General features: G+C 71.4%; 48 protein-coding genes (1 of these 48 cut by a window edge). 23 read left to right on the top strand and 25 right to left on the bottom strand.

Annotated features, from left to right (window positions below):
- The 4 genes from OG504_RS43180 to glpK all read left to right on the top strand — a co-directional run.
- On the top strand, positions 1-761 hold the 3' portion of the coding sequence (locus OG504_RS43180; RefSeq protein WP_405994640.1) for a lipid-transfer protein. The gene continues 430 nt to the left of window position 1, outside the view; only the last 761 of its 1,191 coding nucleotides appear in the window; the start codon falls outside the window, past its left edge; the stop codon is at positions 759-761.
- 98 nt (positions 762-859) lie between these two features.
- Positions 860-2,512: an EAL domain-containing protein gene (locus OG504_RS43175; RefSeq protein WP_405994639.1), complete on the top strand. Its 1,653-nt coding sequence runs from the start codon at positions 860-862 to the stop codon at positions 2,510-2,512.
- A 334-nt stretch (positions 2,513-2,846) separates the two neighbouring features.
- Positions 2,847-3,572: an MIP/aquaporin family protein gene (locus OG504_RS43170; protein ID WP_405994638.1), complete on the top strand. Its 726-nt coding sequence runs from the start codon at positions 2,847-2,849 to the stop codon at positions 3,570-3,572.
- A gap of 80 nt (positions 3,573-3,652) precedes the next feature.
- Complete coding sequence (gene glpK, locus OG504_RS43165) at positions 3,653-5,164, top strand: glycerol kinase GlpK (RefSeq protein ID WP_405994637.1); 1,512 nt, start codon at positions 3,653-3,655, stop codon at positions 5,162-5,164.
- A 102-nt stretch (positions 5,165-5,266) separates the two neighbouring features.
- Here glpK and OG504_RS43160 read toward each other — a convergent pair whose 3' ends face one another.
- From OG504_RS43160 to OG504_RS43145, 4 genes are read right to left on the bottom strand one after another with little or no spacing between them, the layout of a single operon-like run.
- Positions 5,267-5,872 (bottom strand): ATP/GTP-binding protein, encoded by a 606-nt coding sequence (locus tag OG504_RS43160; RefSeq protein WP_365309370.1) that lies wholly within the window; start codon positions 5,870-5,872, stop codon positions 5,267-5,269.
- 48 nt (positions 5,873-5,920) lie between these two features.
- Positions 5,921-6,316 carry a DUF742 domain-containing protein gene (locus OG504_RS43155; protein ID WP_405994636.1) on the bottom strand — a complete coding sequence of 132 codons (396 nt, stop codon included), beginning with the start codon at positions 6,314-6,316 and terminating at the stop codon, positions 5,921-5,923.
- Positions 6,317-6,325: 9 nt separating this feature from the next.
- Positions 6,326-6,757: a roadblock/LC7 domain-containing protein gene (locus OG504_RS43150; protein WP_033282376.1), complete on the bottom strand. Its 432-nt coding sequence runs from the start codon at positions 6,755-6,757 to the stop codon at positions 6,326-6,328.
- Positions 6,754-9,576 carry a nitrate- and nitrite sensing domain-containing protein gene (locus tag OG504_RS43145; protein WP_405994635.1) on the bottom strand — a complete coding sequence of 941 codons (2,823 nt, stop codon included), beginning with the start codon at positions 9,574-9,576 and terminating at the stop codon, positions 6,754-6,756. Before OG504_RS43145 ends, OG504_RS43150 begins: the two co-directional genes overlap by 4 nt.
- A 418-nt stretch (positions 9,577-9,994) precedes the next feature.
- Between OG504_RS43145 and OG504_RS43140 the strand changes: the two genes are divergently transcribed.
- Positions 9,995-10,597, top strand: coding sequence for a hypothetical protein (locus OG504_RS43140; RefSeq protein ID WP_405994634.1), 603 nt, complete (start codon positions 9,995-9,997; stop codon positions 10,595-10,597).
- A gap of 22 nt (positions 10,598-10,619) precedes the next feature.
- On the opposite strand, the gene OG504_RS43135 is transcribed toward OG504_RS43140, so the two are convergent.
- The 4 genes from OG504_RS43135 to OG504_RS43120 all read right to left on the bottom strand — a co-directional run bounded on the left by OG504_RS43135 (position 10,620) and on the right by OG504_RS43120 (position 18,814).
- A complete protein-coding gene (locus OG504_RS43135; RefSeq protein ID WP_405994633.1) occupies positions 10,620-15,422 on the bottom strand; it encodes a hypothetical protein in 4,803 nt (1,600 codons plus the stop codon).
- 66 nt (positions 15,423-15,488) lie between these two features.
- Positions 15,489-16,367, bottom strand: a complete 879-nt coding sequence (locus tag OG504_RS43130) for a hypothetical protein (protein WP_033282372.1) — start codon at positions 16,365-16,367, stop codon at positions 15,489-15,491.
- A 112-nt stretch (positions 16,368-16,479) separates the two neighbouring features.
- Positions 16,480-18,006, bottom strand: a complete 1,527-nt coding sequence (locus tag OG504_RS43125) for a hypothetical protein (RefSeq protein WP_405994632.1) — start codon at positions 18,004-18,006, stop codon at positions 16,480-16,482.
- A 100-nt stretch (positions 18,007-18,106) separates the two neighbouring features.
- Positions 18,107-18,814 (bottom strand): GntR family transcriptional regulator, encoded by a 708-nt coding sequence (locus OG504_RS43120; RefSeq protein ID WP_405994631.1) that lies wholly within the window; start codon positions 18,812-18,814, stop codon positions 18,107-18,109.
- Positions 18,815-18,983: 169 nt separating this feature from the next.
- Here OG504_RS43120 and OG504_RS43115 point away from each other — a divergent pair, with 169 nt between their 5' ends.
- The 5 genes from OG504_RS43115 to OG504_RS43095 are packed head-to-tail and all read left to right on the top strand — an operon-like array spanning position 18,984 to position 23,366.
- Complete coding sequence (locus tag OG504_RS43115; protein WP_405994630.1) at positions 18,984-20,303, top strand: MFS transporter; 1,320 nt, start codon at positions 18,984-18,986, stop codon at positions 20,301-20,303.
- The gene (locus OG504_RS43110; RefSeq protein ID WP_405994629.1) at positions 20,300-21,121 is read left to right on the top strand and encodes a putative hydro-lyase; all 822 of its coding nucleotides are present in this window, start codon (positions 20,300-20,302) and stop codon (positions 21,119-21,121) included. Before OG504_RS43115 ends, OG504_RS43110 begins: the two co-directional genes overlap by 4 nt.
- 12 nt (positions 21,122-21,133) lie before the next feature.
- Positions 21,134-21,886 carry a LamB/YcsF family protein gene (locus OG504_RS43105; RefSeq protein WP_405994628.1) on the top strand — a complete coding sequence of 251 codons (753 nt, stop codon included), beginning with the start codon at positions 21,134-21,136 and terminating at the stop codon, positions 21,884-21,886.
- Entirely contained in the window at positions 21,883-22,500 is a 618-nt protein-coding gene (locus OG504_RS43100) for an allophanate hydrolase subunit 1 (protein WP_405994627.1), read from the top strand. Before OG504_RS43105 ends, OG504_RS43100 begins: the two co-directional genes overlap by 4 nt.
- Positions 22,497-23,366 (top strand): biotin-dependent carboxyltransferase family protein, encoded by an 870-nt coding sequence (locus tag OG504_RS43095; protein WP_405994626.1) that lies wholly within the window; start codon positions 22,497-22,499, stop codon positions 23,364-23,366. The genes OG504_RS43100 and OG504_RS43095 overlap by 4 nt, the downstream gene beginning before the upstream one ends.
- 13 nt (positions 23,367-23,379) lie before the next feature.
- On the opposite strand, the gene OG504_RS43090 is transcribed toward OG504_RS43095, so the two are convergent.
- The 5 genes from OG504_RS43090 to OG504_RS43070 all read right to left on the bottom strand — a co-directional run bounded on the left by OG504_RS43090 (position 23,380) and on the right by OG504_RS43070 (position 28,811).
- Positions 23,380-24,240, bottom strand: a complete 861-nt coding sequence (locus OG504_RS43090; RefSeq protein WP_405994625.1) for an SGNH/GDSL hydrolase family protein — start codon at positions 24,238-24,240, stop codon at positions 23,380-23,382.
- Positions 24,237-25,400 (bottom strand): glycosyltransferase, encoded by a 1,164-nt coding sequence (locus tag OG504_RS43085; protein ID WP_405994624.1) that lies wholly within the window; start codon positions 25,398-25,400, stop codon positions 24,237-24,239. The genes OG504_RS43090 and OG504_RS43085 overlap by 4 nt, the downstream gene beginning before the upstream one ends.
- Positions 25,397-26,524: a glycosyltransferase family 4 protein gene (locus OG504_RS43080; protein ID WP_405994623.1), complete on the bottom strand. Its 1,128-nt coding sequence runs from the start codon at positions 26,522-26,524 to the stop codon at positions 25,397-25,399. The genes OG504_RS43085 and OG504_RS43080 overlap by 4 nt, the downstream gene beginning before the upstream one ends.
- A gap of 139 nt (positions 26,525-26,663) precedes the next feature.
- Positions 26,664-28,082 carry a HEAT repeat domain-containing protein gene (locus tag OG504_RS43075; RefSeq protein WP_405994622.1) on the bottom strand — a complete coding sequence of 473 codons (1,419 nt, stop codon included), beginning with the start codon at positions 28,080-28,082 and terminating at the stop codon, positions 26,664-26,666.
- Positions 28,083-28,418: 336 nt separating this feature from the next.
- Positions 28,419-28,811, bottom strand: a complete 393-nt coding sequence (locus OG504_RS43070; protein ID WP_033282360.1) for an ankyrin repeat domain-containing protein — start codon at positions 28,809-28,811, stop codon at positions 28,419-28,421.
- Positions 28,812-29,067: 256 nt separating this feature from the next.
- Between OG504_RS43070 and OG504_RS43065 the strand changes: the two genes are divergently transcribed.
- Both OG504_RS43065 and OG504_RS43060 read left to right on the top strand, forming a co-directional pair.
- Positions 29,068-29,262, top strand: coding sequence for a hypothetical protein (locus OG504_RS43065; protein WP_019066471.1), 195 nt, complete (start codon positions 29,068-29,070; stop codon positions 29,260-29,262).
- Positions 29,263-29,296: 34 nt separating this feature from the next.
- Positions 29,297-30,874, top strand: a complete 1,578-nt coding sequence (locus OG504_RS43060; protein ID WP_405994621.1) for a hypothetical protein — start codon at positions 29,297-29,299, stop codon at positions 30,872-30,874.
- A 69-nt stretch (positions 30,875-30,943) separates the two neighbouring features.
- Here OG504_RS43060 and OG504_RS43055 read toward each other — a convergent pair whose 3' ends face one another.
- Positions 30,944-32,443, bottom strand: a complete 1,500-nt coding sequence (locus OG504_RS43055; protein ID WP_405994620.1) for a PLP-dependent aminotransferase family protein — start codon at positions 32,441-32,443, stop codon at positions 30,944-30,946.
- Positions 32,444-32,507: 64 nt separating this feature from the next.
- Between OG504_RS43055 and OG504_RS43050 the strand changes: the two genes are divergently transcribed.
- From OG504_RS43050 to OG504_RS43035, 4 genes are all read left to right on the top strand, one after another.
- Complete coding sequence (locus OG504_RS43050; RefSeq protein WP_405994619.1) at positions 32,508-33,197, top strand: YitT family protein; 690 nt, start codon at positions 32,508-32,510, stop codon at positions 33,195-33,197.
- Entirely contained in the window at positions 33,194-33,961 is a 768-nt protein-coding gene (locus tag OG504_RS43045; RefSeq protein WP_019059661.1) for a glycerophosphodiester phosphodiesterase, read from the top strand. The genes OG504_RS43050 and OG504_RS43045 overlap by 4 nt, the downstream gene beginning before the upstream one ends.
- A 40-nt stretch (positions 33,962-34,001) precedes the next feature.
- On the top strand, positions 34,002-35,351 hold the full coding sequence (locus tag OG504_RS43040) for an MFS transporter (RefSeq protein WP_405994618.1): 1,350 nt from the start codon (positions 34,002-34,004) through the stop codon (positions 35,349-35,351).
- Between the two features lie 255 nt (positions 35,352-35,606).
- Complete coding sequence (locus OG504_RS43035; protein WP_003977404.1) at positions 35,607-35,981, top strand: RNA polymerase-binding protein RbpA; 375 nt, start codon at positions 35,607-35,609, stop codon at positions 35,979-35,981.
- Positions 35,982-36,086: 105 nt separating this feature from the next.
- Here the strand turns inward: OG504_RS43035 and fxsA are convergent, their stop codons facing one another.
- The 4 genes from fxsA to OG504_RS43015 form a co-directional block, all read right to left on the bottom strand.
- Positions 36,087-36,644 carry an FxsA family membrane protein gene (gene fxsA / locus OG504_RS43030; protein ID WP_405994617.1) on the bottom strand — a complete coding sequence of 186 codons (558 nt, stop codon included), beginning with the start codon at positions 36,642-36,644 and terminating at the stop codon, positions 36,087-36,089.
- A 72-nt stretch (positions 36,645-36,716) separates the two neighbouring features.
- Complete coding sequence (locus OG504_RS43025) at positions 36,717-37,529, bottom strand: polyprenol monophosphomannose synthase (RefSeq protein WP_393049403.1); 813 nt, start codon at positions 37,527-37,529, stop codon at positions 36,717-36,719.
- 530 nt (positions 37,530-38,059) lie between these two features.
- Positions 38,060-39,661, bottom strand: coding sequence for an amidohydrolase (locus OG504_RS43020; RefSeq protein WP_405994616.1), 1,602 nt, complete (start codon positions 39,659-39,661; stop codon positions 38,060-38,062).
- 47 nt (positions 39,662-39,708) lie between these two features.
- Entirely contained in the window at positions 39,709-40,149 is a 441-nt protein-coding gene (locus OG504_RS43015; RefSeq protein WP_026150833.1) for an Lrp/AsnC family transcriptional regulator, read from the bottom strand.
- Between the two features lie 268 nt (positions 40,150-40,417).
- On the opposite strand from OG504_RS43015, the gene OG504_RS43010 reads away from it, so the two are divergent.
- Positions 40,418-40,852 carry a hypothetical protein gene (locus OG504_RS43010; RefSeq protein ID WP_405994615.1) on the top strand — a complete coding sequence of 145 codons (435 nt, stop codon included), beginning with the start codon at positions 40,418-40,420 and terminating at the stop codon, positions 40,850-40,852.
- A 10-nt stretch (positions 40,853-40,862) separates the two neighbouring features.
- Here the strand turns inward: OG504_RS43010 and OG504_RS43005 are convergent, their stop codons facing one another.
- From OG504_RS43005 to OG504_RS42980, 6 genes are all read right to left on the bottom strand, one after another.
- Entirely contained in the window at positions 40,863-41,957 is a 1,095-nt protein-coding gene (locus tag OG504_RS43005) for a phosphotransferase family protein (RefSeq protein ID WP_405994614.1), read from the bottom strand.
- A 147-nt stretch (positions 41,958-42,104) separates the two neighbouring features.
- Positions 42,105-43,205, bottom strand: coding sequence for a hypothetical protein (locus OG504_RS43000; protein WP_405994613.1), 1,101 nt, complete (start codon positions 43,203-43,205; stop codon positions 42,105-42,107).
- Positions 43,206-43,789: 584 nt separating this feature from the next.
- Positions 43,790-44,971, bottom strand: coding sequence for an acyl-CoA dehydrogenase family protein (locus OG504_RS42995; protein ID WP_405996576.1), 1,182 nt, complete (start codon positions 44,969-44,971; stop codon positions 43,790-43,792).
- A gap of 230 nt (positions 44,972-45,201) precedes the next feature.
- Positions 45,202-45,861, bottom strand: coding sequence for a TetR/AcrR family transcriptional regulator (locus OG504_RS42990; RefSeq protein WP_405994612.1), 660 nt, complete (start codon positions 45,859-45,861; stop codon positions 45,202-45,204).
- 65 nt (positions 45,862-45,926) lie between these two features.
- Positions 45,927-46,073, bottom strand: a complete 147-nt coding sequence (locus OG504_RS42985; protein ID WP_328684588.1) for an SCO1431 family membrane protein — start codon at positions 46,071-46,073, stop codon at positions 45,927-45,929.
- Between the two features lie 116 nt (positions 46,074-46,189).
- The gene (locus tag OG504_RS42980) at positions 46,190-47,557 is read right to left on the bottom strand and encodes a peptidase C39 family protein (RefSeq protein ID WP_405994611.1); all 1,368 of its coding nucleotides are present in this window, start codon (positions 47,555-47,557) and stop codon (positions 46,190-46,192) included.
- Positions 47,558-47,793: 236 nt separating this feature from the next.
- On the opposite strand from OG504_RS42980, the gene OG504_RS42975 reads away from it, so the two are divergent.
- Positions 47,794-48,414 carry a uridine kinase gene (locus tag OG504_RS42975; RefSeq protein ID WP_405994610.1) on the top strand — a complete coding sequence of 207 codons (621 nt, stop codon included), beginning with the start codon at positions 47,794-47,796 and terminating at the stop codon, positions 48,412-48,414.
- 434 nt (positions 48,415-48,848) lie between these two features.
- The gene (locus tag OG504_RS42970; RefSeq protein WP_405994609.1) at positions 48,849-50,714 is read left to right on the top strand and encodes an AAA family ATPase; all 1,866 of its coding nucleotides are present in this window, start codon (positions 48,849-48,851) and stop codon (positions 50,712-50,714) included.
- Positions 50,715-50,877: 163 nt separating this feature from the next.
- Here OG504_RS42970 and OG504_RS42965 read toward each other — a convergent pair whose 3' ends face one another.
- Positions 50,878-52,467, bottom strand: coding sequence for a glycoside hydrolase family 32 protein (locus OG504_RS42965; protein WP_405994608.1), 1,590 nt, complete (start codon positions 52,465-52,467; stop codon positions 50,878-50,880).
- A 181-nt stretch (positions 52,468-52,648) separates the two neighbouring features.
- Between OG504_RS42965 and OG504_RS42960 the strand changes: the two genes are divergently transcribed.
- Genes OG504_RS42960 through OG504_RS42945 form a run of 4 tightly spaced genes read left to right on the top strand, consistent with a single transcriptional unit; the run spans position 52,649 to position 57,300 of the window.
- Positions 52,649-54,058 (top strand): extracellular solute-binding protein, encoded by a 1,410-nt coding sequence (locus tag OG504_RS42960; protein WP_405994607.1) that lies wholly within the window; start codon positions 52,649-52,651, stop codon positions 54,056-54,058.
- Positions 54,055-55,017, top strand: coding sequence for a carbohydrate ABC transporter permease (locus OG504_RS42955; protein ID WP_405994606.1), 963 nt, complete (start codon positions 54,055-54,057; stop codon positions 55,015-55,017). Before OG504_RS42960 ends, OG504_RS42955 begins: the two co-directional genes overlap by 4 nt.
- Before the next feature lie 22 nt (positions 55,018-55,039).
- Positions 55,040-55,912, top strand: coding sequence for a carbohydrate ABC transporter permease (locus OG504_RS42950; protein WP_405996575.1), 873 nt, complete (start codon positions 55,040-55,042; stop codon positions 55,910-55,912).
- Positions 55,909-57,300 carry a glycoside hydrolase family 32 protein gene (locus OG504_RS42945; RefSeq protein ID WP_405994605.1) on the top strand — a complete coding sequence of 464 codons (1,392 nt, stop codon included), beginning with the start codon at positions 55,909-55,911 and terminating at the stop codon, positions 57,298-57,300. The genes OG504_RS42950 and OG504_RS42945 overlap by 4 nt, the downstream gene beginning before the upstream one ends.
- Positions 57,301-57,671 lie beyond the last annotated feature (371 nt).

Raw genomic sequence — 57,671 nt, 5'->3', positions numbered from 1 at the left:
CGTACTTCGGGCTGTACGCGCGCCGGCGGATGGCCCGCTACGGGGACACCCCGGAGGACTTCGCCCAGGTCAAGGTGAAGAACGCGGCCCTGGGGGCGCTGAATCCGTACGCGCGCTACCGCAAGCGGGTCTCCGCAGAGGAGGTCGCCGCCTCCGCGGTGGTGGCCGATCCGCTGCGGCTGCTGGACATCTGCGCCACCTCGGACGGCGGGGCCGCGCTGGTGCTGTCCAGCATGGAGTTCGCGCGCCGGCACGGGGCGGCGGACCCGGTGCGGATCCGGGCGGTGTCCACGGTGACGCCGCGCTATCCCAACACGGTGCTGGACCTCCCGGACATCGCCACCGACTCCGCGGCGGGAGCCCCACCGCCGGACGAGACCTTCCGGGCGTCGATCGCGCGCGCGGCCTACGAGGAGGCGGGCGTCGGCCCCGAAGAGCTCTCTCTGGCCGAGGTGTACGACCTTTCCACCGCCCTGGAGCTGCAGTGGTACGAGGATCTGGGGCTGTGCGGCGAGGGCGAGGGCGCCAAGCTGCTCCGGGAGGGGGCGACGGCCCTGGGCGGGCGCATACCGGTGAACGCGAGCGGTGGGCTGGCCTCCTTCGGGGAGGCGGTTCCGGCGCAGGCGATCGCCCAGGTCTGCGAGTTGACCTGGCAGTTGAGAGGCGACGCGGGCGACCGGCAGGTCGCGGGGGCGCGGGCGGGGCTCACCGCGAACCAGGGGTTGTTCGGGCACGGGTCGGCGGTGGTCGCCGTGCGATGACCGACGGCGCGCCGCACGCGGTGTGAGCAGCCCGCAAGGCTGCGTGAACGTCTTATGAACTGGGCCTGGGCGTACGCCGGTGGCGTCATCATGCTGCCGTGCGCTCCTCGACGGACACTCTCCGCTTCGCCTTCCAGCCGGTGGTCAATCTGACCACCGGCGGAGTCGCGGGGCTGGAGGTCCTCGTCCGCCCGGAGACCGGGGACATCCTGGCCGAGGCCCGCCGCGACCCCGAACTCGACGGCAGGCTGGCGGTGTTGGCGGTCCGCGCCGCCGCGCGCAAGGAGACCCTGCTGCCGCTGCACATCAACGTGTTCGCCGGCACCCTCGCCGACCTCGGCGGGCTCACCCCGCTGCACAGCGCGGTGCGCGAGGCGGGGCGGCTGCCGTGGGAGGTCACGATCGACATCGTGCCGCCGTACACGCACGTGCCCCAACGGGCGCTCCTGGAGGCGGTGTCCGAGCTGCGCGGCCAGGGGTTCCGGATCTGTGCGGACGGCGTCGGCGACGGTGACGTACCCCTGCGGCTGCTCACGGACCTGGCGCCCGACCTGGTGAAACTCGACGCGTCGCTGCTGGAGCGGCCGGCCGCGGTGCGGGCGATGCGGACCCTGTGCGAGCAGTTGGGCGCCCTGCTGTCCGTGGAGGGCGTCGAGACCGAGACGCAGTGCGCGACCGCGCGGGCGGCCGGGGCCCAGTTGGCGCAGGGCGAGCTGTTCGCACCGCCGACGCGGATCCCCGCGGTGGACGTATACGTTCCGCCCCGCGCCCCCGGACTCGCGACGACACCGCCGTCGGGGCCCTGGGTGCGGGAGTTCGTCCGGCCGGCCGCGCTGCTGCCCGACACCGCGTCCGCCGGTCAGGTGCGGGCGCTGCTGACCGGCTCGCCGGACGTCTCCGGGGTGGTGCTCGTGGACCGGGACGGGGTGCCGGTCCGCTCGGTGCACCGGTCGCGCTTCCTTCTGTCGATGTCGGGGCGCTACGGCCACGCCCTGTACTCCGACCGGCCCGCCGCCAAGCTCGGCGACGTGCCGCGGACGGTCGGCGTCGACGCGACCGCCTGGGAGGTCCTGGACGTGGTCGCGGTCGGCGACCGGGACCGTACGTCGGACGATGTGGCGGTGGTCGACCGGTACGGACGCTGTGTCGGCGTCGTACGACTCGCCGATCTGGTGCGGACGTTGGCCGAGACGCGGGTGGAGGAGGCCGCGGGGCTCAACCCGCTGACCAGGCTGCCCGGTTCGGACGCGATCACCGGTGAGGTGGACCGGCGGATCGCGGACGGGCGGACGTTCGCGCTGAGTTGGCTGGATGTCGACCACTTCAAGCAGGTCAACGACGGGGCCGGTTTCGCGGCGGGCGACGAGTTGATCCGCTCGGTCGGGCGGGCGCTGCAGCAGGCGGCGACCGCGCACGCGCGCGTGGGGCACATCGGCGGGGACGACTTCCTGGTGCTCACCGATCCGGAGGGGCTGCATCCGCTGGCCGCCGACGTGCTCGACGTGCCCTGGGAGGCGGGCGGCAGGGCCGTGACGCTGTCCCTGGCCACCGTCCTGTGCGTGCCGGGCAGCGTGACCGACCACCGGCAGGCGGCCGCGTGTCTGGCGCCGCTGAAGAAGGCCGCGAAGGCGCTGGACGGCACGAGTTGGGTGCTGGGCCGGGCGGAGCGAGGCGACTACGAGATCATCCGCGGATCGCACGTGACGCCCGCACAGGCCCCCCGCACAGCCGCGGAGTCCCCCGGGCGCTGAGCGCGGCCCGGAGGCTTCCTACGGGCCTTGAGGGGCCGTCAGGGCGGGTGTCACCGTTGCCGTCCGCGACCTTGACGCTCCACAGGCACCGGTGAACACTTCCCGGTGTCGGTCGACATCGCCGTACATTCTCGGCGTACCAGGCACTGCGCCGCGCGGGCTCCGCCTGCGCTCAGGCCCACTCCCACGGGCGATTCGGCTGCGACGGCACGCTCGTCACGGACGCCGGGCGGGGCTCGGGACCCTCCCTGCCTTCGGCTGAAGTCGCCAAGGGAACCGCACCCTGCACGGAGGACCGGGGCAGACCGTCCCGGGCGAGGGCCTAGGAGCCGCCATGAGCAATGGAGACATATTCCTCGGTGAGGTCATCGGCACCGCGATCCTGATCCTCTTCGGCGCCGGCGTGGTCGCCGCCGTCGTACTGAACTACTCCAAGGCACAGAACTCCGGCTGGATCGTCATCGCGTTCGGCTGGGGCTTCGGCGTGATGGCCGGGGCGTACACCGCCGCGCCGCTGTCCGGCGGGCAGCTCAACCCGGCGGTCACGATCGGCATCGCCATCGACACCGGGAAGTGGGACAAGGTCCCGCTCTACATCGCGGGGCAGATGGTCGGCGCCATCCTCGGCGCGGTGCTGTGCTGGCTCGTCTACTACGCGCAGTTCCAGGCCAATGCCGAGGAGGAGATGGCGCAGCCCACGCTCGGGATCTTCTCGACCACGCCCACGATCCGCAATGTCGTGGCGAACCTGATGACGGAGATCATCGCGACGATCGCGCTGGTCCTGCCGATCCTGGCCTTCGGGCTCACCAAGGGACTCGGTACGTCCGGCACGGCGGTGCTGGTCGTGTCCTTCCTGGTGGTCGGCATCGGTCTGTCGCTGGGCGGTCCCACCGGGTACGCCATCAACCCGGCGCGCGACCTGGGCCCGCGCATCGTCCACTCGCTGCTCCCGATCCCGAACAAGGGCACCTCGGACTGGGGTTACGCGTGGATCCCGGTGGTGGGACCGCTGATCGGCGGGGCGCTCGCCGGAGTCATCTTCAACGCAGCCTTCTGACAACCGTCTTCCGAAAGCAGCCCTCCGAAGGACCGGAGCAGTCCCCCGGAGGATCCGAAGGACACGACAAAGGGGTCGTCATGACGGACAGGTTCGTCGCCGCAATCGACCAGGGCACCACCTCCAGCCGCTGCATCGTCTTCAACCAGGACGGCGCGATCGTCGCCGTCGACCAGCGCGAGCACCGCCAGATCTTCCCCAAGCCGGGCTGGGTGGAGCACGATGCCACCGAGATCTGGTCCAAGGTGCAGGCGGTGGTCGCCGGTGCGATCGCCAAGGCGGGACTGCGCGCCGACCAGCTCAGCGCGCTCGGCATCACCAACCAGCGGGAGACGACGGTCCTTTGGGACCGCGCCACCGGCAAACCCGTGCACAACGCCATCGTGTGGCAGGACACCCGCACCGCGGCCCTCTGCAAGCAACTGGGCGGCTCGGACGGCCCGGACCGCTTCCGCGAGCAGACCGGGCTGCCGCTCGCCAGCTACTTCTCCGGCCCCAAGGCGGCCTGGCTGCTCGACAACGTGCCCGGCCTCAGGGACCGCGCCGAGCGCGGCGAGATCGCCTTCGGCACGATCGACTCCTGGCTGATCTGGAACCTCACCGGCGGCACCGAGGGCGGCAAACACGTCACCGACGTGACGAACGCCGGGCGCACCATGCTGATGAACCTGGAGACCCTCCAGTGGGACCCGTCCATCCTCTCCGCGATGAACGTCCCCGAGGCGATCCTCCCCGAGATCAAGTCCTCCGCCGAGGTCTACGGCACCGCGGTCGGCCAACTCGCGGGCGTACCCGTGGCGTCGGCCCTGGGCGACCAGCAGGCCGCCGTGTTCGGACAGGCCTGCTACGACGTCGGCACGGCGAAGAACACCTACGGCACGGGCAGTTTCCTGCTGCTCAACACCGGGAACCGGCCCGTACCTTCGAAGAACGGGCTGCTCACGACAATGGGCTACAAGATCGGTAGCGAGGCGCCGGTCTACTGCCTGGAGGGATCGATCGCCATAACGGGCGCGCTCGTTCAGTGGTTCCGCGACCAACTCGGCATCATCCGCAACGCCGACGAGATCGAGACCCTCGCCGCGAGCGTGGACGACAACGGCGGCGCGTACATCGTGCCCGCGTTCTCCGGCCTGTTCGCGCCCTACTGGCGTTCCGACGCGCGCGGAGTGGTCACCGGGCTGACCCGGTACGTCACGAAGGCGCACCTCGCGCGGGCGGTGCTGGAGGCGACGAGCTGGCAGACGCGCGAGGTCGTGGACGCCATGTTCCAGGACTCCGGGGTGCAGATCACCACCCTGAAGGTGGACGGTGGCATGACCAAGAACAACCTCCTGATGCAGCACCAGGCGGACGTCCTCGGGGTGCCGGTGATCCGGCCCAAGGTCTCCGAGACGACCTGCCTGGGCGCCGCGTACGCGGCCGGGCTCGCCACCGGGGTGTGGAACGACCTGGACGAGCTGAAGTCGCACTGGCAGAAGGACGTCGAGTGGACGCCCTCCATGGAGTCGTCGGTGCGGGACCGCGAGTACCACAACTGGCGCAAGGCGGTGGAGAAGAGCTTCGGCTGGGAGGAGGACGGCGACAACTAGGCACGCGCGCGTGGGTCGTTCACGAGGCACACGCGCGTGCGTGTCGTTCCGCGAGCTGAGGCCCGTACCCCGGTCGGCGGGGGTACGGGCCGCGCCCGCGCCTCAGCTGGTGACGCTCTGGCGGCGCTTCGCGCCGTAGGCCATGGCGTGCTGGACGACCTCGATGAGGACCTCCTTGACCGACGCGCGGTCGCGCGCGTCGCAGAGCATCAAGGGGACGTCCTCGTCCAGGTCGAGGGCCTGGCGTACGGCGTCCACGGGGTAACGGTCCGCGCCCTCGAAGCAGTTGACGCCGACGACGAAGGGTATGGAGCGCCGCTCGAAGTAGTCGAGGGCGGCGAAGCAGTCCTCCAGGCGGCGGGTGTCGGCGAGCACGACGGCACCCAGGGAGCCCTCGGAGAGCTCGTCCCACATGAACCAGAACCGCTCCTGGCCCGGCGTACCGAACAGGTACAGCACCAGGTCCTCGCGCAGGGTGATACGGCCGAAGTCCATGGCCACGGTGGTGGTGTGCTTGCCCTCCACCCCGCTGGTGTCGTCGACCGGACGCCCTGCCTCGGTGAGCAGTTCCTCCGTGCGCAGCGGCCTGATCTCACTGACCGCGCCGACCAGGGTGGTCTTGCCCACGCCGAAGCCGCCGGCCACCAGGATCTTGAGCGTGACGGGCTCGACCGGAGGCTTGCCTCGCTCAGTACGCCCGAAGATCATCGGTCTTTTCTCCTGCTTGATGGGGTAGGGGGCGGTGGCTCGCGCCGCTCACAGGGCCCGGAGGCCGGAGATCACGTCGCGCAGAATACTCTCGTCCACCAGTTCCGCCGGGGGTACGGGACGTGACACATGGACGAGTTCACTGTCCACGAGATCGCCGATGAGGACCCGTATCACCCCGATGGGCAGGTCGAGTTCGGCGGCGAGTTCGGCGACCGACTGCGGGGCGTCACGGCAGAGACCGACGATGTCCACGTGCTCCGGGGACAGCGTCTGGTCCGCTTCCGAGTCGTCCTCGTGGGACTCCGCGATCACCACCGCGATGAGGTCGAGGCGGTGCTGGGCCGCACTGGTGGTGCGGCCGCGCGTCATCGCGTACGGCCTGACGACCGGTCCGGCCTCGTCGTCGAACCAGTGGCTTCTTCCCTGACCGTCTCCGCTCATGTCACTCCACTACCCGCCGGAGGACACGTCGGTGCGCGGAGCGGCCCCCAGATGCACACCGACCCGCTTCACGAGCAGTGTCATCTCGTAGGCGACCTGTCCGACGTCCGAGTCGGCGTCCGCGAGAACGGCGAGGCAGCTGCCGTCGCCCGCGGCCGTCACGAACAGGAAGGCCTCGTCGAGTTCGACGACCGTCTGCCGCACGCTGCCCGCCTCGAAGTGGCGGCCGACGCCCTTGGCGAGGCTGTGGAAGCCGGAGGCCACGGCGGCCAGGTGTTCGCTGTCCTCGCGGGTCAGGTCCTGGGACACGCCGGTGGCAAGGCCGTCGCCGGAGAGCACGATGGCCTTGCGGATGCTGGCGACGCGCTCGACGAGGTCGTCGAGGAGCCAGTTCAGCCCGCGCTGGTCGGTGCTGTGGCCGGTCGCCTTCGGTGCGGTCATCGACCGTCCCCCTTAGTTCCTTGTGCTGTGCCGCCTCGGGCGTCGTCGCCCTCGGCGTTCTCCTCGCGGCCGCGCTGCCAGCCGCGCTGGAGCGAGGCCATACGGCTGCGCACCTCGTCGGCGTCGCGCTCGGCGACCTCCGCCGGGCTCGCGGCGCGCCGATCGGGGTCCTGTTTCAGCTGCGGGGCCAGATTGGCCTGACGTACGCGTCTGGGCAACGCTCCGGTACTCGGCGGGGTGTCGGAGTCCGGTGCGCCGGCCGCGAGTTCGGCACGCCGGGTGCGCCTGGGGAGGGACGGGGTCTCGGGCGGCTCGTCGAGTCCGCGTCCCGGGGAGGCGGGGGGCTGCGCGGATTCGGCGCGACCACCGGGCACGTCGGTACGGCGCCGTAGCGGCGTGTCACCGCGGCGCCGGGCCGGGAGCGGTGCGGGGCCGTCCGTCTCCGGTCCGCCCAGACTCGGAGCCGTGGCGGGGCCGTCGAAATCGGCCTCTACGGAGTCCGCCGTTTCGCGTCGGGAGCGCTGCTCGACTACCGGACGTCCATGGGAGCTGACCAGCTTGGGCGCACGGCGTCGGGGCAGCGGAAGCGGCTCGCTGCGGTGGCCGTCCGCATCGGCCTCGGGGACCTGCTGATGGTGGTCCACGGGGCGGACGGGGGCGAGGTCGTCCCGGTGGGTGGAGGCGCGGCGGGGGCGGAAGATCCCGCCGCGCTCGCCGTCCTCGTCGTCGAGCCCGTTCGGGAAGCCTTCGAGGGCGTCCAGGTCGACGGGGGCTTCCAGTTCGACCGGTCCGTCCAGGAGGGCGGGCGGCAGACCGGGCAGCTTCACGGGCATCTGGGAGAGCGCGGAGCGGCGGCTCTCCTCCAGCTCGGCCTCCTTCGTCGGCCGGGGCCGGTCGAGGCGGAAGCCGATGCCGTTGGTGTCCGGGACCTCGTCGCTCAGCAGGGCGTCGGGGATGAACACGACGGCGGTGGTGCCGCCGTAGGGCGAGGGCTGGAGCGAGACGCGGACGTTCTGCCGCTGGGCGAGCCGGCTGACCACGAACAGGCCGAGGCGGTCGGTGTCGGAGAGTTCGAACTCCGGTGTCTCGGCGAGCCGGAGGTTGGCGTCCAGGAGTGCCTCGGCCGCCATGCCGAGGCCCCGGTCGTTGATCTCCAGGGTGAAGCCGTTCGCGACCCGCTCCCCCAGGACCTGGACGGCGGTGTGCGGCGGGGAGAACACCGTGGCGTTCTCCAGGAGTTCGGCCACCAGGTGGGTGACGTCCGCCACAGCGGGGCCGGTGACGGCGATACGCGGCAGCCGGCGGACCTCGATGCGCTCGTAGTCCTCGACCTCGGCGACGGCCGCGCGGACGATGTCCATGAGCTGGACCGGCTTGCGCCACTGCCGGGACGGGGCGGCCCCGGAGAGGATCACGAGGCCCTCGGCGTGCCGGCGCATACGGGTCGTCAGGTGGTCGAGGCGGAACAGGTCGGCGAGTTCATCGGTGTCCTCGGTCCTGCGCTCCATGGTGTCGAGCAGGGTGAGCTGCTTGTGCAGCAGGACCTGACTACGGCGGGCGAGGTTGACGAACACCTCGGAGACACCGGACCGCAGTTCTGCCTGCTTGACGGCGGCTTCGACTGCCGCGCGCTGCAAGGTGTTCAGGGCCTGGCCGACGTCGCCGATCTCGTTCCTGTCGTACTCCAGGCGCGGGACCTCGGTCTCCACGTCGACCACTTCGCCGACGGACAGACGGCGCATCACGCTGGGCAGCCGGACGCCGGACGCCTCGTGGGCGTCCAGGCGCAGTTGGCGCAGGTCGCGGATGAGGCCGCGGCCGATGCGTACCGACAGGAAGAGCGAGAACAGGAGGGCGATCAGCCCCAGGACGCCGGCGACGGCCGCCTTGAGGATGACCCTCATCGCGACCGGGCGCACCCGGTCCTGGTAGCGGTCGTTGGCCTGGTCGTCGAGGGTGCCGAGCTTGGCCAGCACCGCGCCGGCCGCGGTGTTCCACGTCTGCGCGGTGACGTTGCGGGGCGTGCCGGACGTCGTGGAGGCGGCGGCCTGTTCGGCCACACGCAGCGGGGCGCTGGCCGCGTTCCTCCAGAAGCGTTCGAAGTGGCCGCGCTCCGCGGAGGGCAGCAGCGGCAGGTTCACGTCGTACATCAGGGTGCGCTGGGCGACCAGGTCGGAGACGTCGCGGGTCTCGTCCCGGGTGAGCTTGCCGACGACCAGGGAGGAGCCGAGCAGGGCGTCCTCACGGGAGAGGAACTCCCGCGCGCGGGCGAGGTTCACGAGGGCGCGGTACTGCTTGTCCATCTCGACGTTGTCGACGACGTGGAGGTTGGACAGCAGCACGTAGCACGGGTCGACCAGGTGGTTGTAGAGGCCGAGGGCCTGGGCGCGGTTGACGGTGCCGTCCTCGACGCTGCGCCGTAGCGACTGAAGCCCGTCGAAGGCGTCGAGGACCGCGCTGACTCGGCTGTCGGTGGCCTGCCCCATCGCGTCGCGCACGTCCGGGTTCTCGGCGTTCTTGCGGATCTTGGCGACGGCCTCGTCGGTCGCGGCACGGCTGCGCCGGAGATCGGTGAGCCCGTCGGCGGCGCGCGGGTCGGCGAGATAGACGAGCGACTGCCGGCGTTCCTGCTGGATGACCCGGACGGTGTCCTCGGTGGGATAGCCGATCTTCTCGACGACCGACGACACGTTGAACAGGTCGCCGGCCGCCCGGCCGGTGAGGACCGTGGCGAACGCCCAGATCGCGGTCAGGGACACGAGCGGCACGAGAAGGAGCGCCACGATCTTCCGGCGGATGGACTTCCCGCGAAAGCGCATGGCCTCCCCCAGCTGGACCCCCGCCGGCCGGGGGTACACATGTACGTCAACAAACGGCGCGAGCCTACTACTGACACAGAGGTAACTCGAAGAGCTGTCCGGAGCGTGAACTTCCGCAACAGCGACCGGACATGCGGAGTTGTCGGGTCATTGCGGGAGATTGCCGCCCCGATATCCCCGGGATCACCACACCCCACCCCTTCGGTCCACTTGGCCAGTTGGCCGGAATTTTTCGTCTGTTGGGAATCTTCGTGGCATGTTGTTCGTCTTTCTCTACGGGACATGGGGGCGGAACCGGCCACACGAGCCGCATCCGCAACCGTGCGGCGTAAAACAGCGCAAGCCGGGCACCCACTGGGGAGTCGGAGTCTTCGGACTCCGGGGCGAGTGGTGTACCGGCGGTGGGGAGGACACGTTGATGGGCACGGCGGAGCGGCAAGAGGCGCTTGAGGACGGCGTGGCGGCGCGGTCGACGGCGTGGCGGCGCCGTGAGGCACCGGATCACGACATTCCGGCAGACGGTGGGACGACCACGGGCGGCGGCGAGGCCCACAGGGACTCGGACGAGCGGACGACGGCGGAGTTCGACGAGCCGCGTTCGGCTCGCGCGACAGACCAACAGCAGGAGTACTACCGGCCGTTGTGGATCGAGGAGCCCGCGCGTCGACGCCGGCTGCCCGATCCGGTGCGTACGGCGGCCGTGCGGGCGGTGATCATCATCGCGGTGACGCTGATGCAGGCGACGGTGGCCTTCCTGTGCACGATGGCCGGGTCCTGGCTGGCGTTCCCGATGGTGATCAGCAGCGTGGTGAGCACGGTGGTGGCCACCTGGGGCGCCCTCGACGTCTGGGTGACCCGCCAGATGTGGAACCAGCGCAACGGCGTGGTCTCGGAGCCCAGCAGCACGGCGAGGGCCCTCCGCCGCGAGCGGCGTCGGGCCCAGCGTCAGGCGCGGTCCAGCGAGCGTGCCCAGGAGCGGATAGCCCGCAAGAGCGGCGCCGGGCAGCTGTCCCACTCCTGACGCTCGCCCACGGACGGTTCGCCTACGGGGCGGTCGACGCCGGACGCTTGAACATCCGGGTCGCCGTGATCTCGCTGTGCACCGACTCGCCTTCTCCGGCAGGGGCCTGCTGCGGCAGGCCCGGCCGGAGGTGTTCCTCCACGCTGATGTACTTGAGGCCAGCCCTGAGGTCGGCGTCGTTGCGCAGCCGGATGACCAGCGGGAACTCGGCCAGTGCCGTGGTGTCGAACAGGCCGGTGGTGTACAGGAGTTGGACACCGAGCGCGTCGGACACGGCGCGCTGCAGCTCCAGCAGATAGGTCGCGTTGGCCCGCCCGATGGGGTTGTCCAGGAAGAGCGTGCCGGCGTGCCGGTGCTTGTCCCGTCCCCGGTCGTTCGAGCGCAGCGCGGCCATCGTGCAGTACAGGGCGATGGCTGCCGTGAGCAGCTGGCCGCCGGAGAAGACGTCGCCCATCTGCCCGACGGGCACCCGCTCGGCGCGCAGGACGGCGTCCGGCTTGAGGATCTCCACAGCGACGCCCTTGGGTTCGAGCGCGGCACCAACTCCCCGCAGCAGCAGGGACATTCCGTCGCGCCGCATGTCCGAGTTCTTCTTCACGGCGGCCCGGGTCGCCTCGTCTACGACCACACCGAGCCGCTCGGTGAGCGTGGCCTGGTCGGGCTCCTCGAAGCGGATGCGCAGGAACTCCTGCCCGGACCACTCGCCGAGCCCCTCGGGCAGCCGGGACAGCCGCTGCGCGGACCGCAGGGTCGCCAGCGCCGACTCGACGAGCCCGCGGAGCCGGTCCACGATCGAGTCGCGGTTGCGCTCCAACTGAGCCAACTCGTCGGTGAGGACGCGGAGTCGGGGTGCAAAGGCGTCGGCCCACTTCTGTGCGTGCTCGGGCAGCGCGGACGCGGGCAGCTCACGGATCTGCTGCCGCGCGGGGGTCCGTACCTGCTCGTAGCGCGTGGAGTTGGCGTGCCGCACGAGCACATCGCTCGCCTCGCGTACGGCTCCCTCGGCGGCGGACAGGTCGGCGGCGCAGCCGCGCAGTGAGCGGCGAGCCTCGGCGGCGGAGTGCCGGGCCTCCTCCACGCTGCCGGGGTACGGCTCGGGCTCCTCCTGCTCCTCGTCCGAGGAGTGCTCGCGCATCAGGTCCCGGAGCATCGCGGCGGTCTCGTCGAAACCGCCGGCCCCGTCCTCGGCGGCACGGTGGGCGTCGAGGAGTTCGGCGTGCGCCTCGCGGGCCTGGCCCAACGCGTCGGTGCGGGAGCCGAGTTCGGCCGTAGCCGTGCGCAGCAGGGCCTGGGCGTGCTCGGCGTCGCGCGGGACGAGTTCCTCGGCCAGCTCGGTGTGTGCCTCGCCGTCCTCGGGCGCGTGCCGCTCGGCCTCGCCGCGCAGCCGCCCGAGTTGCTCGCTCGCGGTGGACACCCGGGTCTCCAGCAGCTGCACCAGTTCCTCGGCACGCGCGGCGGCGGCCTGCCGGGACGGTCCGTCGGAGCCGTCGGGTGACTCCAGCAACTGCGCCGCACGCGTGCGGACCTTGTTGCTGAGCCGGTCCAACTCCGCGATCGCCGCGCTCTCGTCACTCTCCGCCCGCGCCTGCTCGGCCCGCAGATCGGCGCCGACGCCGACCTTCTCGTAGAGCTGCGAGGCGGCCCGATAGGCCTCGCGGAGGGCGGCCAGCGCGGGCCTGGGGGCGTCCGGGTCGTCCTCCGGTACGTCGTCGGGGGCGCCCGCGATCTCGGAGCGCTCGGCGCGCAGCGCACGGGCCGTGCGGCGGGCGTCGTCGGCAGCGCGCTGGGCGGCGCGGCGGTCCTCGTCGGCGGCGCGGGCGCGCTCCAGGCAGGACTGGGCGCGGGCTTCCGACTCGGCTGCCTCGTCGGCGAGTTCACGCAGTTTGACCTGCCAGCCGGCGCGTTCCCGCAGCCGGAAGGCGAGTCCGGCGAGGGCGTCGGCGGCGCGCCGGGCCTTCTGCGCGGTCTCCTGCCGCTCGTCGCGCACCTGGGCGGCCTCGGCGGCGACTTCATCCGCCTCGGCCCGCACGGTCCGCGCCTCGGCGAGTTCGGCCTCGGCCTCCTCGGCGAACGCGCGCGTGTCCCGCGCGGCCTGCGCCAGCTCGACCAGCCGCCCGCTCGGACAGCCGGTGCGCCAGGACGCGAGCCGTGCCGCCAGCTCCCGATCCTTGCCGAGCCGCGCGGCGAGCGTACGGATCTCCTCGTCCCGCTGCCCCGCCCGCGCGCGCAGCGCCTGCCGCTCCTCGTCGGCGGCGTGCTCGTCGTGCATGGCCGGGTTCGGCGGTACGAGGAAGACGTCACTGGTCTGCGCGTCGGGCGCCGGGGTCGGGGCGAGGAGGGCGGCGGCCGTGCCGACGGCCACGGCGGACCGGGGCAGCAGGGCCGCGTCGTTGAGGGCCTCACGGGCACGCGCGTGCGTGTCCGGGTCGGTGATGATCACGCCGTCGACCAGCTCGGGCCGGGCGGCGAGCACGCGCGCATGGTCGGTGGGGTCGACGGCCTGGGCGAGATAACGCCAGCCGGGCAGCGCGGGGATGCCGTGCTCGCCGAGGTACTCGACGGTGGCCAGCACGTCCGGGCCGGGCGGCAGCAGCCCGCCGTCACCGAGCGCCCCGAGGATCCGGGAGTCGTCGGCGGCGGCGGTGCGCAGGTCGAAGAGGTGCCGCTCGGCGGAGGAGACCCCGTCGTCGAGCAGCTCGCGCAACTCGTCGGCGAAGCGGTCGAGTTCCTCGGGGGTGAGGGGGCCTTCGGTGAGGGGGCGGGCGGGACTGGCGGTCGAGGTGGCGGAACGGCCGCTTCCTACAACACCGTTGGCCGCAGCACCGGTGCGTGCGGCCGACTCGGCACCCTGACCGGCGGCACCCGAGCGCGCGCCCTCGGCGCCGTCAGCGCCCTGGCCCGTCGTCGCGCCGTCGCCCGCGCGCTCCACACCTGCACCACGCGGCACCGGCACACCACCACTACGGCCCGCATCACCAGCAGCAGGCAAGCTGAGCAGCTCCGCCAGCCGCTCCTCCCCCGCCAGCCCCTCGGCGAGGCGCCGCTCCGCGTCGTAGGTCCGCTCGGCGGCGGTCGCCGCGTCGGACGCGCGGGCCGCCGTCAACTCCGCGCGGGACTCGGCGGAAGCCGCTTCGCGGGCATGCTCGGAAGCCCGGCGGGATGCCTCGCGCGCGGTGTCCCAGGAAGCCACGGCCGTCTTCTCGGCGTCGCTCGCGGCGAGCGCGGCACGGGCCGGGTCGGCGTCGGGGGCGCTGTCGTCGAGCCAGCCGGCGCGCACCGCCTCGGCGGTCTCCTGCTCGACCTCTGACAGCCGCTGGCGCAGATGCCCGACCTCGCTGCGGGCGCGCTGCGCCTCGGTGGCGGCGGAGGTCGCGTCCCGGTGCGAGGTCTCGCCGACCTCCTGGAGCGCGGCGGAGCGCTCCTCGCCCTCGTTGGCGAGGTTCTCGGCGCTCTCGGCGGCCGAGTGCAGGGCCCGTACGAGATCGACGGCGGCCTTGGCGCGGGCGGCGAGCGCCGGTGCGGCGTCCCGTTCGGCCTCGCGGATGGCGACGGCCACGCGCGCGGAGCGGTCGGCGGCGGCCCGGTGCCGCAGTACCGCCTCGGCGGCCTGCCAGGCGGCGTGCAGAGTACGGGCGTCGGCCAGCTCGCGCTTCTGCGCGGCGGCGGACTTCTCCATGGTGGCGAGTGCCAACGAGGCGTGCCGGTACGCGAGTTCGGCGGCGATCAGCGCGCTGCGCTCCCGCGCCCCCTCGGCGTGCGTGACGGCGTACGCGGCGGCGGTGACCCGCTGGGCGAGGTCGGCGGCCCGTACCCGCTCCTGCGCGCCCCGCGCGGACAGTCGTCGGGCCAGGGTGCGGGTTCGGCGCTCCGCACCGGCGTGGATGTCACGCGCGCGTGCCCGCGCCTCGGCGGCCTCGACGATCCGGCCGAGCAGATCCACGGAACCGGCCGTGAAGTCCCGCTCGGCGATCAGCTCGGCGCGCCGCCCCAGCTTGTTGCCGAAGCCGCCGACCAGGTCGGCGAGGCCGTCGGTGTCCCGGGTGTCGGTGACCGCGCGGAGCAGCAGGTCGGTGAAGTCGGAGTCCTTCTTGACGGCGAAGAGGCCGGCGGCCTCGCCCTCGTCGGCGTTCATCTCCCGCTGGTAGCGGAAGAGTTCGGGGTCGAGGCCGAGGTCGCCGAGGTGCTCGATCCAGCGGTCGTGGATCTCCTCCCAGTGCACTTCGAGGTGCGGATACGCCTTGCCCGCCTCGGTGAGGGCGTCCCGGAAGCCCTTCATGGTGCGCCGACGGCCCTGCGCGCCGGACGCGCCCTCGGCGGGCGGTCGTACGGAAGTGGCCTCGGCGACAGGGAGGTTGTCCAGGCTCAGCCCCGGCCCGGGCCGGAACGAGTACCAGGCCTCGGCGAACTTCCGCGGGTCGTTGGAGACTTGACGCCCCCGCCACTCGCTGACCTTGCCGACCACCACGCACTCGCCGGTCAGCGTGTGCTGCCACTCCAGGGCGACATGCCCGCAGTCGTCCGCGAGAAGGAACTTGCGCAGCACACCAGAGCTTGCGCCGCCAAGGGTGTTGCGATGTCCCGGCAGCATCACGGAGAAGATCAGCTTGAGCAGGACGGACTTGCCGCCGCCGTTCTCCAGGAAGAGCACACCGGCGGGCGCGGGGCGGCGCGGCGGCCCGACGGGCTCGTCCTCGAAGAACTCCGCCTGGGTGGGCGCGGGATCGGGCACGGGCTGGCCCACGCCTCGCAGGTCAAGCACGGTGTCGGCGTAGCGCGCACCGGCGGGCCCGATGGAGTAGAGGCGGACCCGGGACAGCTCGTACATGGCGGACTCTCGTCGTAAGTCTTCGGCAGGTGGGGGGAGTTGAGAAACCTCAGGAGCTGAGGGATCTCAGGAGTGGAACGGCAGCCCGGCGTCGGCCACCAGCTCCAGATCCTCGGTGTCCTCGGCGGGCATCAGGCTCGCGGTGCCGTCGGTGACCGGGACGACGCCCAGCTCCAACAGCTCGGCCATGGCGGCGCTTCCGGCCATGTCACGTACCTGGAGCTGATAACGGGCGGTCGTGCGATAGGTCCCGCCGTTGTCGTCGCCGGTGCGCTGCAGGAACCCGGAGTCGGTGAGGAAGGCTGCCGCCTTGCCGACGATCCCGGTGGTCGAACCGGCCAGTCTCCGGGCGTCCTTGGTGGCTCCGGTCGCGCTGCGTCTGACCCAGATCCGCCACGCGGCCTCCAGACCGGGCGCGTCGGTGGCCGGGTCCGTGTTCATGCCCTGCTCGTCGGCCCGCTCCTCCAACCGCCGACAGGCCTGCCGCACGAAGGCGTCGACGCCGTTGACCGTGACGCGCCCGATGTACCCGTCGTCGGCAAGATCCTCGGGCCGCGGAAACGCCATGGCGGCGACGGCAAGATGCGCGAGCCCATGCAGGAACCGGTCCCCGGAGTCGGCGGCCGTACGCCGCGCATAGTCCCCCATGCGGACGGCGAACACGGAGTCTTCGGCGGCAGTCACGGCCATCCCCGCGCGCGGGGACACCTCCAGAACGACCAGCCCGAGGCCAGCGGCAACGGCGTCGGCGAGCCGGGCGAACGGCGAGTCCTCCCGGTAGCGACGGAGCAGTTCCGCGTACTCCTGATCCCGCGCGGGCTGCAACTTCGGCTGCAACCCAAACGCGACGAGACGAGCCGCGTCGGCAGCATCGGCAGGCGTGACAGCAGCACTCACCGCGGGGGCGGCAACCTCCGGTTCACTCCATTCGCCCTGCTCACTCACGACTGCAACTCCTTGGTCTTCCATACAAGGTTGAGGACAGGCGCCCCTTCAGGGGCGCGGGGAACTGCGCGACCAGCCACAGCGGACCCGCACGCGAACGACAACCGATCCATCACGCCGCCTCACTCCGTCCCGCAGCCATCCCGACCGCGTCCAACAGAGCCATCCCAACGATGAGATCGGCCCCACCGAACTCGGGATCGTCCAACTCGGTCCCGTCGTCCACGGCGAACAACAATTTCGGCTCCCCTTGCCGATAGGCCGTACCAACAGGCGGACTCGCCGCATGCACGGCCAACAGGGCAACCAGATAAGGAAGTTCCGCATCCTGACGCCGCGCATCCGCAAGCAACCCCGACAACCTCCGAGGCGCATCCGCAGGCAGATCAAGCAACTCCATGGCCGCCGCCAGCTGCTCCTCGCTGAACCGACTGTCATCCGGCGTGGCGATCAGATCCGGCTCAGGCATCTCCGCCCCGAGATGCTCCCGCTCGGCAGGCGGCGTCAGCAGTATGTCGACCAGATCCCCCACCCGGACGGACACCGGCGTACGCAACCCGGTCCCGCGAGCGAAGAACGCGTCAGTGACCCGGATCGCCGACTCCAGAGGCAACGGCAGAACAGGCGAGACGAGATGCCCGTAGAGGTCGATCCCCGAGGTGGTCATCGGCGTGGCGAAGGCCTGTCGATCCTGCTCCGCACGGAACAGCGGCCCGGCCTCCAGAAGGCGCGACTGAAGCTGCGTGTGCCGCCGGATGCAGTCCTTCACGATGTCGACCAACTCGGCCGCCCGCCGCTTCTGTTCGGCGTCCTCGGACTCGTCACGGGCCTTACGGATATTCGTCAGGATCGCGTTCTCGTGGCGATACCGATCAGCCACGTGATCGAGGGCCTCGGCGATCATGTCCGGCACGGAGTTGAGCCAGTCCACCGCGCGGACGTTGCGTCGCGTGGCGTCCAGCGCACGCCGGAGCGTCTCCGAGTACTGCACGGTCCGGTACCGCGCCTGTTCCGCGGCGAGCTGCGCGTCGGCGAGCCGACCGCGGCTGATCAGCACCTCCAGCTTCACCTCGGCGGCGATCTGCGCACTGGTGACGTCGGTGTCGAGGGCCCCCACGAGGACGTTGACAGCCTCGTCCGTCGTACGGAGGTACACGCTGCCGCCGTAGCCGGGAACCTCTTCGATCAACTTGAAGTCGTAGTCCCGGCGCACATACGTGCCGTCCTGGGCGAACGTGCCGTAGACCGTGCGGAAGCCGCGGTCGACGCTGCCGACGTTGATCAGGTTCTCCAGGACCCAGCGGGCCACGCGCTCGTGCTCGACGACGGGGCGCTGCGGGGCCTGGGCGGCGATGCGCGGGATGAGCCTGGCCACTATCTGGTCGTGGTCGGCACCCGTGTCGAAGTCCATGTTCAGAGTGACCAGGTCGATGGCGGCGAGGGCCACCTCGGCCATGCCGTAGACCGAGTACTCGCCGGCCAGGTTGGCCTTGCGTACATCGAGGTCGTGCAGCGGCGCGGTGCAGGCGAGCGCGCGCAGTCGCCGCGCCAGTCCCTCGTCGGCGGCCGGGCCCGGGGCGGGGCGCGGCCCCGCGCTGAACTGGGGCGGAACGCTGTCCGTCGATGCAGGCGAAGTCACGGTGCACAGACTAGGTCCTCGGTCTGACAACGACCCAAACGACGCAGAAGCGACTACCGCCTCAGCCGTGTGTGCGAGTCGGTCGAGCGCCGTGCCGTCCTCAGTCGGGCGCCGTGCCGTCCTCGCGGACCCGCCGCCGGTACGCGTCGACGACCCGTTCGAGCGAGTCGTCGAGGTAGACCGCGAGCAGTTTCTCGGCCTCGGCGGGATCGTCCGCCTGGAGTGCCTGGAGGATCAGGCGGTTGCGCTGGAGGTACGGCTCGTGGAGCGCCCTCGGGTCGTCCACGAGGTGGAAGGCGAGCCGGAGTTCGGCGAAGACGCTGCGCATCAGCTCGTCGGTGCGGGCGCTGCCGGCGAGGGCGACGAGTTCCCGGTGGAAGTGGATGTTGGCCGTACCCACGCCTTTCCAGTCATCTTCGACGGACGCCAACTGCCCTTCCGTGACGGCCGAGGCGAGCTGTTCGAGGGCGTACGGCGGCTCGCCCAGTCCGCGGACGACGGCGCACTCGACGAGGCGGCGGGTGCGGTAGATGTCCTCGACGTCCTCGACGCTCAGGACCCGGACGAAGACGCCCCGGTTCAACTCGTGGACGAGCAGCCGCTCATGGGTGAGCAGCCGGAACGCCTCACGGAGTGTGTTGCGCGACACACCGAGCGCCCCGCCGATGCTGTCCTCCGAGAGCCGCGTGCCCGGCGGGAAATAGCCCTCCGCGATACGGCTCCTGAGGATGTCCGAGACGCGTTCCGCGGTGCTCGTACGGCCCAGGAGGGCGCGGTCGTCGGCCAGTCCCGCCATCTGCTCTGCCATGCCCGGAATTCAACCGCAGATACAAGAACGAAACAACATGGGTATTGAAGGATCGTTCAACGATCCTCTACCTTTCTCGACATGGCGCCACCGCTCACCCCGGCGCCGACGGCTTCCGCACGGCACTGCTCACTCCCAGCACCCTCCGTCCTCCCTCTGCGAGGTGCCCATGAGCACGACCCCTCCACCTCAGGCCCCGGTCACCGGCGTACATCCGGACACGGATGAACTCACCGCCGACGACGGCGCGTTGGCCTGGCTGCGCGCGCTCGGTCCGAACGGCCGCCGCGCCTTCGCCGGCGCGTTCGGCGGCTACGCCCTGGACTCCTACGACTACTTCACGCTGCCGCTGAGCATGGTGGCGCTGGCCGCGTACTTCGGCCTGGACAGCGGCCAGACCGGCCTGTTCACCACGGTCACGCTGGTCGTCTCCGCGGTCGGCGGCGCCGTGGCGGGCGTCTTCGCCGACCGGGTGGGCCGCGTGAAGGCCCTGATGATCACGGTGATCACCTATGCCGTCTTCACGGTGGCCTGCGGTTTCGCACCCAACTACGAGACCCTGCTGGTGTTCCGCGCCCTCCAGGGGCTCGGTTTCGGCGGCGAGTGGGCGGTCGGCGCGATCCTGGTCGCCGAGTACGCGAGCGCGAAGCACCGCGGCCGTACGCTCGGCGCGGTCCAGAGTTCCTGGGCGGTGGGCTGGGCGCTGGCGGCGGTGGTCTACACGCTGGTCTTCTCGTTCCTCGGCGACGACCTGGCCTGGCGGGTGATGTTCTGGACCGGCGCGCTGCCCGCGCTGCTGGTGCTCTGGGTGCGGCGCCGGGTGCACGACGCCCCGGAGGCGACGGCCGTGCGCGAGCAGAACCCCCAGAAGGGCTCGTTCGCGGCGATCTTCAAGCCGGGCACGGCCGAGTCTCCGGGCCTGCTGCGCACGACGGTCTTCGCGGGCCTGCTCTCCACCGGCGTCCAGGGCGGCTACTACACCCTCGCCACCTGGGTGCCGACCTACCTCAAGACGGAGCGCGGCCTGTCGGTCGTCGGCACCGGCGGCTATCTGACCTTCCTGATCTCCGGCGCCTTCCTGGGCTACCTGACCGGCGGCTACCTCACCGACGTACTGGGCCGCAAGCGCAACATCTGGCTCTTCGCGCTGCTCTCGGCGATCTGCATCCTGGCGTACACGCACATCCCCATCGGCTCCAACACGCTTCTCCTGGTGCTCGGTTTCCCGCTCGGGTTCTGCATGTCGGCGATCTTCAGCGGCTTCGGCTCGTACCTGAGCGAGCTGTATCCGACGGCGGTGCGCGGCACGGGACAGGGCTTCACGTACAACACGGGCCGCGCGGTGGGCGCCGTCTTCCCGACCCTGGTGGGCTTCCTGGCCGACAGTTGGGGTGTGGGCGGAGCGCTCGTCTTCGGAGCCATCGGTTACGGCATCGCGGCGCTGGCGCTCCTGGGACTGCCGGAGACGCGCGGAAAGGAACTGGCGTGAACCGCACGGAGGACCGCCCCCTGACCCTCGTCGACGAGTACGCGCACGCGTGGAGCCCGCGTTCCGCCCGGGCCCGCTTCCGGGCCGGGCTGACAGGTCCCACGGCCGGGGTCGCGGCGGGCCACACCCAGGTCAACCTGATCTCGGTGCCCGCCGACTGGGCCTACGACATGCTGCTGTTCTGCCAGCGCAACCCGAAGCCCTGTCCGGTGCTCGACGTCACGGACGCGGGCTCCTGGGAGACGGTTCTCGCGGACGGCGCGGACCTGCGCACCGATCTGCCGCGCTACCGGGTGTGGCGGGACGGCGAGTTGACGGACGAGCCGACGGACGTGCGGGCGTACTGGCGCGACGACCTGGTGTCGTTCCTGATCGGGTGCAGCTTCACCTTCGAGTGGTCGCTGAGCGAGGCGGGTGTCCCGATCCGGCACATCGAGCAGGGCCGCAACGTCCCGATGTACGTGACCGGCCGCCCGTGTCGCCCTGCGGGGCGGCTGCACGGCCCGATGGTGGTGTCGATGCGCCCGGTGCCGCCGGAGCACCTGGCGACGGCGATCCGGGAGACGGCGCTGCTCCCGGCGGTGCACGGCAGCCCCGTACACTGCGGCGATCCCTCGGGGCTCGGCATCGCGGACCTCGGCCGTCCGGACTTCGGTGATCCGGTGGACGCCGCGCCGGACGACATCCCGGTGTTCTGGGCCTGCGGAGTGACCCCGCAGGCCGCGGTGATGGCCTCCCGCCCGCCGTTCGCCATCACCCACGCGCCGGGCCAGATGTTCGTCACCGACGCCCGCGACGAGCAGTACCGCGTCGCCTGACCAGGAGAGATGATGATCGATCTGAACGCCGACCTCGGCGAGGGCTTCGGCCGCTGGCATCTCACCGACGACGAGCAGCTGTTGTCCGTCGTCACGAGCGCCAATGTGGCCTGCGGTTTCCACGCCGGGGACCCGGTCACGATGCGGCGGGTGTGCGAGCTGGCCGCCGAGCGCGGGGTACGGGTCGGCGCGCAGGTGTCCTACCGGGACCTGGCGGGGTTCGGGCGGCGCGCGATGGACGTGCCGTCCGCCGAGCTGGCGGCCGAAGTGGCGTACCAGATCGGCGCCTTGGAGGTGTTCGCTCGGGCGGCGGGCACGCGCGTGTCGTACGTCAAGCCGCACGGCGCGCTCTACAACCGGATCGTGCACGACCCGGAGCAGGCCGCCGCGGTGATCGAAGGCGTGCTCCTGGCCGACGCCTCGCTGCCCGTGCTCGGGTTGCCCGGCTCGGTCGTGCTCGACCTGGCCGCGAAGGCCGGGCTGCCGACCGTCACGGAGGCGTTCGCGGACCGCGCCTACACCGACGAGGGCACCCTCGTGCCACGCGGCCGGGACGGCGCGGTGGTCACCGACCCCGAGGCCGTCGTGGAGCGCTCGCTGAGCCTGGCCCGCTCCGGGACGGTCGACGCGCTCTCCGGGGCGCGCATCGAGGTACGGGCCCGCTCCCTGTGCCTGCACGGGGACACGCCCGGCGCGGTCGACCTGGCCCGCAGGGTCCGCGCACGGCTCCTCGAGTCGGGTGTCCGGGTGGAGGCCTTCGCATGAGGGCGCTGCCCGTCGGCGACAGCGCGCTGCTCGTCGAGGTCGCCTCCGGGGAGGAGGCCCAGGCCGTCCACGCGGAACTGCTGCGACGCCGCGCGGAGGGCCTGCTCACCGTCCGCGAGATCGTCCCGGCCGCCCGCACGGTCCTCCTCGACGGCCTCGACGACCCGGCCCGGCTGGCCTCCGAACTCGCCGCCTCCGAGGTACCCCCCGCTCCCCCACGCGCGGGTGAGGTGGTCGAACTCCCGGTGCGCTACGACGGCCCCGACCTCGCCGATGTCGCCGCCCTGTGGGACGTCCCCGAGCGAGAGGTGGCCCGCATCCACGCGGCCACCGAATTCCGCGTCGCCTTCTGCGGGTTCGCCCCCGGCTTCGGCTACCTCACCGGCCTCCCGGCCCGCTACGACGTCCCGCGCCGGGCCACCCCGCGCACGGCCGTCCACGCCGGTGCCGTCGGACTGGCGGGCCCGTACACCGGCGTGTATCCCCGTGCCTCACCCGGCGGCTGGCAGCTCATCGGCACGACGGACGCGGTCCTGTGGGACACCGCGCGCGTGCCCGCCGCGCTGCTGTCGCCGGGCACGCGCGTGCGCTTCGTCCCGGTGGCGGACGTATGACGGACAGCGCCTTCGCCGTCGTACGGGCCGGGGCCCTGACCACCGTGCAGGACCTGGGACGGCCCGGGCACGCGCACCTGGGGGTGCCGCGTTCCGGGGCGCTCGACGGGCCCGCGGCGGCGCTCGTCAACCGGCTGGTCGGCAATCCGCCCGAGGCGGCCGTCCTGGAGACGACCCTCAACGGCTGTGCCGTACGGCCTCGTTCAACAATCCTCGTGGCCGTCGGCGGCGCCCCCTGCCCGGTCACGGTGGACGGACGGCCGGTCGCCTGGGGAGCACCCGTGCACGTGCCCGCCGGGGCGCTCCTGGACATCGGAACAGCGGTCTCCGGAGTGCGGTCCTACGTCGCCTTCGCCGGTGGGGTCGGGGTAGAGCCGGTGCTCGGCAGCCGCTCCACGGACCTGCTGTCGGGGCTCGGTCCGGCGCCGCTCACGAACGGCGCCATACTGCCGCTGGGATCCCCGATGAGCCGCCACGCGTGCGTGGACGTCGCCCCGCAGCCGCGCCCCCCGGTCGAACTCGTCCTGCGAGTGACCTTGGGGCCCCGCGACGACTGGTTCGCACCGGAGGCCGTCCGCACGTTCACGTCACGCGCGTACCGGGTGTCCTCGGCGAGCAACCGCATCGGGCTGCGCACCGAGGGGCCCGCCCTGGAACGGGCCCTCACCGGTGAACTCCCCAGCGAGGGCATGGTCCTCGGTGCCGTCCAGGTCCCACCGGACGGCCGCCCCGTGGTCTTCCTCGCCGACCATCCGACCACCGGCGGCTACCCGGTGATCGCCGTCGTCCGCCCCACGGACCTCCCGGCCGCCGCTCAGGCGGTGCCCGGAACCCCTGTCCGTTTCGTGGCCGTACGGCGCCGCTGAGGCCCCGGACGCCCTATGCGGCGTCCGGTTGCTCCTGCCGCACCGACAGCGAGGCGAGCGCCATCGACACGGCGTGGGACGCGCTCAGGTCGAGGCGCGCGCTCGTGCCCCGCGCGCGGTGGCGCATCTCGTCGGCGGCCAGCCTCAGGAGCTGCGGCAACAGGTCGGTGCAGCGGCGGGCCACCCACCCGGTGCCCGCGGTCGCCAGCCACACCAGACTGGCCGACCGGGTGGGAACCGGGAACTCGGCCTCGGGCGACGGCGCGACCCCCGAGGCCACACCCTCCTCGGTGAGCAACGCATGGAAACGGAGCGCCAGTTGGCGATGCCCCCGCTCGCTGGGGTGCAGCCGGTCCGCGCTCCAGATCTCTCGGCCCATGATCCACTCGCCCTCCGCCGCATGCAGATGCACGGCGCCGTACCGCTCGGAGAGCGCGTGCACCACGGTGTTGACGGCTCGCTGCCGTCGGGCGAGCGGGCGGGCCAGCGCGCCCGGGAGGCCGAGCATCGCGCCCGGGTCGGGCAGACAGGCCGTGAGGAGGGTCGCGCCCTGTGCCGTGAAGGCCGCGTAGACCTCGTCGAGGCGGGCAGCCACGGCCTGGATGTCGAAGGTGCAGCGCAGGGTGTCGTTGACGCCTATGACGACGGACACGACGTCCGGGTTCAGGGCGAGCCCGGCCGGGGTCTGCCGTTCCAGCACGTCCCGCGTCTGCGCCCCGCTGACCGCGAGGTTCGTGAACTCCACGGACCCCTCGGGCTGTTCGGCCAGCCCGCCGGCGAGCAGCGCGGCCCAACCGCGCCACGCCTCGCCGACGGGATCGCCCACGCCCTCGGTGAGCGAGTCACCGAGGGCGACGAAACGGACCGTTCTCATGCCACGCCTCCGGGCACGAACCGCCGGACCGGAACATCCGCGTCATGGGCGGCGAGGAACGCGTCGACCGCCGTGTGCCAGCCGAAACACTCGGCACGCGCGCGTGCGATCTCGCGGCGCTCCACTTCGGAGCGTTCGAGCAGCATGTCGACGGCGTCCGCGAAGGCCCGCCCGTTGTCCGCGGCCGTGGCGCCGGCGGAGCCGATGACCTCGGGCAGTGCGGACGAGGCACTGGCCACCACGGGCGTGCCGCAGGCCATGGCCTCCAGCGCGGCGAGCCCGAAGGTCTCGGCGGGCCCGGGTGCCAGGCACACGTCGGCGGAGGCCTGGAGCGCGCCGAGCAGCCGCCGGTCGGAGACGTGCCCGAGGAAGGTGACCGGCAACCCGCGCTCCCGCGCCCGCTGTTCGAGCCGGGCCCGCAGCGGACCGTCCCCGGCGACCACGAGAACCGCCCGCCGCCCGCGCCGTACCAGCGCCTCCAGGGCGTCGAGCGCCGTGCCGGGCTTCTTCTCCACGGAGAGCCTGGTGCAGGTCACCAGCAGAACCTGGTCCACGCGCGCGTAGTCCGCGCGTACCACCGGGTCCCGCAGCGCCGGGCTGCGCCCCACCAGGTCGACGCCCAGCGGAGCCCGTACGACATTACGGGCGCCGATGCGGACGAACTCCCGCTCGGCGAACTCCGTGGTGCACACCACGCGCGCGTAGGTGTGCGCCGTACGGACGTTGAGGGCGTCGGCGGTGCGCCGGGACATGTTCTCCGACAGGCCCCAGGTGCGCAGGACGCCGTCGGCGGTCTCGTGGGACACCATCACGGCGGGGACGCGGGCCCGCCTGGCCCACTTGCCGGTCCAGCGCAGGGTCGTACGGTCGGAGACCTCCAGGCGGTCCGGGGCGAGCTGCTCCAGGAGGGTGGCCACGCGCCGCTTGTCGGCGAGGACGCGGTAGCCGCCGGTGCCGGGGAGCAGCGGCCCGGGCAGGGTGATGACCCGGCCCTGCTCGGTCTCGCGGTCGGTGTGGCGTTCGCCGGGCACGATGAGGACGGGATCGTGTCCGGCCTCCTTGAAGCCCTTGCCCAGCTCGCGCAGGGCGGTGCGCAGCCCCCCGGAGGAGGGGGCCACGAAGTTGGCGAGGCGGACGATCCGCAGCGCGGCGGTGTTCATGCCGCCACCACCACCTTGCGCGCGGCGAGGACATCGCCGTAGTGCGCGATCAACTGGTCGCCGACGGCCGCCCAGGTGCGGCCCTCGACCATGGCCCGCGCGGCGGTGCCGTACTCGGCGCGCAGTGCGGGATCGGCGGCCAGGGTCCGCACGGCGTCCGTCACGGCGGCCTCGTCGCGCGGCGGGAAGAGGAACCCGGTGCGCCCGTGGGCGACCAGGTCGAGCGGGCCGCCGGCGGCGGGCGCGACGACGGGGACGCCGCTGGCCATGGCTTCCTGGACGGTCTGACAGAAGGTCTCAAAAGGTCCGGTGTGCACGAATATGTCCAACGAGGCGAAGATACGGGCGAGCTCGTCGCCGGTACGCCGGCCGAGGAAGACCGCGCCCGGCAGCGCCTCGTCGAGGTGCGGCCGGCTGGGTCCGTCGCCGACGACCACGACACGGACGCCCGGGAGGCCGCAGGTTCCGGCGAGGAGTTCGATCTGCTTCTCGGGGGCGAGCCGGCCGACGTAGCCGACGAGCAGTTCGCCGTTCGGGGCGAGTTCGCGGCGCAGCGCCTCGTCCCGGTACTCGGGGCGAAAACGCTCTGTGTCGACGCCTCGCGGCCAGAGGCGGACCCGGGGCACGCCGTGTGCCTCCAGGTCGCCCAGGGCCGCGCTGGAGGGCGCGAGGGTGCGGTCGGCGGCGGCGTGCACGGAGCGGATGCGCCGCCAGGCGGTGGCCTCGCCCGCACCGACGTACGTACGGGCGTAGCCGGCGAGGTCGGTCTGGTAGACGGCGACGGCGGGGATGCCGAGCCGCGCGGCGGCGGCCATGCCGCGGACGCCGAGGATGAAGGGGCTGGCCAGGTGCACGATGTCGGCGCGGTGTTCGGTGATGGCCGCGGCGACGCGTCGGCTGGGGAGGGCGACGCGGACCTGGGGGTAGCCCGGGAGCGGTAGGGAGGGGACACGGATGACGGGGCACGGCGACTCGGCGTCGGGCCCGGGACCGGCCGAGGTGGCCGGCGCGACGACGAGCGGATGATGACCGCGATCCACGAGGTGCCGGGCGGTCTGGAGCGCGCAGTGGGCCACGCCGTTCACATCGGGGGGAAAGGATTCGGTCACGATGACGACACGCATACCCGTGTTCTCGCCCCGCTGGACGTGCCCGCGTCAACGTCGATCTATGCGAACGGTGAACGTCCCATGAGCGTTGCGCTGCACACCCGAGCAGGTCAGACGGCGTCCATGCGCGTCTGACCCGCGGGTCATCCCACGTTCACACTGCGGGGGCGTCGGGCCCGATCCGGCTCCGTACGGCTGTCTGGACTTCCGCTTCCTCGGCCGGGTCGGCGGCGAGCCTGCGGAGCTGCTCCACGACACGGGCGTCGGCGGTCTCGGCGTGCCGGGCGGCGATCTCGCGGGTGGTCTCCTCGCAGTCCCAGAGGCACTCGACGGCGAAGCCGGTGGGGTAGGAGGGGTCGGTGGCGGCCAGGGCGCGGGCGGCCCGGCCGCGCAGATGGGACGAGGCCGTCTCGCGGTACACATGGCGCAGGACGGGGGCGGCGCAGGCGATGCCGAGGCGTCCGGCGCCGTCGACGAGGGTCCACAGGGTGGGGGCGTCGGGTCCTTCGCCCATGACGGCCTCCCTGAGGGCACCGAGGACGAGGTCGCTGTCCTGGGCTCCGCCCCGGCAGGCGAGCATGCGTCCTGCGGCGGCGCCGAGCGGATCGGGGCGGCGGGCCCAGCCGCGGGCCCGGTCGACGGCGGCGACGGACCGCATCCGTTCGAAGGCGTCGACGGCGGCCTCCACGACGGGTGCCGGGCCGGTGGCCACCGCGCGTTCGATGAGGGGGAGGGCTTCGGGATCGTTGCTGTCGGCGAGATAGCGCAGGGCGGTGCAGCGGGCGCCCTCGCCGCCGTCCTTGGCGGCCTCGACGATCTCGGGCCGGTCCTCGGGGCCCGCGACGGCGGTGAGACAGCGGGCGGCGGGGACATGCAGCGCGGCTCCGCGTTCGAGGCCCTGTTGGGCCCACTCGAACACCGCTCGCACGCTCCACCCCGGACGGGGCCCGGTTGGTCGCATCTGGCGTTGCCAGAGGTCGAAGCAGCCGGCCTCCTGGGCGGCACGCACGCGCGTGGCGATCGATTCGCGTGGATCCTCGGCCCACAGCCGCCAGGGCCGGGGCTCGAAGGCGTCGCGCACGGCGGTGGCCAGTTCGGCCTCGCCCTCGGGGTCGGCCGGGAACCGCGCCAGCACCGGGGCGGCGAGGGCGCGCAGGCCCGCGTCGTCGTCCCTGAGCGCCAGCTCGTCCAGCGCCCAGGCCCAGTTGCTGCCGGAGGCCGCGTACCTGCGCAGCAGGAGGAGCGCGTCCCGCCTGCCGTAGGAGGCGAGGTGCCCTAGGACGGCGAGCGCGAGGCCTGTGCGTGACTCCTCGGTGTCGAGGACGTCCTCGGTGTCGAAGAGGTGGGCCTCTACGGCGTCCAGGTCGCCGCCCAGGTCGAGGTACAGACGGGCGTAGTACAGGGAGCGGTTCTCCACCTGCCAGTCGTGGCGGGGGTCGCGCAGCACACAGTGGTTCAGTGCCGCGAGTGCCTCGGCACGGGGGGCGGTGAGCGCGTGCAGTGTGCCGTCGCCGCGGCCCCGCTGAAGCAGGCCGAGCAGCGTACCGCTGGGCGCTATGACCGGATCGAACATGGGAAACAGCCTCACATCAAGCGTCGACGCAACCGGGGGACGTGCACTACCTGGCCGCGTGACAACACGTCGGGGCGCCCGCCGTTTCCTGCTTGCTGTAGACCATTTTCCTCTGCCTCTCGTAGGTGGCCCATGCGGGCCGCAACTACGGCCCGCGCGGTGCGGCAACACCTGCCCAGCCATCGCGTCCGTAAATCACGACGTCATGATGACCCGGCAGTTCTCGATGCCGCGACCGAAATTTCGGGCGGCGCCGTGCTGCCTTCCCCCGTTTTCCCCCGTTTTCCGTGTCGTACCTGGTCAGCAGGCCCGTCTTTGCTGCCGACGGGCCGCGTGTCAGTGCGCGCCGAACAGCTCCAGCAGCTCGGCCTTGGCGAACATCCGGGCCGTGTCGACCGCCGACGGGGTGCCCGCGGCCGGATCGGCGCCGGCCTCCAGGAGGACCTCGATCACCTCTTGCTCGCCCTTGAAGACGGCTCCGGCGAGCGGCGTCTGGCCCCGGTCGTTGATCCGGTCGGCCTCGGCGCCCCGCGCCAGCAGGGCCCGTACGGCGTCCGCGTGCCCGTGGTACGCGGCGAGCATCACCAGGGAGTCGCCGCGGTCATTCGTGAGGTTGGCCGGGACACCCGCGTCCACGTAGGCGACCAGCGCCTCGGTCCCGCCCTGGCGGGCCAGATCGAAGATCTTGGTCGCGAACTCCACGACCTCGGGGTCGGGGGCTTCACTCATCGGCCTGACCGCCTCTCACTAGTACGGGTGAATCGCCAGCGTACTGGCTCCGCAGACACATGACCGGCCCCCGCCGAGGCAAAGATCACCACTGGGCCCGACACAGGTGAAACCCCTGCTCAGACGGCCCGAATGCGCTCCGCCATCCGAGGGAAATTCGCCGAAATTCACCCACTTGCACCTTTTATCGTATGGATACATCCTGTGATCCTGGAACAACTCATGGTGACTGTCCCCACGAACCAGGAGAGCTCAAATGATCTTGTCCATGTCAGGCGTCGTCCTTCTCGGCATCATCGTCTTCCTCTTCTTCAAGAAGGACGGACTCAAGGCCTCCCACGCCATCGTGGCCGCGCTCTTCGGCTTCTACATGGCCAGCACGGCCATCGCGCCGAGCATCAAGGCCGGCGGCGAGAGCCTGGCGAGCCTCCTCGGCGGCATCAAGTTCTGACGCAACCACCCGTACGGACCTTCAGGAGACAGCAGTGGCCCGGCGCCCCCTCCCCCGCATCCTGAGCAACGGCACCGCCCAGATCGCCCGGAGCCGGGAGCTGGCCCGGACGGCGGCCGACAGCGCCACCGATGTCCTCCATCCAGTGATCACGATCACCAAGGGTCTGCGCCGGCTGGCATCCGCCGGCCGGCGCAGATGGGCCGAGACCCCCAAGGACAAGCGCGGGCCGCTGCTTTTCCTGGTCGCCTCGGTGATCCTGGTCGTGGCCCTGGTCCCGTACGGCCCGCTGCTCGCCGCCATCACCCTGATGGCGGCGGCGGCATGGCAGGGCCGGGACCGCACCCCGCCGGCGCCCGAAGGGCCCGACGAGTCCCAGACCCAGCGCCTCCAGTCCCTCTACGAGGCGCTGGTGCCCTACTTCTCGGCCGCCGAGGACCCGGCGCCCCTGTTCGCCCACGGCGGAGACTGGGAGAAGGCCTTCCCCGCCTACGAGTTCGACGGCGCGGGCCGGATCTCCCATCTGGTCGTCCGCTATCCGGCGTACTTCACCGACGGCGAGGCCGACTCCCGCGCGCGGATCGAGCAGCTGCTCACCGCGAAGTCCGGCCGCGGCCGGGAGTACCACTTCGCGTGGGACGAGGAGGGCAACCAGCTCACGATCGGCGTCCTCGCCCCGCTCCCCACCGACATCGCCGCCCAGCGCTTCGTCACCGCCCCCGGCGAGACCGTCCTCGGCTTCACCGACCCGACCCAGGTCCACCGCACCCTCCCCCTCACCCACGGTGAGGAACAGCGCGACGTCCCGCCGGTCGTCTGGCGCACCGGCGTCCGCTCCACCGAGCCGAACCTGCTGGTCATGGGCCAGCCCGGCAGCGGCACGTCCACCCTGCTGCGCTCGATCGCCCTACAGGCACTCCAGTACGGCGACGTCCTGATCGTCGAGGGCGGCGGCACCGGCGAGTACGCGTGCCTCACCGGCCGGGACGGGGTCCTCGCGGTCGAGTGCGGGCTGGCCGGAGCCCTGGCCAGCCTGGAGTGGGCCGCCCACGAGACGGAACGCCGGCTGATCGCGGCCAACCGCGCCCGCCAGTCGGGCCAGCCGGCACCGGACGACACCAGGCGCCCCCTGTGGATCATCCTGGACCGCCCGAGCGCCTTCGCCCACGTGGCGACGGCCGACGGTTACAAGGACCCCCAGTCCCTGCTCCAGGTCCCCCTCCGGCACGGCCGCGCGGCCAACGTCACAGTGGTGGTGGCCGACCAGTTCGACAGCGCGGACACCCTCAGCGACGCCGTACGACAACACACACGCGCGCGTGTCGTCCTCGGCCCCGCCACCGCCGCCCAACTGGAGGCGGTCCTGGGCGCTCCCCCGCACACCACACCGATCGCCCAGGTCCCCCCGGGCCGCGGCTACGCCCGCCTCGGCAGCGGCCCCGTCCACCGCCTTCAGGTCCCGGCGACCCCGGACCCGTACGACGACGCGACGAACGACGCGCACCGCCAGGCGGTCCTCGCCCTGCTCCCGCCGCGCACGACACCGGCGGACGCGGAGGAGACGGTGGCGACGGAAGCGGTGGTGGAGGCCGCCGTGGCGGAAACTTCGTAGGAGCCCGGGGTCGGCGCGGGCGGCCGGGAGTCGCCCGCCCGCGCCGGAACCGGGCACCCGGAGACTCGGCTACGCCACGAAGGTGCGCGGCGAATCGCCGCCCCCGGTGACGCCGTTCTCCACCAGCCGGGCCGCCGCGGCCAGTCGTACCGCCGCCTCCTCGGCCACCGCTCCGCCCACGGTGAACGGCAGCCGCACATACCCCTCGAAGGCCCCGTCGACGCCGAAGCGCGGCCCGGACGGGACCCGCAAGCCCACCCGCTCCCCCATCTCGGCGAGCCGTGAGCCCGACAGTCCGCCGGTGCGCACCCAGAGCGTGAGCCCGCCCTTGGGCACCTCGAACTCCCAGTCGGGCAGCTGTCGCCGCAGCGCGCCGACGAGCGCGTCCCGGTTCTCGCGGGCCTGTGCACGACGGATGTCCACGGCCTGTTCCCAACCTCCGGTGCTGAACAGCCAGTTGACGGCGAGCTGTTCCAGCACGGGGGTGCCGAGGTCGGCGTAGGCGCGGGCGGCGACCAGGCTGCGGATGACGTCGGGGGCCGCGCGGACCCAGCCGATGCGCATGCCCGCCCAGAAGGCCTTGCTGGCGGAGCCGACGGTGATCACCGTCGAGCCGGCCGGGTCGAAGCCGCAGACGGGCCTCGGCATGTCGACACCCTCGTCCAGCCACAGCTCGGTCATCGTCTCGTCGGCGACTAGCACGGTGCCGGCCGAGCGGGCCGCGTCGACGAGCTGGCGCCGCTGGTCGTCGTCGGCGAGGGCGCCGGTCGGGTTGTGGAAGTCGGCGACGACGTACGCGAGCCGGGGCGCGGCGTCGCGCAGCACCTGACGCCAGCGGTCCATGTCCCAGCCGGAGAGCCCGTCGGCCATCGCCACGGGCACCAGCCGCGCCCCCGCCTCACGCATCAGCTGGAGGATGTTGGCGTAGGAGGGCGACTCGACGGCGACCCGCTCGCCGCGCCCCGCGAAGAGATGGCAGATGGCGTCGATGGCACCCATCGCGCCGGTCGTCACCATGATCTGCTCGGGCATCGTCGGAATCCCGCGCAGGGTGTACCGCTCGGCGATCATCGCGCGCAGCGCGGGCAGCCCGGCCGGGTAGTCGCCGTGCGTGTGGGCGTACGGCGGCAGCTCCTCCAGGGCACCCTGCACGGCCCGGGTGAGCCACGGTTCGGGCGCGGGCAGGGAGGCGCAGCCCAGGTCGATCACCGAACCGAGCGCCTCCGGGGGCAACGGCTCCAACCCGCGTGCGGGGAGCGGGTTTCCGGCCGGTACGGCGGTCCAACTGCCCGCCCCGCGCCGGGACTCCAGGAACCCCTCGGTGCGCAGCGCCTCGTAGGCGGCGGCGACGGTGGTACGGCTGACGGACAGCGCGAGCGCCAACTCCCGCTCGGCGGGCAGCCGGGCGGCCACCGGGACACGCCCCTCCAGCACGAGCAGGCGGATGCCGTCCGCGAGCGCGCGGTAGGCGGGCGGTCGGCGGGTGCCGGGCCCGGCCGGCCGGTCCTGCTGGGAGTTGAGCAGCCGGGCCAGCTGCGCGGCGCCCATCGCCGAGGTCCACTGAGCCATGGAAACCAGTCCACCTTCCCAGAATTGGCCATGGATGCCATTCGTTCTCAAGCCACAGAGTGTCATGCATCAGGCCACTACGACCACCAGGGAGCCTTCTTTGTCCACGCGGAACCGTCTCGGCCGACGGTTGGCCCAGCTCTACGTCGGACTCGCGCTCTACGGCGCCAGCTCGGCACTCCTGGTCGTCTCGGGCCTGGGCCTGGAGCCCTGGAACGTGCTGCACCAGGGCCTCGCCGAACTCACCGGCCTGACGATCGGCGTCGTCTCGATCATCGTGGGCGCGGCGGTGCTGCTCCTGTGGATCCCCCTGCGCCAGCGCCCCGGCCTCGGCACGGTCTCCAACGTGTTCGTGGTCGGCCTGGCCATGGACGGCACCCTCGCCCTGGTCCCCGACGCGCACGGTCTGGCCGTACGGATTCCGCTGCTCCTGGTGGGCATCCTGCTCAACGGGGCAGCCACCGGGCTCTACATCTCCGCGAACTTCGGACCGGGGCCGCGCGACGGGCTGATGACCGGGCTGCACCGGGTCACGGGCCGGTCGATCCGCCTGATGCGGACGGCGATCGAGGTCGCGGTCGTGGCCACCGGCTTCGCGCTCGGCGGCACCGTCGGCATCGGCACTCTGCTGTACGCCCTGGCGATCGGACCGCTGGCCCAGCTGTTCCTGCGCGTGTTCGCCGCCCCGTCGGCATCCGGCGGCAGCACGGTCGTAGCCACCGGGTCACCGGAACGGGCGATACTGCCCAGGTGACCACGCTCATACGTCATCCGTACCTCGACCACCCCGGCCCCATCCCCTTCGCCCACCGGGGCGGGGCGGCGGACGGCCTGGAGAACACGGTGTTCCAGTTCCGCCGCGCGGTGGAACTGGGCTACCGGTACATCGAGACCGACGTCCACGCCACGGCGGACGGAAAACTCGTCGCCTTCCACGACGAGACCCTGGACCGGGTCACCGACGGCGCCGGGCGGATCGCGGACCTGTTCTGGTCGGACGTGAGCCACGCGCGCGTGGCGGGCAAGGAACCGGTGCCCCTCTTCGAAGAGTTGCTGGAGACCTTCCCCGAGGTGCGCTGGAACGTCGACATCAAGGCGGAGCCGGCGCTCCGCCCTCTCCTGGACCTCCTGGAGCGCACCGACTCCTGGAACCGCGTCCTCGTCGGCTCGTTCTCCGAGAAGCGCGTGGTCCGCGCCCAGCACCTGGCAGGGCCGCGCCTGGCCACGTCGTTCGGCACGCGCGGGGTGCTGAATCTGCGGCTGCGGTCCTGGGGCGCGCCCCTTCCGGTGCGCCGCTCGGCGGTCGCCGCACAGGTGCCCGAGGAGCAGTCGGGCGTCCCCGTCGTTGACCGGCGCTTCGTGAGCGCCGCCCACGCGCGCGGGGTGCAGGTCCACGTGTGGACCATCAACGAGGCGGATCGCATGCACCGGCTCCTTGACCTGGGCGTCGATGGCATCATGACCGATCACATCGACACACTGCGCGAGGTCATGGTGGAGCGGGGCGTCTGGGCCTGAGCCCCCAAGGCGACGCGTTCACGCGGAAGCGAGGGCACGGGTGGGTACCGACACCCTGCGATCACAGCCGGCCGACGAGGCCGACGAACGGCGGCGCGAACAACGCGGCTGGTACTTCTACGACTGGGCCTGCTCCGTCTACTCGACGAGCGTGCTCACCGTGTTCCTGGGCCCTTATCTGACCTCGGTCGCGAAGTCGGCGGCGGACCCGGACGGGTTTGTGCATCCCCTCGGGATACCGATCCGGGCGGGATCCTTCTTCGCCTACACCGTCTCCGCGTCCGTCATCGTGTCGATCCTGGTCATGCCCCTCGCGGGCGCCGCGGCCGACCGCACGGGCCGCAAGAAGCCTCTTCTGGCGCTCGCCGCCTACGTGGGCGCGACGGCGACCACGGGCCTGTTCTTCCTGGACGGCGACCGCTATCTCCTGGGCGGCTTCCTGCTGATCGTCGCCAACTCCTCCGTGGCCGTCTCGATGGTCGTGTACAACTCCTACCTTCCGCAGATCGCGCCTCCGGAGGAGCGCGACGCGGTCTCCTCCCGCGGCTGGGCCTTCGGCTACGCGGCGGGCTCCCTGGTCCTCGTCCTGAACCTGATCCTGTTCACCGCCCACGACTCGTTCGGCCTCTCCGAGTCGATGGCCGTGCGCATCTGTCTCGCCTCGGCCGGAATCTGGTGGGGCGCCTTCACCCTCGTACCGCTGAAACGGCTGCGTGACCGCGGCCGTACGCCGTCCGAGGCGCCGACGGCGCAGGGCTGGCGGCAGCTCGCGGCGACCGTCCGGGACATGCGCGGCAAACCGCTCACCCTGTCCTTCCTGTTCGCCTATCTGATCTACAACGACGGCATCCAGACGGTGATCTCCCAGGCATCCGTGTACGGCTCGGAGGAGCTGGGCCTGAGCCAGTCCACGCTCATCACGGCCGTCCTGATGGTCCAGGTGCTCGCGGTGGCGGGCGCGCTCGGCATGGGGCGACTCGCCCGGACGTACGGGGCCAAGCGGACGATTCTCGGCTCGCTGATCGCGTGGACGGTGACACTGGCCGCCGGGTACTTCCTGCCCGCCGGCGCGCCCGTCTGGTTCTTCGTGCTCGCCGCCGGGATCGGCCTCGTCCTGGGCGGCAGCCAGGCGCTGTCCCGGTCCCTGTTCTCGCATCTCGTACCGCCAGGGAAAGAGGCCGAGTACTTCTCGGCGTACGAGATGAGCGATCGGGGCATGAGCTGGCTGGGCCCGCTTCTGTTCGGGGTGACCTACCAGCTGACCGGAAGTTATCGGGACGCGATCATCTCCCTGGTGGTCTTCTTCGTGGTGGGATTCGTGCTGCTCGCGCGGGTTCCGGTGGCGCGGGCGATCAGCGACGCGGGGAATCCTCTTCCCGAGAGGATTTAGCGCTGGAGGCGAAAGGGCGGTAGTGTACGCGTTTGGCCTGCCTGGCGTACCGTTACTGCGCGTCAAAGATGACGAATCGCTAGGTGACATCTGCTAGTAGATGTGACAAACCGGGCGCTGGTGGGTACAACAAGGGGCGGCTACGACGGCGACGCATGACCCCGTACGGGAATCTTTACCGCCGACCGGACGTTGACCGGATGACGACGACAGCGACACCTGTCCTGTGGGCGACAAGCCCGGGAGGCACGATTCATGAGTGAGCGAGCTCTTCGCGGCACGCGCCTCGTGGTGACCAGCTACGAGACGGACCGCGGTATCGACCTGGCACCACGCCAGGCCGTGGAGTACGCATGCGAGAAGGGACATCGCTTTGAGATGCCCTTCTCGGTCGAGGCGGAGATCCCGCCGGAGTGGGAGTGCAAGGTCTGCGGGGCCCAGGCACTCCTCGTCGACGGCGACGGCCCTGAGGAAAAGAAGGCCAAGCCCGCGCGTACCCACTGGGACATGCTGATGGAGCGGCGCACCCGCGAGGAACTCGAAGAGGTCCTCGAGGAGCGTCTTGCCGTTCTCCGTTCCGGCGCGATGAATATCGCGGTTCACCCGAGGGACAGCCGCAAGTCGGCCTAGTCCTGAAGGTGCGGAGCGGTTCTACCGCACAAGGCACAAAGCAAGTAAGCGCGGGCGCCGTACGAATCTGTACGGCGCCCGCGCTTTTGCCTGTCCGCGACCGGGTCAGCCGGTGAGCGGCGGGCGCGGGCCCTGCGGGGCGTCTCCTGCGGGTTCGTCCCGGATGACCTCGCCCTGGACGACCTTGCCGTCCGGGCGGTGCATACGGGCCTGCTGGAAGGCGTCTCCGAGGGTGCCGGGGGCGGCCTTGCCGAGCTTCCGCTCGACCACGCGCTCCGCGTAGCGCGCCAGCGCCTTCTGGACCGGCGGAATCAGCAGGAGCAGGCCCAGGGCGTCCGAGATCAGCCCGGGGATCATCAGCAGCAGGCCGCCGAGCATCATCAGGCCGCTGCCACCGCCGCTGGCCGGGGCGGTGCCCTGCTGCACGGCCTGGCTCAGGTTCTGGAAGGCCCGTCGGCCCGCCCGCTTGATCACCACGGCACCGAGCACGAACCCGGCGAGCAGCAGCAGGAAGACCGTGAGACCGCTCGACGCGCCCGCGACCACCGTCAGCAGCCAGATCTCCAGCACCAGCCACACGGCGATGCCCAACGGCAGGAACGTACGCAGCCGGGAACGCGGAGGCCGGGCGGCGGAGGAAGGGGTGGGTGCGCCAGTCGTCATACGTCCAGTGTGCCTGGGCCCGGCTCAGTGCGGGATAAGCGGACGATCAACGAGGCCTGTGACGTCGCAGGGCTACGGCTGTGAAGGCTTTCTCCCGGGGTTCCCGCGGCCGCGGAGTCTGCCGACGCGCTCGCCCACGCCCCATGTCGTGACCCGCCACAGGGCCTCGACGAGGATGTCGCGGCTCATCTTGGAGTCGCCGAGTTCGCGCTCCACGAAGGTGATGGGGACCTCGACGACGTGGTAGCCGGCCCGGACGGCGCGGCGGGCCAGGTCGACCTGGAAGCAGTAGCCCTGGGAGGCCACGTCGTCCAGGCCGAGGCCTTCGAGGGTCTCGCGGCGGAAGGCTCGGTAGCCGCCGGTGATGTCGCGCAGCGGCAGGTCGAGGGCCACGCGCGAGTAGAGGCTGCCGCCGCGGGAGATGAACTCGCGGGACTTCGGCCAGTTCACCACCCGGCCGCCGGGCACCCAGCGGGAACCGAGCACCAGGTCAGCACCCTTGAGCGCGGTGAGCAGCCGGGGCAGCTCCTCGGGCTGGTGGGAGCCGTCGGCGTCCATCTCGATGAGGACGCCGTAGCCGTTGTCCATGCCCCAGTGGAAGCCCGCCAGGTAGGCGGCGCCGAGGCCTTCCTTGCCCTTGCGGTGCAGTACCTGGACCTGTTCGTCCTCGGCCGCCAGCTCGTCGGCCAGCTTGCCGGTGCCGTCGGGGCTGTTGTCGTCCGCCACGAGGACATGAGCCTCGGGGACCGACTGCCGCACCCGACGGACGATGGACTTGATGTTCTCCGCCTCGTTGTAGGTCGGGATGATCACCAAGGCCGTGCCGAGCGGGCCGAACTTCCGCCCCTGGGCCTGTGCCGCGAGGGCTCCGTCGCCGTCGTTCACTGCTGCCCCTTCATGTCCGTACGCAGGCGTCCACCATAGTGGCCGCGGCCTGCGATGACGTGCCACGTCGTTCGTACGGTGGTGTCGATTCGACAAGAACGGGGTAAGACTGCCCCTTTTGGCACCTGTGTACTGCGGATGGGGGCCCGGCGCCCTTCGGGCCGACCTGGGACCCGCCGGCTGCGGGTCGACCAAGGCCGTTGTCTACTGGACGTCCGGGCCCCACCCGGGTCACACCAGCCGACCGGCCGGAACGTTCCCTCGCCGTGGCGCGGGCGCTGAGCCTGGCTCCCAGTGACGGTGCCCGGTGCGGCACCGACCCTGACCCAGCGGCGCTTCGACGAGTGCTCGGAGGTTCCCCGGTCGGGCGTCCGGTGGTGGACTCGGACGAACCTACCGGCCCCCTGCGCCCGCCTGTCAACAGCCGTTTGACCTGGCCCTTCTCCCTCAAACGGCTGGTCAGGGCAGAGGATGCGCAGGTCGCGCGACGGGGCGGCGGCCGTGGATCGGGGGCGCGCCACCCCGGGAGATCACTCGCCCGGCCGTACGAACACCGTCCGTCCGCCCACGACGGTGCGCAGACAGACGGGAAGGTCGCCGCCCGGTGTCAGGTCGGGCAGTCCGGGTGTGCCGGAGCGCGGGTCGGTCGACCAGCGCGCGACCCGGTCGTCGGGCGCCTGCACCACCAGGGCGTCGGTCCGCCAGACGGCGTAGTCGGCGGGCGCGCCCGGCACCAGAACACCCGCGTCGTCCCGTCCCACGGCCCGCCAGCCGCCCCGCGTATGCGCGGTGAACGCGGCCCGCGCCGAGACCCGGTGTTCGGCCGTCCGGTGGAACGCGGCGGCGCGGACCGTCCCCCACGGGTCGACCGGCGTGACCGGGCTGTCGGAACCGAAGGCGAGCGGCACACCGGCCCGCAGGAGGGCCGCGAAGGGGTTCAGGGCACGCGCCCGCTCCACGCCGAGCCGCTGGGCGTACATGCCCTCCTCGCCGCCCCACAGCGCGTCGAAGGCGGGCTGCACGGAAGCGGTCAGGCCCAGCTCGGCGAAGGCCGCGATGGTCTCCGGGGTGAGCATCTCGGCGTGTTCGACCCGGTGACGGGCGCCGCGGACGCGGCCCAGGCCGACCTTCTCCGCGGCTGCCCGGACGCCGTCGACCACCGCGGTCACGGCGGCGTCCCCGATGGCGTGGAAGCCCGCCTGGAGGCCCACCTCGGTACAGGCGACGACATGCGCGGCGACGGCGTCCGCGTCGAGATACGCGATACCGGCGTGCCCGGCGTCGGTGTACGGCTCGTGCAGACACGCGGTGTGCGACCCGAGCGCGCCGTCCACGAAGAGATCACCCGCCGCTCCTACGGCACCCAGCTCACGCGCCTTCTCCACGTCCTGCTCGGCCCAGTAGCCGACGACGCGCGGCCCCGGCTCCTCGGCGGCGAGCCGCAGCAGACCCGTGAAGTCGTCCTCGGAGGAGATCTCCGGCCCCGCGCACTCGTGGACCGAACCCACACCCAGGGAGGCAGCGTGGGCCAGGGCCGTGCGCTGGGCCTCGACGCGCTGCTCCGGTGTGATGGCGGCGAGGGCGGTGGCGCGGACGGCGTGGTGGGCGTCGGCCGTGAGGGGGCCGTCGGTCGCGGCGAGGCCGGGGACGAGGTCGAGCAGGGCGGTGGTGACGACCGCGGAGTGGACGTCGATGCGGGAGAGGTAGAGCGGGCGTCCACCGGTCGCGGTGTCGAGTTCGGCGCGGGTCGGCGGGCGGCCTCCGGGCCAGCGGGCGGCGTCCCAGCCGTGGCCGAGCAGGACGCGGTCGGCCGGGCGGGCGGCGGCGAAGTCCCGGACGAGGGACAGTGCCGCCTCCAGGGAGGGCGCGTCGGACAGGTCGAGCCCGGTGAGCGCGAGGCCGGTGGCCGTCGTGTGGACGTGTGCGTCGGTGAACGCCGGGGTGACCAGCGCGCCGTCCAGGTCGACCACCTCGTCGACGCCGTCCGCGAAGGCGTCGGCGGCGCCCTCGGAGCCGACCCAGGCGACCTGGCCGCGCTCCACGACCATCGCGGTCGCGAAGGGGTCGGCGGGACTGTGGACTTCGCCGCGGCGGAGCAGGACGGTCGACGGCTCGGGGGTGCGCTCACTCATGGGGAACAGTCTCGCGCCTCACCGGCGTCGCCCCGCACGCAGGTCGCTCAGATGCGGGGCGGGCGGGCCTCGTACGGCGTCGAGAGCACCACCGTGGTCCGGGTCGAGACGCCGGCCAGGCCGCGCAGCCGGGCCAGCAGCTCCTCCAGTTCGTGCGGGGTGGAGACCCGCACCTTGAGGATGTAGTTCTCGTCGCCCGCGACGCTGTGGCAGGCCTCGATCTCGGGGACGTCGGACAGCCGGTCCGCGATGTCGTCCGGGGCGCTGGGGTCGAACGGTTTCACCGAGATGAAGGCGGTCATGGGCAGGCCCACCGCCTCCGGGTCGACGACCGCGGCATACCCGCGGATGACGCCCCGCTGCTCCAGCCGGCGCACCCGCTGGTGCACGGCCGACGTGGACAGGCCCGTGGCCTTGCCCAGGTCTGTGTAGCTCATCCGCCCGTCCTTGACGAGCAGCTGCACGATTTGTCGGTCCAGCTCCTCCATGACGCAAGAACCTACAGTGCGGCTGATCTCCTCCGATACCTCGGCGGCGCAGGTCATACCCGGTTCGTGATGTGGCGGAGAGCGACCCGTGTGGCGGCCGGGGACAAATCCGCCGCCTCGGGCATCTGCGAGCGGCATGTGACGAACGCCACAGGCCCCGGACGGTCTCCGTGATGGTCTCGTGATTACCGCGGAGACGGGACGGGAAGTGCTTGCTGTGGTCGAGGCCGCAGCGCCTTCACGGCCCAGCCCAGTAGGGGGAGAACCCATGCAGAGTCTTAAGCGCCCTGGACGCACCGCGCCCAAGCGGCCGCAGCTCGTCGTCGAGCCCGAGCCGGAGGGCGTCGAATCCGAGGATTTCGACGCCGACGAGCTCGACGCGTACGACACCTTCGAGATGTACCGGGTGATCTGCCCGGACTGCGTGCAGCCCATCGCGCTCCTCGCGGACGAGGAGGTCCTGCCGGAGCACGCGCTGTGCGCCTCTCCGTGGAACCCCTTCGGGCTGACGGTCTGCGCCGGTACGGGCCGTGAGGCGGCCGACGCCCGGTCCGCCGACGAGTCCGCGGAACCCCAGGAGCAGGACACCGCACTGCTGTTGACGCTCCCTCAGGGCCTCGACTGGCGGACGCAGCCCTTCTCGCACGTCGGCGGCCCCAGCTCGCGCCCGATGCGGGTGCCCGTCATGCGCCCCGCCGCCTGAGCGATTCCGCTCAACCCCAGTAGCTGCCCTGCACCATGGCCCGCAGGCTGCCGTGGTGCAGGATCAGTGTGTCCGGGTCCGCCGGGACGGCCACCTCGCCGAAGTGCACCTGCCGGTAGGCGATACGGAGCATCACGATCGCGTGCCGCAGGGCCGCGTACAGGGTGTAGAAGTCCATGTCGCGCGGGGTGTGACCGGTGAGTTGGGCGTACCGGGCCTCCACCCGGTCCCGGCGGAAGAACTCCGGCAGTCCCGGCTGGCCGAAGGCGACCGTCAGGTCCTGGAAGAAGCGGTGCAGGTAGACGGTCCAGCCGAGGTCCACCTCGCGTGGGGCCGGGGCCGCCATCTCCCAGTCGAGGACGGCGACGGGGTCGAACCCGTCGTAGACGACGTTCCCGATGCGCGCGTCGCCCCAGTTGAGGGCCGGTTCGCCGGGGTCGGCCGGCCAGAGTTCCGTGAGCCGGTCGAAGGCGCTCTCGATGAGCGGTGAGCGGGCGACCCCGTCAACCACCCATGCGTAGTAAGCGCGTTGGGATGCGACGTGACGATGGAGGGCGTCGCCGTCACCCGAAAGCGTGAGGAACTCGACCTCCCCCAGCGGGACTTGGTCATGCAGGCGGGCGATGAGTCCCACCGACGCGGCCTCCAGGTGTGCGCGCTCCGCGTCGGTCGCCGCGTGCAGCCAATTGCCCTCGTACGTATAGGGCATGACATCCGGCGGCACGCGCCCCTCGACACGCTCCATGACGAAGAACGGCGCGCCGAGCGGCCCGGGATCCTCCTCCAGCCAACGCACCTTCGGCACCGGCAGATCCGTGCGGTCGGCGACCAGGCGCATCGTGCGGAACTGACGCGGCATGTCGTAGACCGGGAAGACGGTGTACGCCGCCGGGTCGGCCGCGAGCCTCAACGCGCAGGCGCGGATGGGTGGTTCGGGGTGCTCGATGTCGAAGAGCAGGGTCTCGCTGGACATGCCGTTCGACGCGGGGACCCTGATGTCGACGGCCTTGGCACCGGGCAGCCGGGCATCGAGCCAGGCGGTGAGTCGCTGGGCGAGTTCCTCGGGGTCTCGGGTGGTGGTGCGGGGGCGGGGTGCTGTCGCCATGCCGTCTCAACTCCCATGCGTCGCCGCCGAGATGTCACCTCGGCTCCCTTGCGCTGCCGCCGAAGCAGGGCCCCGGCTCCCTTGCTCTGCCGTCGCGATGCCACCGCGACACCCTGACCGCACAACCGCGAAGCTCCCTCAACTCCCCTACGGCGCCACCGAGTCGAAGCCGGTGAAGCCGCTCGGGTCGTGGCGGCCGAAGGAGCCGTGCTCGAAGATGCCGTGGCCCACCTGACCGTCGAGGCGGAAGCGGGCCGCGTGGTCGGTGACGCCGTAGGCGGCGAGCGGGGTGGGCTGGGTGAGGTCGTAGGTGCGGCTGTCGGTCCAGGTGCGGCCGCGCCACGTGCCGTGTTGCCAGTCGTCGGCGGGTGGGTAGCCGGCGCCGATCGCCAGGGGTGAGGAGGTCAGGATCTCGACCTCGAGTTCCTGGGGTTTGCGGGCGTCGTCGAGGTGGATCAGGGCGCGCTCGGGGCGGCGGGTGCCGGAGCGGTAGGTGATCTCGGCCCGGGGCCAGCCGAGTTGGCGGTCGCGGTGGCCGGGGCGCACGACGGTCGCCTCGTTCAGAGTGCGGTAGCCGTCGGCGTCCTCCTGGACGATGACCATGAGGAAGCGATCCTCGAAACGGACCGGGCACCAGATCCAGTGGAAGCCCTCGGTAGGGTGCTCCTCGGCGAGCCGGCCGCCCTCCTCGCCCGGGATCGGCCGCACGCCCCAACTCCGGTCGCGGGTACCGGTCCAGCCGCCCGCGGAGACCCGGAACTCCTCGTCGCCGGCGCGGATCACGCCCTCCACGCCGCCCGCCTGGACGAAGCGGCGCCCTTCGAGGGTGAGCCGGTCGCCGCGGTACTGGACGTGATGGGGTTCCCAGAGGGCGGGGAACTCGGCCGTCCAAGTGAGGTCGCACGAGAGGGAGTTGTCCTCGCAGCGGAGACGGAGGCGGTGCAGGGGCTCCTCCACCTCGATGTGCAGCGGGCCCACGGCGAGGTGCATGCGGTCGTCACCGAAGGCGTCCGAGGCGCGGACCGCGTGGAGTCGGTCCCCGGTGCGGAGGGTCGCGTAGGCGTCGATCACCCCGACATTGGGGTAGACGCCGAGTCCGAGGATGAGCAGGGCGCGGCCCTCGTGGTCGAACACGTGGAAGATGCAGCGGTCGTAGGCGTTCCGGTCGCCGGTCGCGACGTGCTTCATCGACAGGGGGACCTGGTGCACGGGGTACTCGTCGAGGGGCACGGGACGGTCGTCTGCCACGGCTAACCTCCCCTGGGGACAGTGGAGGTGACGGTACGTCAGGTCGCGTGTGGTCGCCATAGCCGTGACCTGTACGCCGGTGAACTCACGCTCGATTACCGGAGCCGGTGACTTGTCGACATGCCCTTCCGTTGCCTCGGTATGACCCCCACATATGCGCCTACCGGGCGTCAGCACCGGATCTTCGCCCCCGTACCCGCAGAATCGGTTCCCCCGGCGCCGCCGCAGCCCCAGGATCCGCCCATCTACCGTGATCTGATGCGGAGTTGGGCCGACCGGGGCCGCACCCTGCCGGGGCGTCACGACCCGGAGTGGGCGCGGCTGGCGGCGCCGCCGCTCAGGTCTGCCCGGTGGGTCAGGTCGGAGGGGATCGACGGCGCCTGATCGGCGATAGGCTCCTCCCGCACGAGGCTGTCCGGGGCAGGGACGCGGGCAGCCGGCGACTCGGACCGCACCCGCCTGCCACGCTCCCCGCGTCGATGGCCACTGGGCCGAGCCGGCCGAAGAAAGTCGTGGCCAAGGCGCGGGAGCCGGGCGCCACATCGGCGGCCCGAGACCTCCGAACAGACCCCAGACCCCAGGCGTCAGCCGGCTCGGTGGGCTTCCGGGCCCGCCAAGTGGCGGGCGATGACCATCCGTTGGATCTGGTTCGTGCCCTCGACGATCTGCAGGACCTTGGCCTCGCGCATATAGCGCTCGACCGGGAAGTCCGCGGTGTAGCCGTAGCCGCCGAGGACCTGGACGGCGTCGATGGTGGCCTTCATCGCGGTGTCGGTGCAGTGGAGTTTGGCCATGGCTGCCTGCTTGGCGAACGGGCGGCCCGCGTCGCGCAGCCGGGCCGCCGCGAGGTAGAGGGCCCGGCCCGCCTCGATCTGGGTGGCCATGTCGGCGAGCATGAAGCGCAGGCCCTGGAAGTCGGAGATCGGGCGCCCGAACTGCTGCCGGCCGCTCGCGTAGGCCACCGCTTCGTCAAGTGCCGCCTGGGCCAGGCCGATCGCGCAGGCCGCGATGCCGAGGCGGCCGGAGTCCAGCGCGGACAGGGCGATCGCGAAGCCCTGGCCCTCCTCGCCGAGGCGGCGCTCGTCGGGGACCCGGACGCCGTCGAAGTGGACCTGGGCGGTGGGCGAGCCCTTCATGCCCATCTTCTTCTCCGGTGCCGCGCCGCTCAGCCCGGCCGCGTCGCCGGGCACCAGGAAGGCGCTGATCCCGCGCGCGCCGTCCTCGCCGGTGCGGGCCATGACCGTGTAGAAGTCGGCGATGCCGCCGTGCGTGATCCAGGCCTTGGTGCCGTCGATCACCCAGTCGTCACCCTCCCGGACCGCTTTCGTCCGCAGGGAGGCCGCGTCGGAGCCGGAGGACGGTTCGGAGAGGCAGTAGGCGCCCAGCAGGCCGCCGCCGAGCATCGCGGGGAGGTGCTCGACCTGCTGCTGCTTGGTGCCGTAGTCGGCCAGCGCGTGGCAGGAGAGGGAGTGGACGCTGACACCGAGGCCGACCGTGAGGCGGGCCGCCGCGAGCTCTTCGAGGACCTGGAGGTAGACCTCGTACGGCTGGTCGCCGCCGCCGTACTCCGAGTCGTACGGGAGGCCGAGCAGTCCCGAGCGGGAGAGCAGGGTGAAGATCTCGCGCGGGAAGTGTCCGGCGTCCTCTTCCTCGGCGGCCCTCGGGGCGATCTCTCGCTGCGCGATGTCGCGGGCCAGCGAGATCAGATCCCGGGCCTCGTCCGTGGGCAGTTGCCGGTCCACCGGCTGCGGGGCGCGGTCGGGCATGGCGACGCTCTCCTCCCTGTCGGGCACTTCGGCGGGCGTACGCCTGGGGTCGAGGCGACGTGGCCGGGTACCGCACGGATGCGGCCGCTGCTCCTACTCCCGGGTCTCGGAAGCGGCTGACCAGCGGCTCTGCGCTGTGAGTATGCCCGATCGAAGGTCCTGCGTCACCAGTTAACGACCGCTTACTTCAAGAATAGCCCGGCCGTCCGGAACGGGGCAGAACAGCGGATTCAGCCGTCCCGGCGCGCGGGCGGCGGCGCCGGGTGGGCGGGGTCCAGTTCCTCGATGGCGCGGAGGGTGCCGCCGAGGGTCTTCACGAGGATTTCGCGCATCGTCTCGCGGGAAAGGTCGGAGGTGCTGATCCACTCGAGGGTCGCGCCCTCGACGCTGCACACCCAGCCGAACAGGCCCATGCGGGCGATCCGGGAGATGTCGGTGCGGCCGTACGCCCCGTCGGCGATGGTCGCGACGATCGCCGCGCGCACCCCGTCGCGGATGTCGTGCACCTCGGTGTCGAAGCCGACGCCGCCGCTCACGATCGTGCGGTACGCGGCCTGGTTGTGCTCGGCCCAGCGCAGATAGCTGTCCATCGTCCGCTGTACGCGGTCCAGTTGGGGCAGTTCGAGACCGCCCGCCGCGAAGGTCACCAGGTCGGCGACCGAGTCGTTGATGATCGCCAGGTAGTAGCCGCGCTTGGACTGGAAGTAGTAGTAGATCAGCCCCTTGGCGACATGCGCCTGCCGCGCGATGTCGTCCATTGACAGCGCGTCGTAGGACGTGTCGGCGAACAACTTCCGGCCGATGGTGATGAGTTCGGCGCGGCGCGCCAAGGAACGCTCGGTACCGCGCGCCCTGGGACGTGGGACGTCACGCTGCTGACTGATTTCCAATTTCGACTCTGGCTCTCCAACTGGGCTGGGTCAACCGCAGTATGGCAGGTCGCGTATGTGTCAGGTCACAGCAGGCCGATTTGGGTCACAAGCATCGCGATCACCACGACAAGGGTCCAGCCCACGATGTGCTCGACGATCTTCGGACCGTCGCCCTTGGGGCCGCCGGTGCGGGTACGGGTGCGGGCGGCGCTGGCTGAGTGTGCGGTCATGGTGGCTCGCAGAGGTCGGATGTGCGGTGGACTCCCCCGTTCTGTCCACCTTGCCATCCCTGTCGGGTTTTGCGCCGGAGACCTTGGTCACAGGGACCTCGGTCTCCGGCACGGGGTCAGCGCACGCCCACCGCCGCGAGGGCCTTGCGCTGGCGGGCGGTCGGGTGCGCGGGGAAGTAGAGGTAGCAGACGCCGCCGGTACCGGAGGAGAGGTTGCCGGACGCGTTGTACCGCTTGGTGCGCAGCCAGATGTTCTCCCACTCGCGCCGGTTGTAGACGCGGCGGACGGCCGGATCGGTGGGCGAGTTGGGGTCGTTGGCGATCACGTCGCCGTCGGCGGTGAAGCCGATCACGGTCATCAGGTGGCCGGAGGTGCCGTAGCCCGCGCCGGTCAGCTCGCTGCTGAGGAACGACTGTGACGTTATGGCCGGGATGCCCGCCGCGATCAGCGTCTCCAGGTCGCCGAGCGAGCCGAGCCGGGTGACCACGCCCTGGAGGCCCTTGTACGTCGCCGCGTAGGCGGCGTTGAACGGCCAGTTGCCGCAGCCCTCGTACTGGTAGTCGTAGGTGAAGCGGGCCGCGTTGTCGACCTGCGGGTCTGCGAACGCCGGGTCCACCCAGGCGAGTTGCTCCGGGGTGAGGCGGCCGCCCCAGTACTCGATGATCATCTGCGAGGAGGTGGGGCTGCACCAGGCCTCGCCGCCGTTGTCGTACTCGGGGTACTGGCCGACGTGGATCTCCTGCGAGTAGCGCGGGACGATCAACTCCTGGGCCAGTCCCGGAGTTGAGGCCGGAACGGTGAAGCGGTCCGGGACGTCGGAGCCCATCGCGCCGAGCCGCCACACGGTGGGGGTGAGCTTGGTGCCGGGCTTGCGGTAGAGGGTCAGGCGGAGTCGGTACGACGCGAGGCGCAGCCCCGTCGTGGCGTCGTCGATCGCGAAGGTGTCCGTCCAGATCGTGGACTTGCCGTCCGTCTGGTCGTCGACGGAGGTCCGCTTGATGTCCTGGTCGCCGGCCGCCCAGCGGCCCATCACGTACCAGGGGGTGTCCGTGCCGTCGGAGTACGTGCCGTGCAGCTCGATCTGGATCCAGGTGCCGGCCGGGGTGTGCGCGTTCCAGGAGGCGATGGTCTCCGTCGCGGGGACGGAGAGCTTGTGGACGGGGGACGTCCAGGTCGCGTACTCCCAGGCCGCCGTCTTCTGGGTGTGCGGGTCCGTGTAGTCGACGCTGCCGAGGGCGGCGCCGATCTCCAGACCGGGGCGGGCGCCCGCGACGGCCCGGGTGCCCTGGGCGGCACCGCGGCGCCAGTCGGCGTACGTGGTCCAGGCGTGGTTGTCGACCAGGCGCGACGGGGCGCGGTCGGAGTCGGCGGTGTCGGTGGCGGTCGCGGTGTCGGCGACCGCGGGGCCCGTGCCGGCGACCACCGCGGCGGCGACCGCGGCGGCCAGGACGGTTCTGCGGGACGGCTGTTCGGCTCTGCTCATGGGCGGAAGACCCCCGGGTGTTCCGAGTCGGGACAGATCCAGTCGGGACAGATCCAATGGACGACTGTGCGCCCACTATGAACACACACGGCACTGTGCTGCCAGCACTTCGAACCTCGCCACACCAACCAATATTGGTATCGACCAGTGGTATGAGCTGGGGCGGGAGCCACCGCTCCCTACACTGTCCCGGTGACCTGCGGCATCACCCGCCCCACGACCTCCCGGGACCAGCCATGCACGACCTCGCCCATCGCCTGAGCCGACTGCCCCCGTCCTGCGGCCCGGTCCGGCTCGTCGGTGTCGACGGGCACGCGGGGTCCGGGAAGTCCACGTTCGCCGGGCGGTTGGCCGAGGCCCTGGGCGGCGCCCCCGTCCTGCACCTGGACGATCTCGCCACCCACGACGAACTGTTCGGCTGGACCGCCCGGCTGCTGAGCCAGGTGATCACCCCGCTCGGCCGCGGCGAGACCGCCCACTACTCCCCCTACGACTGGCACGCCCGCCGCTTCGACGCGCCCCGCGCGCTGCCGCCCGCGCCCGTGGTCCTGGTCGAGGGCGTCGGCGCCGGACGCCGGGCGGTACGCCCGTTCCTAGCGGGACTGCTGTGGATGGAACTGCCCCGGGAGGAGTCGTGGGCACGGGGCCGGCAGCGGGACGGAACGGAGCAGCGGGACTTCTGGGACGGATGGGTCGAGGCGGAACACGAACACTTCGCCAAAGACCCTTCGCGCCCCCACGCGGACTTCCTGGTACGGCAGTTGGGGAAGGGGTACGAGGTACTCACGGGGCCCTCAGGGACGGTTGGACCGGACCATGCGGTCACCCACGGTGATGGACCGCCCGCAGTGTGCTGAACTTGTGAAGACCCTTCCGCCCGAACTTGCTTGAGTGCCTCAACTCGGCTTGACCCAGGGGCCGTACAGGTCTTACGTTCTGAATGTGCGGCCGATTCGAAGCCGCCCAGAGTCGCGAAGCCCCCGGTTGTTCCCCCGTGATCGGGGGCTTCGTTCTGCTCCCAGCACGTTTCCCGGCCGCTACGAGCCGTGATTTGCTCACCCTGGGTCACCGTCCTGAGTGCGCCCCATCTGCTCCCACCTCGCCAAACGGCCTGTGCGGCACCCTTCGATGGGCGACTGCCCCGCAGGTACGATGCCCAGGGTGCGACCGACGGACGGCTGCTTCGCGCACCACGGCAACTCCCGTCCGCGGCACAGCGGTTCGACCCAGACTGCCGACGGGCGCCGGCCCGGCGGTGAATCAACGGGGGCACGGTTTGTGGGGGGACGTGATGGACTTCGGCACGCAGGGCCCCGAGGCCCCGGCCGACCTCGCGTGGCTGCGAGGCGTGGACGCCTACACGATGGGCGCTTATCCGCAGGCGGAGGAGGAGTTCCGCACCGCGGTACGGATGGATCCCGGGATGGCCGACGGCTGGCTCGGACTGCACGCGCTGCGCGTCGACACGACGACCGCGCTGCTGCGGATGTACCGGCACCGGGAACGCTTCGGGGAACAGCGCACCAGGCACCGCCGTACGCTCAACTCCTGGTACTGGCTGGGCTGGTGGGTCCAGCCCGTGCTGGAGAGCCCGCGTGATCTGCTGCTCGCGCACGCCTCGCACTGGCTGGACGGCCGCCATGTGCCGGAGCTGGACCGGGCGTTGGCGGGACTGCCGCCCGTCGACACCGACCACCAGGTCCGCTTCCTGCACGCGTGCCGGGCCTATCTGGTCAAGGACTGGGAGCAGCTGGTCCGGCACACCGATCCGCTGATCAACGATCAACTCCTGGGCATCGAGGCCGGGTTGTTCGGCGGGATGGCCCGGGTCCGGCTGGAGATGTACGGCCAGGCCGAACCGCTCCTCTCCTCCGCGCTGATGCGCTGTCGCAGTGAACAGCCGCAGCGCAAGGAGTTGCGGTACTGGCTGGCGCGGGCCCATGAGGGCACCGGGCGCAGCGCCGCCGCGCTCCCCCTGTACCGGGCGGTGCACCGCGTCGACCCCGCGTTCATGGACACCTCGGCGCGGCTCGCGGCGATCACCGACTCGGACGGGTACGACGGCTCCGAGGACGTGACCGACCTCGCGGCGATCACGCTGTCCGGCGGGCAGGACGCGCTGGAGGGGCCGGACGGGCTCGATCCGCTGTTCGGCGCGGAGGGGCGGGATCTGAAGCTGTCGGAGCCCGGTCTGCCGCCGACCGGGCCGTTGTCCTCCGCGGGTGACTCGGTGCGGGAGAAGACCGCGAATCCGGTGCTGCCGCTCCCCACGGGCCCCACTGACCCCGTCTTACTGGAGGAGGCGCTCAACGAGCTGGAGCGCATGGTGGGGCTGGAGCCGGTCAAGCGCCAAGTCAAAGCGCTGTCAGCCCAGTTGAACATGGCGCGGCTGCGGGCGGGGCAGGGGCTGCCGGTCCAGCCGCCGAAACGGCACTTCGTCTTCTCCGGGCCATCGGGCACCGGCAAGACCACCGTGGCTCGCATTCTCGGGCGGGTCTTCTACGCCCTCGGGCTGCTCGGCGGGGACCATCTCGTCGAGGCGCAGCGGGCCGACCTGGTGGGCGAGTACCTGGGTCAAACGGCCGTGAAGGCCAACGAGTTGATCGACTCGGCGATCGGTGGCGTCCTCTTCGTCGATGAGGCGTACTCGCTCTCCAACTCCGGTTACGGCAAGGGCGATGCGTACGGCGACGAGGCCTTGCAGGTGCTGTTGAAGCGGGCCGAGGACAATCGCGACCACCTCGTGGTGATCCTGGCGGGCTATCCGGAGGGGATGGACCGGCTGCTCGCCGCGAACCCCGGCCTGTCGTCCCGCTTCACGACTCGCGTCGACTTCCCTTCGTACCGTCCGCTTGAACTCACCTCCATCGGCGAGGTGTTGGCGGCCGAGAACGGTGACGTGTGGGACGAGGAGGCGTTGGACGAGCTGCGGTCGATCGCCGGCCATGTGGTCGACCAGGGCTGGATCGACGAGCTGGGGAACGGGCGGTTCCTGCGCACGCTGTACGAGAAGAGCTGTGCGTATCGGGATCTGCGGTTGTCGGTGTATCCCGGGATGTTGTCGCGGGACGACCTGTCGACGTTGCGGCTACCGGATCTGATGCAGGCGTACGGCGAGGTGTTGTCCGGGCGCGGGCCTGGTCCTGCCGGGATGTGAACCGCGGTACGCGAGGGCTCGGTTGGATCTGTGCCTTCGCGGCGTCGGGCGCGTTGTGGCCGGTCGCGCCCGCGCGGCGGAGCCGCACATCGACACAGCCCCGCGCCCCTTGGGCGGGCACGGGGAACCGGTGTCCGTCAGGTGCCGTCGGCCCCGGCCTGCCTCACACCGAGAACTCGCGTATCACCGTGTTCCGGAACACCGCGCTGCCACCGATCGTGAACAGCGCGAGCCCGGTGTCCAGCAGGTACGGGAACACCTGGCTGGTGTGCACATAGCGGCCGTCGTCGACGAACATCTCCACCGATGTGCGGTCCACCAGGATGCGCAGCTTCACCGTGCCGGTGGACGGGTCGAACGGGGTGTGGCTCTCCTGCCAGTTGCCGGAGGTGTCGGCGTTCACCGTGTTGCGTCGGTTGAGGAAGGCGTAGTCGTTGTAGACACCGGCGTCGATGTGCCGGCCGCCACTGGGCGAGCGCCTCAACTGGAGTCCGGCGCCGGTGAGTCGGGACCAGGCGATCTCGGTCGTGACCTCGTAGGAGATACCGGTGTAGTCGAGCACCTTCGTGCCGTCCACGGTCACGTCGCCCAGGTTCACCGTGCGGGAGACATGCGCGTCGAGACCGGCGACGGGCTGGGAGGCGAGGTGGTAGGTGCCGTCGGACGCCTTCTCCAGGGTGATCTCGCGGACGACGGAGTCGGTGCCGTTGAAGCCGTCGCAGTCGATGGTGGGGGTGGTGTCGGCGTAGTCCCAGTTGTTCACCCAGCCGAGCGCGTACCGGGCGGCCGGGTCCACCGCGCCGCTCGCGCCCCGCTTCTCGAAGGTGACGCCGGCGTACCAGTCCCAGCCGTGGTCGAGCCACTGCGGGTCACTCGTGTCAGCGGTGAACGCGCTGCCGTCGAAGGAACCCGTCCAGTAGGCGTACGTGTTGGGCAGCCCCGAGCTCTTCCCGTTGGCGCTCACGCCGAGCACCCATTTCACGGTGCCGTCGGCGGCGGTGATGCGGAACAGGTCGGGGCACTCCAGGACGCCGATGCCGTCGTGGACGAAACCGTTCGCGTACGTCCAGGACTTGAGGTCGTCGGAGTGGTAGAAACCGACCTTGTCGTTCTCGGCGAGGGCCATCACCCAGCGGCCCCGGTCCTCGTCGCGGATCACCTTGGGGTCGCGGAAGTCGGCGACGCCCGGGTTGGGCAGGACGGGGTCGGTCCCGTAGTTGGTGAAGGTGAGACCGCCGTCGGTCGAGTAGTACAGGAACTGCTCCTGGTGGTCGGTGCCGCCGCCGGGGGACATCGTGACGATGACGACGACCGCGCCCGCGCCGAATCCGGCCGTGTTGCCGGTGTCGACCACCACCGAACCCGACCAGAGATCGCCGTTGACCGTGGTGTCCTTGGGCACGGCGACCCCGCGGTCGGTGAAGGAGACCAGGTCCTTGGTGGTGGCCAGGCGCCACGCGGTGCCGACGACGCCGGTGAAGTAGTCGGCGTTGTAGAGGTAGTAGTAGTGGTACTCGCCGTCGATCCAGACGGGCCGCTGCGGGTCGTTCTTCCACTGGTCGGGGACCGTGAAGTGGTACGCGGCGCGGTAACTCGCCCCGTTCGCCGCGGAGTTGGCGCTGCGCCCGGGCTCAGCCCCGGGTTTGGGCCTCGGGGCGGCCGTGGCCGTTCCGGTGGACAGCAGCGCGGCGGCGGTGCCCACCGCCGATCCCGCGAACAGTGATCTCCTGGATATCCCCGATGTTCCGGGCATGGCACATCGTTCCTCTCGTGGCGGCTCACGACGCAGAGGGCGTGAAAAATCGGCTCAGATCAACGAGGACTGTAGACCTAACTCGTTAAAGGTCAAGCGTTCCCGACCCTTGACAGGCCCGCCGCCCGGTTCCCATCATCTGGGGCATCACCCCTGAACTAACACGAGTTAGGCCCGTTAGATGACTGACTCGCACCTCCCCCGCCGCACACTGCTGCGGTACGGCGCGTACGGAGCCGGAGCAGCCGCTCTGGCCGGTACCGCCGCGAGCTGGGACCGGCTCACGGGAGCCGACATCCCCGGCCGTGACGACGGCTCCCTCGTCGTCGCCACCCTCGGCTCCGCCTTCGACCCGGCCACCGTCGACGCCCTCACCCAGGGCTTCCACCGGATCCACCCCGGCATCCCGCTGCGGGTGAACGCGGTGCAGGCCGTCGACTGGTCGGACTTCTTCGCGAAGATCCTCACCCAGATCGCCGCGGGCACCGCTCCCGACCTGGTGTATGTGGCCACCGAGGGCGTGCAGTTGTTCGCCCAGCGGCTCGGCGTGGCCCTGGACCGCTGGGTGCGGCGGGACGCGGCGGAGCTGCGCGAGTACTTCGCCGACGTCCACCCCTCGCTGGTGGAGTCGATGATGTACGAGGGCAACCTCTACCAGCTGCCCATGGAGTTCAACGCCGCCGACATGTACCTCAACAAGCAGGTGCTGAAGCGGGCGGGCGCGGAGTTCCCGGCGGCCGACTGGAGCCGCGACGACTTCACCGCGCTGCTGCGGCAGTTGAAGCGTGGCGGCGGCTCGCACTTCACGCCGTACTTCTGGACCAACCGGCTGTGGGGCGGCGTGGTGCCCTGGCTCTTCGCGAACGGCACGAACCTGCTGAAGGAGTCGAAGGCGCCCGGCGGCTCCTGGCTGTGGGACACCTTCTACCCGGCCGCCGACCGGAAGGGGCGCGGCGGAGGCTTCCGCTGGACGACCCCGCAGGCCACCGCCGGCCGGGTCGAGGAGGCGTACGACTATCTCGCCTCCCTCGTCCAGGAGGACCTGTGCACCCGGCCCGAGGGCGGCAACGGCAGCAACCTGGTCGGTGTGTTCTCCACCGGCCACGTCGGCGTCACACCGGCGGGCGGCTTCTGGGCGGGCGGCCTGCAGCTGGCCGGCATGTCGGCCACCGACTACGACGTGCAGTACTTCCCGCGCTGGCGCACCCAGCGCCACCAGTTCGGCGCGGCGGGCTACGCGCTGCTGCGCACCTCGAAGAAGCAGGAAGCCGCCTGGGAGTTCATCAAGTACGCGGCCCGCAAGGACACCATGACCCGGCTGTTCAAGAGCAACCAGACCACCCCGGCCCGGCGTTCGATGCTGAACGCGGCACGCTACGCCGCGAGCGGCCCGGCGCACTGGCAGGTCTTCTACGACACCCTCGACCGGTTTCCCGACACCGGCCCGATCCCCGCGCCGCCGCAGGTCGCCGAGGTGACCGACGTCCTGCTCAAGTACACCGGCACCGCGCTGGCCTCGCCGCGTTCGGTGGGCCCCGCGCTGCGCCGGATGCAGGGCGACCTGGAGCAGGCCATGGAGCGTGCGGTATGACGAACACTCAGGTCCCGAACTCCCAGGTACCGGCCGTACGTTCGCGGCCCGCCACGCCATCCGCCGCCGTGCGGCCGTCCGTCCGCGACCGCGGCTCCCGGCTGCTGGCCGCGCTGTTCCTGGCGCCCACGGTCGTCGGCATCGTCGTCTTCACGGTCGTGCCGATCATCGGGTCCGTCGTGCTGAGCCTGTTCCACTGGAACGTGATCGACCCGCCCCGTTTCGCCGGCGGCGCCAACTACCGTACGACCTTCACGGATTCGACCGTCGTGGTCTCCTTCCGCAACACGCTCCTCTTCATGGTCCTCGCGGTCACGCTGCAACTGCTGATCGCGCTGTCGCTGGCACTCGCGCTGAACGGGCGGATGCCGGTGTGGCTGCGGTCCGTGTTCCGTTCGGCGTTCTTCTTCCCGCTGGTGCTGTCCGCCGCGTCCATCTCGGTGGTGATGAAGTACCTGTTCAACCAGGATTTCGGGGTGGTGAACTGGCTGATCGGCCTGGTCGGCATCGCGCCCGTGCCCTGGCTGACCTCGGAGCACGCGGCGATGGCCACGGTGATCCTGGTCTACGTCTGGCAGCAGTTCGGTTTCTCGTTCCTGCTGTTCATCGGCGGTCTGAACAACATCCCCAAGGAGATCCACGAGGCCGCCGCCCTCGACGGCGCGACCGGCCTGCGCAAGCACCTCGGCATCACGCTCCCACTGCTGTCGCCGACGCTGCTCGTCGCGTCGGTGGTCGGCATCATCAACGCCCTCCAGGTCTTCGAACAGCCCTACGTCCTCACCGACGGCGGACCCGGCGACGCCACCCGCACCGTGGTGATGGTGATCTACGAGAGGGCCTTCGAGCAGCTCGACTTCGGCGAGGCATCCGCGGTGGGTGTACTGCTCTTCGCGATGATCATGGCGGTCACCGCCGTCCAGTTCCGGCTCAGCCGGCGTTTCGTCCACTACCAGTGAGCCGGTGAGCCGCATGAGCGCTATGAGCCAAGCAACCCCGCCCCTGAAAGCAACCCCGACCCTGAGTCGCCTACGTTATTCACTCTCCCCCTGGGCCCGGATCGCCGGACTGACCGTCTGCGCCCTGCTGACGCTGGGCCCGGTCATCTGGACCGTCGCCACCTCGCTGCGCACTCCGGCCCAGTCCTTCGACCTGCCCCCGCAGATCATCCCGACGCACCCGACGACCTCGGCCTACCGCGGGGTCTTCCAGCAGATCGACGTGTGGCTGCTCGCCCTGAACTCCACGCTGGTGACGGCACTGGTCGCCGTCGGCCAGATGATCACGGCGGGCCTGGCCGGATACGCCTTCGCACGGCTGGAGTTCCGTTTCAAGAAGCCCCTCTTCGGCCTGGTGCTGGCGACCATGATGGTGCCGTTGCAGGTCACCATCGTGCCGGTGTTCCTGGTGCTGAAGACGATGGGTCTCACCGACACGCTCCTCGGCCTGATCATCCCGGCCTTCCCGACCGCCTTCGGCACCTTCCTGATGCGCCAGTACTTCCTCGGTATGCCGAAGGACCTGGGCGAGGCGGCCATGCTGGACGGCGCGGGGACCTGGCGGATCTTCCGTTCGGTGTACGCGCCGCTGGCCACACCCGGTCTGGCGATCGTCGGCGTACTGGCCTTCAACTACCACTGGAACGAGTTCTTCCGGCCCCTGATCCTGGAGACCTCCAGCCAGAACTACACGCTTCCGCTGGGTCTGGTCTCCCTCCAGGGCAACCTCGGCACCGGGTCCATCTCGGTGGTCCTGGCCGGGGTCGTGCTCTCGATGCTCCCCGCCGTCGCCGTGTTCGCCGTCGGCCAGCGCCCTCTCCGCGAGGGCATCACCTCCGCAGGAGTCAACCGTTGAGCAATGACCCCAACGCGCCGCGTTTCAGGGTCCGTCCGCCCGTCGGCTGGATCAACGACCCCAATGGGCCGTTCCGTTGGCGGGACCGCTACCACCTCTTCTACCAGAACAACCCCAACGCACCGGTGCACGCGAACGTCCACTGGGGTCATGCCTCCAGCGCCGACCTCGCGCACTGGGAGCACCACCCGATCGCACTCACCCCGACGCCCGGCGGCCCCGACGAGGCCGGCTGCTGGTCGGGCTGCGTGACCGACGACGCCGGCACACCGACCGCCGTGTACACGGGAGTTGACCATTCCCACACCGGGCTCGGCACCATCTGCCTGGCACGGGCGGCTGACCCGGACGACGAGCGGCTGACCGAGTGGAAGCCGCTGCCGACACCGGTGGTGACAGGACCGCCGCCGGGACTTGACGTGGTGATGTTCCGCGACCCGTTCATCTTCCGCTGCGCGAACAGGCGTTGGGCCCTCGTCGGCGCCGGGCACGCCGACGGCACGCCGTCGGTCCTGCTCTACGACTGCGACGACCTGGCCGACTGGCGGTTCGCCGGTGTGCTGCTGGACGGCAGGGACCCGGTGGCCGCGGCCGTGTTCGGCGACAAGTCCGTGGGCTGGGAGTGCCCGCACCTGTACCGGACAGCGGGCGGCGACCACGTACTCCTGGTGTCCCTGTGGGACGGGGATCCCTGCTCCACGGGATACCTGACGGGCCGTCTGGAAGCCGATGGCCAGGGCGCGTTGAGGTTTGCGCCGCGCGTCGGCGGCCGACTCGACCATGGGCGGGACTTCTACGCTCCCGCCGTGCTCCAGGAGCCGGACCGCGCACTGCTGTGGGGCTGGTCGTGGGAGGCCCGCCCGCAGGAGGAGATAGACCGGGCCGGATGGGCAGGCGTTCTCACCGCGCCACGGGTCGTCGACGTCCACCCCGACGGTTCACTGCGGGTGAGTCCGGCCCCGGAGCTCGAACTGCTGCGCCCTGCCGAGCCGTTCGTCACCACGCCGGGCCGGGTTCCGCTTCCGGACGCCTACGACCTGACGGTCACCGCGTGCGGACCGACCACGGTGACCCTGCTCCGGGACGCGGCGGGCCAGGAGCTGACCGTCCGCGCAGACCCCGCCTCAGGAACCGTCGTCCTCGACCGCGCCGCCTGGCCCCGGACCGGCAGGGAAGGCTCCGCCCCGATCACCGTGCACGTGCCGAAGGCCCCGGAACTCACGCTCCGGCTGCTCGTCGACGGCTCGCTCCTCGAACTCTTCGTCGCGGACCGCGCCATGGTCACCGAGCGCGTCTACCGGCGCCCCGACGACCTCGCCGAGCTGGCCGTCGACGGGCCGGGCGCCCGGGTCACCGGGTGGGCGTTGGCCCCAGGGAGGCATGGCTGATACCGGGGCGGGCCGGCCACGGGCAGGGTGTCCTGGTGAGGGCGGGCCCACGGAGACGTGGCTGGTCTCGGGGTGGGCCGGGCGCGGGCCGGGTGCCCGAGTCACCGGGCGGGCACCGGCCCCACGAAGGCGCGGCTGATCTCGGGGTGGGCCGGGGCCCAGGCAGGGTGACCGGGCGGGCGCCGGATGCACGGAGACGTGGCTGGTCCCTCAGTGGAGCGGGCACGGACCGGGTGGCCGGGTGAGTGCCGGACCCAGGGAGGCATGGCTGGTCCCGGATCGGGCGCAGGCAGGGTGTCCGGGCGGGCACCGGACCCACGGAGGCGCGGCTGATCTCGGGGTGGGCCGGGCCCAGGCAGGGTGACCGGGTG

It is taken from the genome of Streptomyces sp. NBC_00986 (genome assembly GCF_045162565.1).
In the GTDB taxonomy this organism is placed as follows: domain Bacteria; phylum Actinomycetota; class Actinomycetes; order Streptomycetales; family Streptomycetaceae; genus Streptomyces.
Note: the sequence above shows the minus strand (reverse complement) of the source record. Positions and strands in the feature narration are given on the sequence as shown.

Coding starts and splice junctions, on each gene's coding strand:
- OG504_RS43170 (WP_405994638.1), top strand. CDS start 2,847: ATGAGCAATGGAGACATATTCCTCGGTGAGGTCATCGGCACCGCGATC.
- glpK (WP_405994637.1), top strand. CDS start 3,653: ATGACGGACAGGTTCGTCGCCGCAATCGACCAGGGCACCACCTCCAGC.
- OG504_RS43160 (WP_365309370.1), bottom strand. CDS start 5,872: ATGATCTTCGGGCGTACTGAGCGAGGCAAGCCTCCGGTCGAGCCCGTC.
- OG504_RS43155 (WP_405994636.1), bottom strand. CDS start 6,316: ATGAGCGGAGACGGTCAGGGAAGAAGCCACTGGTTCGACGACGAGGCC.
- OG504_RS43150 (WP_033282376.1), bottom strand. CDS start 6,757: ATGACCGCACCGAAGGCGACCGGCCACAGCACCGACCAGCGCGGGCTG.
- OG504_RS43145 (WP_405994635.1), bottom strand. CDS start 9,576: ATGCGCTTTCGCGGGAAGTCCATCCGCCGGAAGATCGTGGCGCTCCTT.
- OG504_RS43140 (WP_405994634.1), top strand. CDS start 9,995: ATGGGCACGGCGGAGCGGCAAGAGGCGCTTGAGGACGGCGTGGCGGCG.
- OG504_RS43135 (WP_405994633.1), bottom strand. CDS start 15,422: ATGTACGAGCTGTCCCGGGTCCGCCTCTACTCCATCGGGCCCGCCGGT.
- OG504_RS43120 (WP_405994631.1), bottom strand. CDS start 18,814: ATGGCAGAGCAGATGGCGGGACTGGCCGACGACCGCGCCCTCCTGGGC.
- OG504_RS43115 (WP_405994630.1), top strand. CDS start 18,984: ATGAGCACGACCCCTCCACCTCAGGCCCCGGTCACCGGCGTACATCCG.
- OG504_RS43105 (WP_405994628.1), top strand. CDS start 21,134: ATGATCGATCTGAACGCCGACCTCGGCGAGGGCTTCGGCCGCTGGCAT.
- OG504_RS43100 (WP_405994627.1), top strand. CDS start 21,883: ATGAGGGCGCTGCCCGTCGGCGACAGCGCGCTGCTCGTCGAGGTCGCC.
- OG504_RS43095 (WP_405994626.1), top strand. CDS start 22,497: ATGACGGACAGCGCCTTCGCCGTCGTACGGGCCGGGGCCCTGACCACC.
- OG504_RS43090 (WP_405994625.1), bottom strand. CDS start 24,240: ATGAGAACGGTCCGTTTCGTCGCCCTCGGTGACTCGCTCACCGAGGGC.
- OG504_RS43085 (WP_405994624.1), bottom strand. CDS start 25,400: ATGAACACCGCCGCGCTGCGGATCGTCCGCCTCGCCAACTTCGTGGCC.
- OG504_RS43080 (WP_405994623.1), bottom strand. CDS start 26,524: ATGCGTGTCGTCATCGTGACCGAATCCTTTCCCCCCGATGTGAACGGC.
- OG504_RS43075 (WP_405994622.1), bottom strand. CDS start 28,082: ATGTTCGATCCGGTCATAGCGCCCAGCGGTACGCTGCTCGGCCTGCTT.
- OG504_RS43070 (WP_033282360.1), bottom strand. CDS start 28,811: ATGAGTGAAGCCCCCGACCCCGAGGTCGTGGAGTTCGCGACCAAGATC.
- OG504_RS43065 (WP_019066471.1), top strand. CDS start 29,068: ATGATCTTGTCCATGTCAGGCGTCGTCCTTCTCGGCATCATCGTCTTC.
- OG504_RS43055 (WP_405994620.1), bottom strand. CDS start 32,443: ATGGCTCAGTGGACCTCGGCGATGGGCGCCGCGCAGCTGGCCCGGCTG.
- OG504_RS43050 (WP_405994619.1), top strand. CDS start 32,508: ATGCATCAGGCCACTACGACCACCAGGGAGCCTTCTTTGTCCACGCGG.
- OG504_RS43035 (WP_003977404.1), top strand. CDS start 35,607: ATGAGTGAGCGAGCTCTTCGCGGCACGCGCCTCGTGGTGACCAGCTAC.
- fxsA (WP_405994617.1), bottom strand. CDS start 36,644: ATGACGACTGGCGCACCCACCCCTTCCTCCGCCGCCCGGCCTCCGCGT.
- OG504_RS43020 (WP_405994616.1), bottom strand. CDS start 39,661: ATGAGTGAGCGCACCCCCGAGCCGTCGACCGTCCTGCTCCGCCGCGGC.
- OG504_RS43015 (WP_026150833.1), bottom strand. CDS start 40,149: ATGGAGGAGCTGGACCGACAAATCGTGCAGCTGCTCGTCAAGGACGGG.
- OG504_RS43010 (WP_405994615.1), top strand. CDS start 40,418: ATGCAGAGTCTTAAGCGCCCTGGACGCACCGCGCCCAAGCGGCCGCAG.
- OG504_RS43005 (WP_405994614.1), bottom strand. CDS start 41,957: ATGGCGACAGCACCCCGCCCCCGCACCACCACCCGAGACCCCGAGGAA.
- OG504_RS42995 (WP_405996576.1), bottom strand. CDS start 44,971: ATGCCCGACCGCGCCCCGCAGCCGGTGGACCGGCAACTGCCCACGGAC.
- OG504_RS42985 (WP_328684588.1), bottom strand. CDS start 46,073: ATGACCGCACACTCAGCCAGCGCCGCCCGCACCCGTACCCGCACCGGC.
- OG504_RS42980 (WP_405994611.1), bottom strand. CDS start 47,557: ATGAGCAGAGCCGAACAGCCGTCCCGCAGAACCGTCCTGGCCGCCGCG.
- OG504_RS42975 (WP_405994610.1), top strand. CDS start 47,794: ATGCACGACCTCGCCCATCGCCTGAGCCGACTGCCCCCGTCCTGCGGC.
- OG504_RS42970 (WP_405994609.1), top strand. CDS start 48,849: ATGGACTTCGGCACGCAGGGCCCCGAGGCCCCGGCCGACCTCGCGTGG.
- OG504_RS42965 (WP_405994608.1), bottom strand. CDS start 52,467: ATGCCCGGAACATCGGGGATATCCAGGAGATCACTGTTCGCGGGATCG.
- OG504_RS42960 (WP_405994607.1), top strand. CDS start 52,649: ATGACTGACTCGCACCTCCCCCGCCGCACACTGCTGCGGTACGGCGCG.
- OG504_RS42955 (WP_405994606.1), top strand. CDS start 54,055: ATGACGAACACTCAGGTCCCGAACTCCCAGGTACCGGCCGTACGTTCG.
- OG504_RS42950 (WP_405996575.1), top strand. CDS start 55,040: ATGAGCCAAGCAACCCCGCCCCTGAAAGCAACCCCGACCCTGAGTCGC.